This is a genomic window from Sphingomonas sp. Tas61C01 (genome assembly GCF_052567495.1).
Genome location: NZ_CP199583.1, coordinates 348,530 through 404,864, shown reverse-complemented (window position 1 = coordinate 404,864; position 56,335 = coordinate 348,530). Strand labels below are relative to the sequence as shown.

At 69.0% G+C, this 56,335-nt stretch carries 57 protein-coding genes and 1 tRNA gene (2 of these 58 cut by a window edge); 34 read left to right on the top strand and 24 right to left on the bottom strand.

All coding sequences use genetic code 11. The annotated features are described in order from the left end of the window. The 3 genes in view from ACT009_RS01870 to ACT009_RS01860 are tightly spaced (each overlapping or abutting the next) and all read left to right on the top strand, a layout consistent with a single transcriptional unit that may run on beyond the window. Positions 1-597 carry the 3' portion of a tryptophan halogenase family protein gene (locus ACT009_RS01870; RefSeq protein WP_445192708.1) on the top strand. The gene continues 1,026 nt to the left of window position 1, outside the view, so the window shows 597 of its 1,623 coding nt (coding positions 1,027-1,623); the start codon falls outside the window, past its left edge; its stop codon occupies positions 595-597. Beyond that, positions 594-2,126 carry a tryptophan halogenase family protein gene (locus ACT009_RS01865; RefSeq protein ID WP_445192707.1) on the top strand — a complete coding sequence of 511 codons (1,533 nt, stop codon included), beginning with the start codon at positions 594-596 and terminating at the stop codon, positions 2,124-2,126. Before ACT009_RS01870 ends, ACT009_RS01865 begins: the two co-directional genes overlap by 4 nt. Continuing rightward, complete coding sequence (locus ACT009_RS01860) at positions 2,123-3,145, top strand: cupin-like domain-containing protein (protein WP_445192706.1); 1,023 nt, start codon at positions 2,123-2,125, stop codon at positions 3,143-3,145. The genes ACT009_RS01865 and ACT009_RS01860 overlap by 4 nt, the downstream gene beginning before the upstream one ends. Positions 3,146-3,392: 247 nt before the next feature. Here the strand turns inward: ACT009_RS01860 and ACT009_RS01855 are convergent, their stop codons facing one another. Further along, positions 3,393-5,048, bottom strand: coding sequence for a ShlB/FhaC/HecB family hemolysin secretion/activation protein (locus tag ACT009_RS01855; protein WP_445192705.1), 1,656 nt, complete (start codon positions 5,046-5,048; stop codon positions 3,393-3,395). Positions 5,049-5,190: 142 nt separating this feature from the next. Here ACT009_RS01855 and ACT009_RS01850 point away from each other — a divergent pair, with 142 nt between their 5' ends. After that, the gene (locus ACT009_RS01850) at positions 5,191-5,493 is read left to right on the top strand and encodes a PilZ domain-containing protein (RefSeq protein ID WP_445192704.1); all 303 of its coding nucleotides are present in this window, start codon (positions 5,191-5,193) and stop codon (positions 5,491-5,493) included. Positions 5,494-5,512: 19 nt separating this feature from the next. On the opposite strand, the gene glf is transcribed toward ACT009_RS01850, so the two are convergent. After that, positions 5,513-7,918 (bottom strand): UDP-galactopyranose mutase, encoded by a 2,406-nt coding sequence (gene glf / locus ACT009_RS01845; protein WP_445192703.1) that lies wholly within the window; start codon positions 7,916-7,918, stop codon positions 5,513-5,515. A gap of 322 nt (positions 7,919-8,240) precedes the next feature. On the opposite strand from glf, the gene ACT009_RS01840 reads away from it, so the two are divergent. The 5 genes from ACT009_RS01840 to ACT009_RS01820 all read left to right on the top strand — a co-directional run bounded on the left by ACT009_RS01840 (position 8,241) and on the right by ACT009_RS01820 (position 12,703). Beyond that, entirely contained in the window at positions 8,241-8,792 is a 552-nt protein-coding gene (locus tag ACT009_RS01840) for a DUF4142 domain-containing protein (protein WP_445192702.1), read from the top strand. A gap of 146 nt (positions 8,793-8,938) precedes the next feature. Further along, entirely contained in the window at positions 8,939-9,730 is a 792-nt protein-coding gene (locus tag ACT009_RS01835) for a ThuA domain-containing protein (protein ID WP_445192701.1), read from the top strand. Positions 9,731-9,811: 81 nt separating this feature from the next. After that, on the top strand, positions 9,812-10,972 hold the full coding sequence (locus tag ACT009_RS01830) for a type 1 glutamine amidotransferase (RefSeq protein ID WP_445192700.1): 1,161 nt from the start codon (positions 9,812-9,814) through the stop codon (positions 10,970-10,972). 60 nt (positions 10,973-11,032) lie between these two features. Next, entirely contained in the window at positions 11,033-11,956 is a 924-nt protein-coding gene (locus ACT009_RS01825; RefSeq protein ID WP_445192699.1) for a phosphatase PAP2 family protein, read from the top strand. 9 nt (positions 11,957-11,965) lie between these two features. Beyond that, positions 11,966-12,703, top strand: a complete 738-nt coding sequence (locus ACT009_RS01820) for a fatty acid desaturase (protein WP_445192698.1) — start codon at positions 11,966-11,968, stop codon at positions 12,701-12,703. Here ACT009_RS01820 and ACT009_RS01815 read toward each other — a convergent pair. Both ACT009_RS01815 and ACT009_RS01810 read right to left on the bottom strand, forming a co-directional pair. Further along, positions 12,594-13,931 carry a glycosyltransferase gene (locus ACT009_RS01815; protein WP_445192697.1) on the bottom strand — a complete coding sequence of 446 codons (1,338 nt, stop codon included), beginning with the start codon at positions 13,929-13,931 and terminating at the stop codon, positions 12,594-12,596. The two genes, ACT009_RS01820 and ACT009_RS01815, sit on opposite strands and share 110 nt — an antisense overlap. Before the next feature lie 30 nt (positions 13,932-13,961). After that, positions 13,962-14,582, bottom strand: a complete 621-nt coding sequence (locus ACT009_RS01810; RefSeq protein WP_445193974.1) for an arylesterase — start codon at positions 14,580-14,582, stop codon at positions 13,962-13,964. A gap of 35 nt (positions 14,583-14,617) precedes the next feature. On the opposite strand from ACT009_RS01810, the gene ACT009_RS01805 reads away from it, so the two are divergent. Genes ACT009_RS01805 through mazG form a run of 3 tightly spaced genes read left to right on the top strand, consistent with a single transcriptional unit; the run spans position 14,618 to position 18,601 of the window. Beyond that, positions 14,618-15,334, top strand: a complete 717-nt coding sequence (locus ACT009_RS01805; protein WP_445192696.1) for an ABC transporter ATP-binding protein — start codon at positions 14,618-14,620, stop codon at positions 15,332-15,334. Continuing rightward, complete coding sequence (locus ACT009_RS01800; protein ID WP_445192695.1) at positions 15,331-17,820, top strand: ABC transporter permease; 2,490 nt, start codon at positions 15,331-15,333, stop codon at positions 17,818-17,820. Before ACT009_RS01805 ends, ACT009_RS01800 begins: the two co-directional genes overlap by 4 nt. Positions 17,821-17,836: 16 nt before the next feature. Continuing rightward, positions 17,837-18,601 carry a nucleoside triphosphate pyrophosphohydrolase gene (gene mazG / locus ACT009_RS01795; RefSeq protein ID WP_445192694.1) on the top strand — a complete coding sequence of 255 codons (765 nt, stop codon included), beginning with the start codon at positions 17,837-17,839 and terminating at the stop codon, positions 18,599-18,601. On the opposite strand, the gene hflX is transcribed toward mazG, so the two are convergent. The 7 genes from hflX to dusB form a co-directional block, all read right to left on the bottom strand. Next, positions 18,598-19,884, bottom strand: coding sequence for a GTPase HflX (gene hflX / locus ACT009_RS01790; RefSeq protein ID WP_445192693.1), 1,287 nt, complete (start codon positions 19,882-19,884; stop codon positions 18,598-18,600). The genes mazG and hflX overlap by 4 nt on opposite strands. Then, the gene (gene hfq, locus ACT009_RS01785; protein WP_445192692.1) at positions 19,881-20,378 is read right to left on the bottom strand and encodes an RNA chaperone Hfq; all 498 of its coding nucleotides are present in this window, start codon (positions 20,376-20,378) and stop codon (positions 19,881-19,883) included. Before hfq ends, hflX begins: the two co-directional genes overlap by 4 nt. A 134-nt stretch (positions 20,379-20,512) precedes the next feature. Beyond that, positions 20,513-21,889, bottom strand: a complete 1,377-nt coding sequence (ntrX, locus tag ACT009_RS01780; protein WP_445192691.1) for a nitrogen assimilation response regulator NtrX — start codon at positions 21,887-21,889, stop codon at positions 20,513-20,515. Further along, positions 21,889-24,129 carry a sensor histidine kinase gene (locus tag ACT009_RS01775; protein ID WP_445192690.1) on the bottom strand — a complete coding sequence of 747 codons (2,241 nt, stop codon included), beginning with the start codon at positions 24,127-24,129 and terminating at the stop codon, positions 21,889-21,891. The genes ntrX and ACT009_RS01775 overlap by 1 nt, the downstream gene beginning before the upstream one ends. Positions 24,130-24,184: 55 nt before the next feature. Beyond that, positions 24,185-25,615 carry a nitrogen regulation protein NR(I) gene (gene ntrC / locus ACT009_RS01770; protein ID WP_445192689.1) on the bottom strand — a complete coding sequence of 477 codons (1,431 nt, stop codon included), beginning with the start codon at positions 25,613-25,615 and terminating at the stop codon, positions 24,185-24,187. Further along, complete coding sequence (locus tag ACT009_RS01765; protein ID WP_445193973.1) at positions 25,612-26,655, bottom strand: two-component system sensor histidine kinase NtrB; 1,044 nt, start codon at positions 26,653-26,655, stop codon at positions 25,612-25,614. Before ACT009_RS01765 ends, ntrC begins: the two co-directional genes overlap by 4 nt. Before the next feature lie 5 nt (positions 26,656-26,660). Next, a complete protein-coding gene (dusB, locus tag ACT009_RS01760) occupies positions 26,661-27,659 on the bottom strand; it encodes a tRNA dihydrouridine synthase DusB (protein ID WP_445192688.1) in 999 nt (332 codons plus the stop codon). 83 nt (positions 27,660-27,742) lie between these two features. On the opposite strand from dusB, the gene ACT009_RS01755 reads away from it, so the two are divergent. Genes ACT009_RS01755 through ACT009_RS01745 form a run of 3 tightly spaced genes read left to right on the top strand, consistent with a single transcriptional unit; the run spans position 27,743 to position 29,939 of the window. Continuing rightward, positions 27,743-28,903 carry a bifunctional 2-C-methyl-D-erythritol 4-phosphate cytidylyltransferase/2-C-methyl-D-erythritol 2,4-cyclodiphosphate synthase gene (locus tag ACT009_RS01755; protein ID WP_445192687.1) on the top strand — a complete coding sequence of 387 codons (1,161 nt, stop codon included), beginning with the start codon at positions 27,743-27,745 and terminating at the stop codon, positions 28,901-28,903. Then, positions 28,900-29,427, top strand: a complete 528-nt coding sequence (locus ACT009_RS01750; RefSeq protein ID WP_445192686.1) for a hypothetical protein — start codon at positions 28,900-28,902, stop codon at positions 29,425-29,427. The genes ACT009_RS01755 and ACT009_RS01750 overlap by 4 nt, the downstream gene beginning before the upstream one ends. A gap of 2 nt (positions 29,428-29,429) precedes the next feature. Continuing rightward, entirely contained in the window at positions 29,430-29,939 is a 510-nt protein-coding gene (locus tag ACT009_RS01745; RefSeq protein WP_445193972.1) for a CinA family protein, read from the top strand. Here the strand turns inward: ACT009_RS01745 and ACT009_RS01740 are convergent. Genes ACT009_RS01740 through ACT009_RS01730 form a run of 3 tightly spaced genes read right to left on the bottom strand, consistent with a single transcriptional unit; the run spans position 29,891 to position 31,774 of the window. After that, a complete protein-coding gene (locus ACT009_RS01740; protein WP_445192685.1) occupies positions 29,891-30,358 on the bottom strand; it encodes a type II toxin-antitoxin system RatA family toxin in 468 nt (155 codons plus the stop codon). The genes ACT009_RS01745 and ACT009_RS01740 overlap by 49 nt on opposite strands. Further along, complete coding sequence (gene lipA / locus ACT009_RS01735) at positions 30,358-31,278, bottom strand: lipoyl synthase (protein ID WP_445192684.1); 921 nt, start codon at positions 31,276-31,278, stop codon at positions 30,358-30,360. Before lipA ends, ACT009_RS01740 begins: the two co-directional genes overlap by 1 nt. Positions 31,279-31,324: 46 nt before the next feature. Next, a complete protein-coding gene (locus ACT009_RS01730; protein WP_445192683.1) occupies positions 31,325-31,774 on the bottom strand; it encodes a (deoxy)nucleoside triphosphate pyrophosphohydrolase in 450 nt (149 codons plus the stop codon). A gap of 31 nt (positions 31,775-31,805) precedes the next feature. On the opposite strand from ACT009_RS01730, the gene ACT009_RS01725 reads away from it, so the two are divergent. Beyond that, positions 31,806-32,009, top strand: a complete 204-nt coding sequence (locus ACT009_RS01725; RefSeq protein WP_445192682.1) for a Flp family type IVb pilin — start codon at positions 31,806-31,808, stop codon at positions 32,007-32,009. Between the two features lie 124 nt (positions 32,010-32,133). Then, entirely contained in the window at positions 32,134-32,301 is a 168-nt protein-coding gene (locus ACT009_RS01720; protein WP_445192681.1) for a Flp family type IVb pilin, read from the top strand. A 102-nt stretch (positions 32,302-32,403) separates the two neighbouring features. Here the strand turns inward: ACT009_RS01720 and ACT009_RS01715 are convergent, their stop codons facing one another. The 4 genes from ACT009_RS01715 to ACT009_RS01700 are packed head-to-tail and all read right to left on the bottom strand — an operon-like array spanning position 32,404 to position 36,183. Further along, complete coding sequence (locus tag ACT009_RS01715) at positions 32,404-33,351, bottom strand: acetyl-CoA carboxylase carboxyltransferase subunit alpha (RefSeq protein WP_445192680.1); 948 nt, start codon at positions 33,349-33,351, stop codon at positions 32,404-32,406. 9 nt (positions 33,352-33,360) lie between these two features. Beyond that, a complete protein-coding gene (locus ACT009_RS01710; RefSeq protein ID WP_445193971.1) occupies positions 33,361-34,221 on the bottom strand; it encodes a tyrosine-type recombinase/integrase in 861 nt (286 codons plus the stop codon). 41 nt (positions 34,222-34,262) lie between these two features. Further along, on the bottom strand, positions 34,263-36,065 hold the full coding sequence (locus ACT009_RS01705; RefSeq protein ID WP_445192679.1) for a hypothetical protein: 1,803 nt from the start codon (positions 36,063-36,065) through the stop codon (positions 34,263-34,265). Next, a complete protein-coding gene (locus ACT009_RS01700; protein WP_445192678.1) occupies positions 36,049-36,183 on the bottom strand; it encodes a hypothetical protein in 135 nt (44 codons plus the stop codon). Before ACT009_RS01700 ends, ACT009_RS01705 begins: the two co-directional genes overlap by 17 nt. A gap of 72 nt (positions 36,184-36,255) precedes the next feature. Between ACT009_RS01700 and ACT009_RS01695 the strand changes: the two genes are divergently transcribed. The 3 genes from ACT009_RS01695 to ACT009_RS01685 are packed head-to-tail and all read left to right on the top strand — an operon-like array spanning position 36,256 to position 38,032. Beyond that, the gene (locus ACT009_RS01695; RefSeq protein WP_445192677.1) at positions 36,256-36,795 is read left to right on the top strand and encodes a shikimate kinase; all 540 of its coding nucleotides are present in this window, start codon (positions 36,256-36,258) and stop codon (positions 36,793-36,795) included. Beyond that, positions 36,792-37,892: a 3-dehydroquinate synthase gene (gene aroB, locus ACT009_RS01690; RefSeq protein ID WP_445192676.1), complete on the top strand. Its 1,101-nt coding sequence runs from the start codon at positions 36,792-36,794 to the stop codon at positions 37,890-37,892. Before ACT009_RS01695 ends, aroB begins: the two co-directional genes overlap by 4 nt. Next, positions 37,892-38,032 (top strand): DUF2256 domain-containing protein, encoded by a 141-nt coding sequence (locus ACT009_RS01685; RefSeq protein ID WP_445192675.1) that lies wholly within the window; start codon positions 37,892-37,894, stop codon positions 38,030-38,032. Before aroB ends, ACT009_RS01685 begins: the two co-directional genes overlap by 1 nt. A 239-nt stretch (positions 38,033-38,271) precedes the next feature. On the opposite strand, the gene ACT009_RS01680 is transcribed toward ACT009_RS01685, so the two are convergent. The 5 genes from ACT009_RS01680 to radA all read right to left on the bottom strand — a co-directional run bounded on the left by ACT009_RS01680 (position 38,272) and on the right by radA (position 43,566). Beyond that, complete coding sequence (locus ACT009_RS01680) at positions 38,272-38,592, bottom strand: DUF423 domain-containing protein (protein ID WP_445193970.1); 321 nt, start codon at positions 38,590-38,592, stop codon at positions 38,272-38,274. 8 nt (positions 38,593-38,600) lie between these two features. Continuing rightward, a complete protein-coding gene (locus ACT009_RS01675) occupies positions 38,601-40,361 on the bottom strand; it encodes a cation:proton antiporter domain-containing protein (RefSeq protein ID WP_445192674.1) in 1,761 nt (586 codons plus the stop codon). Continuing rightward, positions 40,354-40,791 carry an iron-sulfur cluster assembly scaffold protein gene (locus ACT009_RS01670; RefSeq protein WP_445192673.1) on the bottom strand — a complete coding sequence of 146 codons (438 nt, stop codon included), beginning with the start codon at positions 40,789-40,791 and terminating at the stop codon, positions 40,354-40,356. Before ACT009_RS01670 ends, ACT009_RS01675 begins: the two co-directional genes overlap by 8 nt. Continuing rightward, a complete protein-coding gene (locus ACT009_RS01665; protein ID WP_445192672.1) occupies positions 40,788-41,345 on the bottom strand; it encodes a CvpA family protein in 558 nt (185 codons plus the stop codon). Before ACT009_RS01665 ends, ACT009_RS01670 begins: the two co-directional genes overlap by 4 nt. A gap of 847 nt (positions 41,346-42,192) precedes the next feature. After that, positions 42,193-43,566 (bottom strand): DNA repair protein RadA, encoded by a 1,374-nt coding sequence (radA, locus tag ACT009_RS01660; RefSeq protein ID WP_445192671.1) that lies wholly within the window; start codon positions 43,564-43,566, stop codon positions 42,193-42,195. 124 nt (positions 43,567-43,690) lie between these two features. Here radA and ACT009_RS01655 point away from each other — a divergent pair, with 124 nt between their 5' ends. Next, positions 43,691-44,833: a glycosyltransferase family 4 protein gene (locus ACT009_RS01655; RefSeq protein WP_445192670.1), complete on the top strand. Its 1,143-nt coding sequence runs from the start codon at positions 43,691-43,693 to the stop codon at positions 44,831-44,833. 67 nt (positions 44,834-44,900) lie between these two features. Here the strand turns inward: ACT009_RS01655 and ACT009_RS01650 are convergent, their stop codons facing one another. Continuing rightward, positions 44,901-45,482 (bottom strand): PadR family transcriptional regulator, encoded by a 582-nt coding sequence (locus ACT009_RS01650; RefSeq protein WP_445192669.1) that lies wholly within the window; start codon positions 45,480-45,482, stop codon positions 44,901-44,903. 141 nt (positions 45,483-45,623) lie between these two features. On the opposite strand from ACT009_RS01650, the gene ACT009_RS01645 reads away from it, so the two are divergent. The 13 genes from ACT009_RS01645 to trpA all read left to right on the top strand — a co-directional run. Then, on the top strand, positions 45,624-46,955 hold the full coding sequence (locus ACT009_RS01645) for a replication-associated recombination protein A (RefSeq protein WP_445192668.1): 1,332 nt from the start codon (positions 45,624-45,626) through the stop codon (positions 46,953-46,955). Continuing rightward, positions 46,924-47,787: a hypothetical protein gene (locus ACT009_RS01640; protein ID WP_445192667.1), complete on the top strand. Its 864-nt coding sequence runs from the start codon at positions 46,924-46,926 to the stop codon at positions 47,785-47,787. Before ACT009_RS01645 ends, ACT009_RS01640 begins: the two co-directional genes overlap by 32 nt. A 17-nt stretch (positions 47,788-47,804) precedes the next feature. Further along, positions 47,805-47,880 (top strand) — tRNA-Thr (locus ACT009_RS01635). 166 nt (positions 47,881-48,046) lie between these two features. Beyond that, on the top strand, positions 48,047-48,241 hold the full coding sequence (locus ACT009_RS01630; RefSeq protein ID WP_445192666.1) for a hypothetical protein: 195 nt from the start codon (positions 48,047-48,049) through the stop codon (positions 48,239-48,241). Positions 48,242-48,296: 55 nt separating this feature from the next. Next, a complete protein-coding gene (locus tag ACT009_RS01625; RefSeq protein ID WP_445192665.1) occupies positions 48,297-48,518 on the top strand; it encodes a hypothetical protein in 222 nt (73 codons plus the stop codon). A 97-nt stretch (positions 48,519-48,615) separates the two neighbouring features. Continuing rightward, positions 48,616-49,671: an acyltransferase family protein gene (locus tag ACT009_RS01620; protein WP_445192664.1), complete on the top strand. Its 1,056-nt coding sequence runs from the start codon at positions 48,616-48,618 to the stop codon at positions 49,669-49,671. Then, complete coding sequence (locus ACT009_RS01615; RefSeq protein ID WP_445192663.1) at positions 49,665-50,360, top strand: endonuclease/exonuclease/phosphatase family protein; 696 nt, start codon at positions 49,665-49,667, stop codon at positions 50,358-50,360. The genes ACT009_RS01620 and ACT009_RS01615 overlap by 7 nt, the downstream gene beginning before the upstream one ends. After that, entirely contained in the window at positions 50,360-52,654 is a 2,295-nt protein-coding gene (locus ACT009_RS01610; RefSeq protein WP_445192662.1) for a patatin-like protein, read from the top strand. The genes ACT009_RS01615 and ACT009_RS01610 overlap by 1 nt, the downstream gene beginning before the upstream one ends. 57 nt (positions 52,655-52,711) lie before the next feature. Then, complete coding sequence (locus tag ACT009_RS01605) at positions 52,712-53,062, top strand: hypothetical protein (RefSeq protein ID WP_445192661.1); 351 nt, start codon at positions 52,712-52,714, stop codon at positions 53,060-53,062. Continuing rightward, positions 53,059-53,733, top strand: coding sequence for an orotidine-5'-phosphate decarboxylase (gene pyrF, locus ACT009_RS01600; protein ID WP_445192660.1), 675 nt, complete (start codon positions 53,059-53,061; stop codon positions 53,731-53,733). The genes ACT009_RS01605 and pyrF overlap by 4 nt, the downstream gene beginning before the upstream one ends. A 148-nt stretch (positions 53,734-53,881) precedes the next feature. Next, the gene (locus ACT009_RS01595) at positions 53,882-54,517 is read left to right on the top strand and encodes a phosphoribosylanthranilate isomerase (RefSeq protein ID WP_445192659.1); all 636 of its coding nucleotides are present in this window, start codon (positions 53,882-53,884) and stop codon (positions 54,515-54,517) included. 52 nt (positions 54,518-54,569) lie between these two features. Further along, the gene (gene trpB / locus ACT009_RS01590; RefSeq protein WP_445192658.1) at positions 54,570-55,811 is read left to right on the top strand and encodes a tryptophan synthase subunit beta; all 1,242 of its coding nucleotides are present in this window, start codon (positions 54,570-54,572) and stop codon (positions 55,809-55,811) included. 100 nt (positions 55,812-55,911) lie between these two features. Then, positions 55,912-56,335, top strand: partial view of a tryptophan synthase subunit alpha gene (gene trpA, locus ACT009_RS01585; RefSeq protein ID WP_445192657.1) — the 5' portion only. 377 nt of this gene lie beyond the right edge of the window; 424 of the gene's 801 nt are visible here — the first part of the coding sequence; its start codon is at positions 55,912-55,914; its stop codon lies beyond the right edge, outside the window.

The window sequence follows — 56,335 nt, the reverse complement described above, 5'->3', positions numbered from 1 at the left end:
GAATCGACCAGCATCCACTTCATCCAGTCGGGCATCGCGCGACTGATCGCGCTGTTCCCCGACAAGCGGTTCGATCCGGTCGAACGCGACGAATACAACCGCCAGATGCGCGACCTGTACGAGGACGTGCGGGACTTCGTGGTCCTCCACTACAAGGCGACGACGCGGAACGACACGCCGTTCTGGGATCATTGCCGGACGATGGCGGTGCCCCCCACCCTCCAGCGCAAGATCGACCTGTTCCGGGCCAAGGGCCGGCTGTTCCGCGATGCCGCCGAACTGTTCGCGACGACCAGCTGGGTCGCGGTGTGCCTCGGCCAGCATATCGTACCGGCGGAGCACGAGCCTGCGGTCGATGCGCTCGACGAGGACAAGGTGGCGCACGCGCTCGAGCAGATGCGGTTGAGCTATCTCGACGTCGCCGATCGGCTGCCGACCCATGGCGACTTCATCCGCGCCTGCGGCCCCGCGCCCTTCGCCAAACCCGGCTTTGCGCCGCCCCCGCCCCCATCCCCGCCCCCGGCCGAAGACGAGGTGCCGACCTTCTCGTTCACCGCGGAATCGCCGTTCGCCGCCACCACCGGATCGCCGGTATGAGGGCGAATGCGATCCGCCGGGTGGTGATCGTCGGCGGCGGCACCGCGGGCTGGATGGCCGCTGCGGGCATCGCACGGGTGATGGGCGAGATGCCGCATCTGTCAATCGAGCTGGTCGAATCCGACGAGATCGGCACCGTCGGCGTCGGCGAGGCGACGATCCCGCAGATCGGGCTGTTCAACGCGATGCTCGGGATCGACGAGGCGGATTTCGTCCGCGAGACCCGCGCGACCTACAAGCTCGGGATCGAATTCGTCGATTGGACGCGGCTCGGCGACCGCTACGTCCACCCGTTCGGCTTCTACGGCATCGACATGAAGGGGATCCAGTTCCACCATCATTGGCTGAAGGCACGCGCGCTCGGCGACCGGACCCCGCTCGACGCCTATTCGCTGGCGGTGGTCGCGGGGCTGCGCAGCAAGTTCGCCCACCCCCGCCCCGATCAGCCCAACTCCCCCCTGTCGAAGCTCGGCTATGCCTTCCAGTTCGATGCCGGGCTCTACGCACGCTACCTGCGGCGGCTGGCGGAAGGCTGGGGCGTGACCCGTACCGAAGGCCGCATCGTCGATGTCGAACGTGGTGGCGAGAATGGTCATGTCACCGCGCTCGTCCTGCAATCGGGCTCACGGATCGAAGGCGACCTGTTCGTCGACTGTTCGGGCTTCCGCGGCATACTGATCGAGGAGGTGATGGGCGCGGGGTTCGAGGACTGGACCGCCTGGCTGCCTTGTGACCGAGCCTATGCGGTGCCGTGCGAACTCGGCGGCGACGATCACCCGCTCACCCGCTCCACCGCACGCGGCGCCGGCTGGCAATGGCGCATCCCGCTCCAGCACCGCATCGGCAATGGCTACGTCTATTCCAGTGCGCACATCTCCGATGACGAGGCCGCGGCCACCCTCCTCGCCAACCTCGACGGCGCGCCGCTCGCCGAGCCCAGGCAGCTCCGCTTCCGTGCCGGGCACCGCCGCCGCGCCTGGGTCGGCAACGTCGTCGCCCTGGGATTGGCCGGCGGATTCCTCGAGCCGCTCGAATCCACCAGCATCCACCTCGTGCAATCGGGCATTGCGCGGCTGATGACGCTTTTCCCGACCAAGGACTTCGATCAGGTCGAGATCGATCGGTTCAACGAGGAATCGGTGCAGGATTACATCGACATCCGCGACTTTCTTGTGCTTCACTATAAAGCGACGGAGCGCAACGACACGCCGTTCTGGGACTATTGCCGCACGCTCGAACCCCCGGCCGGCCTCGCGCAGAAGCTCGCGATGTTCGAACGCAACGGCCGTGTGTTCCGCGAAGGCAACGAGCTGTTCACCGAGACGAGCTGGCTCTCGGTGATGGTCGGCCAGGGCCTGGAGCCGCGCGGCTATCACCCCGCCGCCGATCTCCTGCCCGAGGAGGAAACGCTGACCCGCCTGCGCCACATCCGCGAGGTGGTCGCCGGCACCGCCGACGCGATGCCGCTCCAGCAGGATCATCTGCGCCGCATCGGCTGCGCGGCGACGCCGTTGCGCCGCGCCTCGTGACGCTCTCCGCCCCCACCCCGATCCGCGAGTACAGCGGGGTGACGCGCGAGCAATTCGATCGCGAGATCCGCCCCGCGCGCCAGCCGGCGATCCTGCGCGGGCTCGGGCGCGACTGGCCCGCGGTGCAGGCCGCCCGGGAAAGCGGAGAGGCTGCAGTCGCGTATCTCAAGGGCTTCAGCCATGCCGATCCGGTCAACGCGATCGTCGGCGAACCCGAGATCGAAGGCCGCTTCTTCTACACCGCCGACCTGACCGGGCTGAACTTCGCCCGCGGCAAATCGCCGCTCGATCCCTTTCTCGACCGGCTGCTCCGCGATCGAGATGCGCTGCGCCCCTACGCGATGGCGGTGCAGTCGATCCCCACCCCCGATCTGCTGCCCGGGTTCGCCGAGCGGAACCACACCGACCTGGTCGATGCATCCGTGGTGCCGCGGCTGTGGCTCGGCAACGCGATCCGGGTCGCGACGCATTACGATCTGCAGGAGAATATCGGCATCGTCGTCATCGGCCGGCGGCGCTTCACGCTGTTCCCGCCCGATCAGATCGCCAACCTCTATATGGGGCCGCTGGAACTCACCCCCGCGGGCACCCCGATCAGCCTGGTCGATCCCGTGGACCCCGATCTCGATCGGTATCCCCGCTTCGCCGAGGCGATGAAGGTAGCGCAGGCGGCGACGCTGGAGCCCGGCGACGCGATCTACATCCCGTTCCACTGGTGGCACGCGGTCGACTCGCTCGCGCCCGTCAATGCCTTCATGAACTATTGGTGGAACCCGGCCGCGACCCTCGGCGGCAATCCCTATGACGCGTTGCTGCTCGCGCTCTACTCGCTGCGCAACCTGCCCGAGGACCAGCGCGAGGTATGGCGGACGATGTTCGACCATCTCGTCTTCCAGCGCAACGGCGACCCGGTGGCGCATCTGCCCCCGACAGTTCAGGGCGTACTCGGTCCGCCGACCCCCGAGCTTGCCGGCCGGATGCGCGCGACGCTGCTCAAGAGCCTGTCGGAGAAGCCATAGTTCCGGTTTTGTTCTGTCCTACACGATATGCAAGCGGTACATCCGAGTCGTGAAGGAGAAGAGCCATGGCGATACCCGACGCCCCCGTCCTGCTCGCCGTCGCGGCAGTGATCAGCAGCCTATCCACCCTGGTCTGGTCATTCCGTAGACGGGATTGATCGTCGTTACTTGATCCGGTTTCCTGATCCTACCTTTTCACCCCTCCCCTTAGGGGAGGGGCTTGATGTCGGCATGATCACGAATTGCTCTAGAAGCGGTTGGTTATGCGGAAACTCACCAGGGGGGAGCGGTCGCCGCTGTCGTAGCGTATGCTTGACAGCGGCACCGCCAGCGCGACGTCGGCAGTCGCGGTGCGGGTTATCCCGGTGCGGACACCCACCCCGGTCGAGAACAGCGAACCGCCGCCCGTGCCACGACGTAGGTTCCGCGCGACGCCGCCATCGGCGAACGCATAGAGCTGCGGCCGCACCAATGGACCCACCGCTTTCGCCACATCGTAGCGCAACTCGACCGACGCCATCGCCGCATCGTCGCCGATCCGCTCGCTATAGTCATAGGCGCGCAGGAAGCTCCCGCCACCGAGCCCGGTTTCCTCCGACACCAGCAGCGGTTGTGCCGCCACCTGCGTGGCGACGTCGACCTGGGCGCCGAACCCGCCAACCGGGGTCATCGTCCAGCTCGCGGACATCGCAACGCTGCTGAAGCGCCCGCTCGCATCGTCGCGCGACGCCAGCGGATCCCCGCGCCTGGTCGCGTCGAACAGGTCGAGCCCTTGGCTGAAGGTAACGCTGGTCCGCAGCCTTCCCCCCGGCGTCGCGGTGAAGCCATAGGCGCCGACCCGCGCGACGGTCAGCCGATCGCGGCGAACCCGACGGTCGGCGCGGGACTGTTCGACGGTGCGGAGGCCGATCGATCCTTCCACCCACAGGCTGGTCTGGCGGCGGCGCAGCAACGGATGGAGCGCGTTGAGCCCGGCGGTCCAGCTCCGTCCCTCGATCTCGCGGGATCGCAGATACGACCCCGGCAGCGCGCGCGAATAGCTCACCGACATCGCGACCTCGGTGCCGTCGGTCGCGACGCGCTTGCCATAGCGCAGCCGCGCGTAGCCGAACTCGCGCGGCTCGGCCGGTGTCGTCAGGGCGGTGAAGGTGACGAGATCGTCGTCGGCGAACAGCTGGCTGTAGCGGACGGTGACATCGCCCTGGATCGGCCCGATCGCCCGCGATCCTGAATTGTCGATGCCGATGCTCGCGCCGACGCGGTTGCGGATCGCCTCGACCACCAGCACCCCGCGCGTGCCTTCGCGCACGAACTGCGACCGGCGCAGCCACATGCCGTCGACGTCGCCCGCGATCAGCAGGCGGCGTTCCAGCGCGCCGATCGTCACCGGCCCGCTGCCGATCAACGGCGCCAGCGCCGCGCGCACCGCGCGATTGTCCGCACCGCGGATCCGCAGTTCGTCGATCCGGCCTTCGTCGATCGACACCCGCAGCACGCCCGCGGTCACCGCCTGTGGCGGGATCGTCGCCTGCGCGAACACATAGCCCCGTGCCCGCGCCCGCTCGGCGACCAGATCGGCGAGGCGGGCGAGGTCGGCGGGCGTCAGGGTGCGACCGACATGCGCGATGATCAGGTCGGCGAAGTGGGACGCGTGCAGCCGCTCCAGCCCGACGATCGTGACCGCCCCGACCATCACCGCACGATCGAGCGTCACCGCCCGCGCCGCCCCGGCAACGGTAAGATCGACCCGCGGGCCATCTCCGGGCGGTGCCGGCGCAGGCGCGCTGGGTTCGACCTTGGATGGATCGACCCGGTCGAGGATCGTCTGCGCCGCGGCGCCCTGCCCCGCGAAGAGACAGGCCAGCCCGGCCGCTGTTAGGATAGAACGCGTAAGGAAAGCCACCGCACCGCCTCTGAACTCGTCGGCACGGCCTAGGCGCAACCCGTTAAAAAAGCGGAAGTCTGCACGGCGTTAACGACGGTCGGTGACAGGTTGGTCGCCTGCGCACGGTAGCGCATTGATCGTATCTACCCGAAGGCGACCGATGGACGACGCGACCGACAGGGCTCCGATTCGAGCCCAGGCCAGATTGAAGGTATTCCAGCCCGCCGAGCTTCAGGTCGGCGACACGGCGACCCGCGTCCATGTCCTCGACCTGTCCGCGCTCGGCGCGCTGATGCACGGCCGCGTCGATCTCGATCCCGGCAAGCAGGTGACGCTCCGCTGCTGCGGCTGGTCGCGCTCGGCCAGCATCGCCTGGGCGGCGAGCGGGCGGTTCGGCCTGCGCTTCAAGCAGGCGCTGACCGCGGCGCAGATCGCCTCGGCGACATTCCGATCGGAAAGCTGAGGATCGAGCCTACGCTGCCTTAGCCCCGCGTGCCTGTCGCCAACGCCGGCGCCGTCTTGGGTGCCAGCGCCACATCGTTGTCGGCGAGACTTGCAGCCACCGGCATCCGCACGACGTCACTCTTGCCCGCCAGCTTCGTCGCCAGCTTGCGGAACGCGGAGAACGCCTGACCCACGACCTGGTCCATGTTGTAGTAACGGTACGTCGCCAGTCGCCCGACGAAGGTCACGTCCGACTGCGCGATCGCCAGCGCCTCGTATCGCTTGAACAACGCCTGGTTCTCGGGCCGCGGGATCGGGTAATACGGATCGCCGGTCGCACTCGGGATCTCGTAGGTGATACTGGTCTTGGCCGCTTCCTGTCCGGTCAGGTACTTATACTCGGTGATCCGCGTGAACGGGATCGCTTCCGACGGATAATTGACCACCGCGGCGGGCTGGAACTGCACGCGATCGTGGGTCTCGTGCTTGAACTCCAGCGAGCGATAGGGAAGCCGGCCGTAGCGATGCCCGAAATACTCGTCGATCGGCCCGGTGAAGACCAGATGATCGTGCGGATACGCCGCCCGTGCATCGAGATAGTCGACCCCTAGCAGCAGATCGATGTTGGGATGATCGAGCATCCGTTCGAACATCTTGGTGTAGCCGTCGAGCGGCATCGCCTGAAAGGTGTCGGTGAAATAACGATCGTCGGTGTTGGTGCGGGTCGGCACGCGCGACGTCACCGATTTGTCGAGCTCGGACGGGTCCATGCCCCATTGCTTGCGGGTATAGCCCTGGAAGAAGGTCTCGTAGAGCTCGCGCCCGACCTTCGCCACCACCACGTCGGCGGAGGTGCGGATCGTTTCGACCGGCTCGGCGCGGCTCGCCAGGAATGCGTCGACCGCCTCGTCGCTGTCGAGTTCGAGATCATAGAGCTGGTTGAGCGTGGTGCGGTTGATCGGCATCGGCACCAGCTTGCCGTCGACGTCGGCGAGCACGCGGTGCTCGTAGGGGCGCCATTCGGTGAAGCGCGACAGATAGTCGAACACTTCGGCCGAATTGGTGTGGAAGATGTGCGGACCGTATTGATGCATAAGGATGCCCGCGTCGTCGTAGCGATCGAAGGCGTTTCCCGCGACGTGCGGACGGCGATCGACCACCAGCACCTTCTTGCCGAGTTCGGACGCGAGCCGCTCCGCCATCACTGCACCCGCGAACCCGGCACCGACGATCATGACGTCATAGCGCGTCGGCGCGGCGGGCCAGGTGGTCGGAGAGACAATCGGCTGGTGGATCCGCTGCCCGGCGGCGACGCCTTCGATCAGGCCGGACATCTGCGCGAAGGTCGCATCCCACGACAGCGTCGACAGCAGCTTGTCGCTCTGCCCGCGCCAGTCATCGTTACCCTGCGCCAGTGTCAGCGCCGCATCGCAGGCGGCGACGAACGCGTCGACTCCGTCGGTGATCGCGACCGCGTCGATCTCGCCATAATGGCGGATCACGTCGACGATCGGAGTCGACACCACCGGCTTGCCCGCCGCGAGATATTCGGGGGTCTTGGTCGGACTGATGAAGCGCGTCGCGGCGTTGATCGCGAACGGCATCAGCGCGACGTCCCAACCGCGCAGATAGTCGGGCAGCTCAGCGTAGTCCTTGCCGCCGAGATAATGGAGGTTGGCGCGGCGCGGCAATTCGTCCTCACTCACCTTCACCACCGGGCCGACCAGCACGATCGACCATTCGCGGCGTGCATCGGCGAGTCCAGCGACCAGATCCAGGTCCATCCGCTCGTCGATTACCCCATAGAAGCCGAGCCGTGGATGCGGCAGCGCCGCCTGATCGGCAGGATCGACGCCGGCCTTTCGCGCGGTGGCGAAATGCGCGACGTCGACGCTCGATGGGAACGGATGGATGTTGGCGTGGCGCGATCGCTTGGCCTCGTACAGGCTGTAGCCGCCGGTGAAGACCAGATCGGCCTCGTCGAACAACCGCCCTTCGGCGTCGATCAGGCTCGGCGGCGCGCCCTTGAAGCCGGCCAGTTCGTCCATGCAGTCATAGACGACGCACTCGGCGGGGACGTGCGCGGAGAAGTCGAGCATCATCGGTGTGTAGTACCAGCGCACGAAAGGACCGGGTTCACGCGCGACCAGATCGTCGAGCAACGCCGCCAGCATTGGATCGAGTTTCGCCGCGTCGGTGCCGTGCGGCACCACCGGCGTCAGCACGACGACGCCGGTCTGCTCGCACACCGACGTTCGCAGCGTGGCCGCGGAGACGTCGCCATAGTCGGGCTCCTCCCAGAACAGCACCCGGTTGCCGCGCGCGAACCGCGTCATCAGGTGCTGCGGTCGTTGGAAGACGAAGGCCCACCGCAAATGGCTGAAACACAGCACCGTCGAGCCCTTCAGCATCTCGTGGGTAACTGTGTCTGCGGGGATGGGCATGTGAATGGCACCTTGCTGGTCGATGACGTTGTTCAACCACAGCATTGCGCCTCGGTTCCGGGTGTCGGGCCGCAAACGCGCCGGCGTAAATCCACATCAACACGATTGCGGCCCATCGAGCAGCAACCAAGCCGGCGATGGCTAGTTTCGCACGTCGTCACCCATGCGATCGCGATCGCTCCACTCGCAATCTTTCGATCTGGCAAAGACACTCGTAGAGGATGTGAGGCCTGGTGTATCTTCATCCATTTAGTTGATTGAGATCAAACGGAACTTACTGCAAAGACGACATGTTCAACCTCCCGTACCCCGTGGGAGAAACATGATGAAACTCGTCAACACGATTGCGGCAGCGACGCTGATGTTCGGTACTGCGGCCAGCCTCGCACAGACCCCGCCGCCACCACCGCCGATGGAGGCGAAGAGCAGCGCCGTCGCCTATGTCGCGGCTGCCGGTGCCGGCGACCTGTTCGAGATCAACTCCAGCCAGATCGCCTTGCAGAAGTCGCAGAATGCGGGGGTGCGATCGTTCGCGTCGATGCTGATCAAGCACCACACCAAGACCACCGCCGCGACGATGAAGGCAGCAAAGAAGGCCGGGATGAGTCCGCCGCCGCCGGCGCTCGACCCCGGCGCTACGGCATCGATCAACGAGCTGCAGAGCGCCAGTGCGACCGACTTCGATCGCATCTATCTCGCGCAGCAGATCCCCGCGCACCAGGCCGCGCTCGACCTGCACCAGAGCTATGCGACCGGCGGCGACCAGGCGGCACTGCGCACCAGCGCGAAGGCCGCGGTGCCGATCGTAAAGCAGCACATCGCCGCCGCGACGAAGCTTCAGGGCGGCAAGATGGGCGCGATGTCGGGCATGTAACCGAGCGCGCCGGTCTACCGACGAGGACGAGCCGTGCGCCCCTGGCGTGCGGCTCGTTCGCGTTCTGCACGATCGCGACGCTTTGCACTTGCGCTCGGCGTCGCGGGCTGGCTGATGATCCGCAACGATATCGAGAGGATGAGCCGATGAAGAGGCTTCTGGTAATTGCCGCGCTGCTGACCTGTGCCCAGGCGAGCCCCGATCCGCATCGTCCCGCCCCCACCTACGACACCACTGCCCCCGCCCTGCCCGACGGGCTGAAGGGCGCGGTGCTGATCGTGTCGAAGACCAATGGCTGGCGTCACCTCGAACATCTGCCGCATTCCAACGCGGTGCTCGCCGATATCGCCAAGGCGCTCGGCAAGCGTAGCTTCGCGACCGAGAACGCCGCGGTCTTCAACGACGCGCAGCTGCGACACTTTTCGGTCGTCGTGCTCAACAGCGCGAGCGGCGACTTCCTGACTTCCGACCAGCGCGAGGCGTTCGCGCGCTACGTCGCAGCGGGCGGCGGTGTCGTCGCGCTGCATGCCGCGGGCGACAACAGCCATGTCGCGCCGTGGTACGTGAAGACGATCATCGGCACGACGTTCATCGGCCACCCCGGCGGCGAGGATCAGTTCCAGAAGGCCAGCATCCTGGTCGCGGAGCCGAAGCACCCGGTGATGGCGGGCGTGAAGCTGCCCTGGGCGCCCCGCGACGAATGGTACAGCTTTTCGGGCAGCCCGGCGAAGCAGGGCATGCGCGTGCTCGCCCGCCTCGACGAGACCAGCTACCGGCCCGGTGCCAAGCTGACGATGGGGGATCATCCCGTGATCTGGTACAATCCCAACGCCCGCGGCCGGGTGGTGTATTCGGCGCTGGGACACGATCCCGAAGCCTATGACGACCCCAATTACCGCCGCATCCTCACCAACGCCGTCCGCTGGGCGGCGCGCTAAGGTAACTCTCGCCCGTACAGGCGGATCGTTTTCGCCACCGCGCGTTATGCGGTGGAGCTAAGCACCCGCCGGAGAAGTACCTTGCAATTCCTTGTCGCCGAAAGTGAAACCCCCGACGAGCGCGAGGCGCGGCGGGAGAGTGCGGGGAAGAGTTCGGGCGAAACCTATGCAGCGACGCTTGCGCAGATGCGACCCGATGCCACGATCACGATCGTCGCGCCCGCCGACGCTGATCCGCTGCCGCTGACCGCCGACGAGATCGCCGCCTATAATGCGGTCTTCATCACCGGATCGCCGCTCCACGTCTATGACGACACGCCGGAGGTACGACGTCAGATCGCCTTCATGCGCGCGGTGTTCGATTCGGGCGTACCCTCGTTCGGGTCGTGCGCCGGGCTGCAACTCGCGGTCGTTGCCGCGGGCGGGAGGGTCCGCAAGATGGCGGACCGGCTGGAGGCGGGGATCGCGCGCCGCATCGTCGCGACCGAGACTGGACGGACGCACCCGCTGCTCGCCGGTCGCCCGACGGTATGGGACGCGCCCGGCATCCATGGCGACGAGGTCGAGGCGCTGCCCGCGGACGCCGATCTGCTCGCCTCGAACGCAGTCACCCGGGTGCAGGCCGCCGAAATCCGGCACCACGGCAGCGTGTTCTGGGGCGTCCAATATCATCCCGAACTCGCGATCGGCGAAATCGCCGCCGCGCTCCGCCGCCAGGCGCCATCGCTGGTTGATTCCGGCCTGGCCAATGACATTGACGAGGTCGAAACGCTTGCGGAGCGCCTCGATCGCCTGCACCGCGCGCCCGACGACCGGGCCGCGCGCTGGCTGCTAGGGGTCGACGACCAATTCGCCCGCGAGGATCGCCGCCGAACGGAAATCGGGAACTTCCTCGCGAACCTGGCGCTTCTCAGAAGGAACGAGGAAAACGACATGGCCAAGACCCTTACCGCCAGCTTCGACACGCGGCGCGAAGCGGAGATGACGATCGAACGGCTGGTCCAGGACCATGGCTTCGACCGCAACGACATCTTCGTCGTCGCCGAGGGCGACGAGAACAGCGCCGGGCTGGAAGTCGCGGGCTCCGACAATGAATCAGCGCAGCCGAGCCCGGAGACGCGCGACGACGCGGCGCTCGAAGGCCGGATCAAGGTGTCGGTCGACATCGAAGACGACGACCGCGCGGAAACCGTCCGCGCCGCCTTCGCCGAGTTCGACGCGGAGCAAGTCGCCGCCAACTGATTGCGCGTAATTTCCGCGCAAGTCACGGCACGTAAGTACGCGTGCGACGTTTCATCATGGATGAACGACGCGCAGCAAGCCATTGATCGTGTTCGCACCTTTGCCTGGTGGTTGATCGTCGCGATGCTGGTCGCGTTCGTCTCGATCTCGCAACGCGACCCCTTTACGCTCGACGCTCGCGGTGCCGTATTCCCGCTCGCCGGGCTTGCCACCCTCGCCGCGGCGCTGTGGCTCGGCAAGCGGCTGCGGCGTCCACGGTTGTCGCTGGCGAGCGAGACCTTCCTCCAAATGACGCTGTTCACGATGCTCGGCGTCGTGCTCGCCTATGCGATCGCCGCACGCGGTGGCGTGCTCTGGGACGACCGCCTCGCCGCTGCGGACCGCGCTTTGGGTGTCGACTGGCCCGCGATCCGCGCGCTGCTCGATCACCTTCCGCCGCTGATCTGGCTGCTCGGGCTCGCCTATCACAGCCTCGTCGTGCAGATGATCGTCGCGATCGTCGCGCTGAGCCATGCCGGACGGACGTCGGTTCTGCGCATCACCGTGGGAGCCGCGATCCTGTCGGGCTTTGCGACGATCCTGGTGTCGGGGCTGTTTCCCGCGATGGGCAATGTCTTCGATCCGGCGGCGTACCGGCATCTGTGGCCATCGATCGCGTGGCTCGAGACCGGCCTGATCGGCGGGCTGCGCGACGGGTCGATCCGCGTCGTCGATCTCGCTGCGATGATGGGGATCGTCACCTTCCCCAGCTTCCACGCGACCCTCGCCCTGATCTTCATCTGGGCGTTCGGGCATCTCCCCCGCTTGGCGTTTCCCGCGCAATGCTGGGCCGGGCTGACGATCGTGGCGACGCCGGTGTTCGGCGGCCATTACGCGGTCGACGTCCTCGCCGGCCTCGCGCTCGCTCCGCCCGCGATCATCCTGATGCGCCGCCTCGCCCGCCCGATCACGGTAGCGAGTGCACTTGTCCGCGTGCCCGTGTAGGGCGGTGCGGTGACCAGTCTTCCCGCCTCCCGTGCGCCGATCGGCCTCCTGCTCGCCGCCGCGATCGGCGTCGCGTGGCTGGCGATCCACATCGGCGGCATCTTCTTCTGGACGTGGAGCACGGCGCTCGTCCCGGTCGCGATTGTGCTGGTGCTGATCCAGACCTGGCTCAGCACCGGGCTGTTCATCGTTGCGCATGATTGCATGCACGGATCGTTGGTGCCGGGAAGCCCGCGCGCCAATCGCGCGATCGGCACGCTGTGCCTCGCAGCCTATGCCGGGCTGTCCTTCGGGGCGCTGCTGCCCAAGCACCACGCGCACCACGCCGCACCGGGCAGCGCCGACGATCCCGATTTCCACCCCGGCGATCCGCGCCGCGCACTGCCGTGGTTCGTGCGGTTCTTTGCCGGCTATTACACCCACAGCCAGATCCTGCGGATCACGCTGGTCGCGAGCATCTACCTGCTGCTCGGCGCGTCGCTGATCGACATCGTGATCTTCTGGGCGATCCCGGCGCTACTCGCGCTTGTCCAGCTCTTCGTGTTCGGCACCTACCTGCCGCACCGGCATGCAGACGACCCGTTTGCGGATCATCATCGCGCCCGCAGCAACGGCCTGGGGATCGTAGGATCGCTGATCACCTGCTTCCATTTCGGCGGCTATCACCACGAACATCATCTGAGCCCCGGTACGCCGTGGTGGCGCCTGCCGGCGCTGCGCGAGGCGAAGGCGCCAGCGCCGCGCTGACCAGCCCCGCGGCGGTCCCGGCCCCGCCTTCGCCCGCCATCTCGTCGCCCAGCCGCGATGCCGCCTGTGCAAAGGCTGGCTCGTCGATCACTCGCCGCAGCGCGGTCGTCAGCCGAGCGACGCTCAGCCCGCCCGGCGACACCCGCAGCCCCGCGCCGACATAGGCCAGCCGGGCCGCGGTCGCAGGCTGCTCGAACGCGATCGGCACCGCGACGATCGGGATCCGTGCCGCCAGGGCGTCGAGCACGCTGTTGAAGCCGCCATGGAGCACCGCCGCGGTGCAGTGCCGCAGCAGCGCGGTCTGCGGCCAATAGTCGCGGACCAGCGGATCGCCCGGCAGGCTCCGCGCCTCGGCGTCGTTCAGCCCGCCGCCATGTGCCACCACCGCGCGCGCGCCGACTGCGGCACACGCCGCGGTCATCGTCGCGAACAGCGCCTTGCGCCCCCCCTGCAGGCTGCCGAGCGAGCAGAATACCAGCGGCCGATCGTCGGACGAGGGCCGATCGATCGCCGGCTCGGGCAAGCGCCACGCCGCGCCGTAGCGGAACGCGCGCGGCACATCCTGCCGCGGGAAATCGAGCCCGCGTGGGCATTGCGCGATCTGCATCAGATCGGAGAACTCGGCGCGCTCGGTGATCCCCCAGGCTCGGCGCCGCTCCTCGACGACGCGGGTTATCGGCGCCAGCAGCAGGTCGGTCACCGCATAGCCGCCCGCGTTGCGGAACCGCCCGAGCGGTCCGGCAAGATAGGGCCAGTCGACGAATGGCGGCGGCACCTGCGGCTCGCGGATCAACGGCAGCCCGGTAACGCTGGTGACCACCGGCAGCCCGAGCAATCGCGCCACCAGCACGCCCGCGGGTTCGGCGGAGTCGGCGATCACCGCGTCCGCGCCGATCCGCTCGAGCGCCGCGGGCAGTTGATCGAGCAGTGTCGCGGTCATGGCCGCGGTCGCGGCAATCATGCGGTTCAGTCCGATCGGCCCCGTCGCCGCGGCGAGCTGCGCGACATAGCCTTGCAGCACGTCCGGCCCGATGTTCCCGCATTCCAGCGGCTCGAACCCGATCGGCGCCTCCGCCAATAGCTCGCGCGCCTCCGCCACATGGACCAGCGTTACCCGGTGGCCGAGGTCCTGCAACGCGGCGCCGAGCGCCACCAGCGGGTTGATGTGCCCCGGCAGTGGCGGCGCGACGATCGCGAGGTGCAGCGGGCGGAAGGCGATCGAGGTCACCCCTGGCGAACGACCATGGCGGGCTTCGGTTCAGCGCAGTCGCGCGGTCGCCGGCAGCGCGCCCCGGATCGCACCGATCGAGCGGCGCACGATCACCTGAACTCCCGCCGCGTTCGGATGCAGTCCGTCGGGCTGGATGAGCCGGCGCTGCCCCGCCACCCCTTCGAGGTAGAAGGGATAGAGCGGCACGCGGTATTTGGCGGCGAGCGCGGGATACATCGCCTCGAACCGCCCTGCATAGTCGGCGCCCAGGTTCGGCGCCGCGCGCATCCCCATCAACAGCACCGCAATGCGTCGGCGCCGCAAGTCTGCCAGCACCGCGTCGAGGTTCGCCTGCGCCTGCGCGACCGGCAACCCGCGCAGCATGTCGTTCGCACCCAGCTCGACGATCACCAGATCGGGCGTCGCCTTCAACCCCCGCAAGCCCCAGGCGAGCCTCGCCCTCGCCTGCGCCGCGGTATCGCCCGCCACCCCGCCGTTGCGTACCGTGGCGGCGACCCCCGACCGCCGCAGCGCCACCTGCAGCTGCGCGGTGAAGCCTTGCGCGGGCGGCAGGCCGTACCCGGCGACCAGGCTGTCGCCGAACGCCCAGATCAGCGGCGCGCGCGGTGCCGCCTTGACGCCAGTCGCGGCGAAGGCCGCGCAGAACATCGCAAGATGGACAACCACCCGGCGCAGTCCGTACCATGCAGACAGTGACGATCGCTCCATCCCTGCCCGATAGCGCGTTGATAGACGTGCGCAACCTGTCCCTCTCGCTCGGAAGCCCGCCGACCCGGATCGACATCCTCCGCGACATCGACCTGCAGGTCGCCGCCGGCGAGACGGTGGCGCTGCTCGGGCCGTCGGGCTCGGGCAAGTCGTCGCTGATGGCGATCCTTGCCGGCCTCGAACGGCCGAGCGGCGGCGAGGTGCGGGTGGCCGGGCTCGACGTCGGACGACTCGACGAGGATGCGCTGGCGGTCGCCCGGCGGGGGCGGATCGGCATCGTGCTCCAGGCCTTCCACCTGCTGCCGACGATGACCGCGCTCGAAAACGTCGCGGTGCCGCTGGAGCTGGCGGGCGAGCGCGATGCGTTCGACGCCGCTCGTGCCGAACTGGAGGCGGTCGGGCTCGGCGCGCGGACCACCCACTTTCCGGCGCAGCTCTCGGGCGGCGAGCAGCAGCGCGTCGCGATCGCGCGGGCGCTGGTCGGCCGCCCGGCGTTGCTGTTCGCCGACGAACCGACCGGAAATCTCGACGCCGCTACCGGCCGATCGATCATGGACCTGTTGTTCGCGCGTCAGGCGGACCGCGGTGCGACGCTGTTCGTGATCACCCACGATGCCTCGCTCGCGGCGCGGTGCGCGCGGGTGATCGAGCTCTCCGATGGGCGGATCGTCGCCGACCGGCGCACCGCGTGACCATCGCCTGGCGACTCGCGCTGCGCGACCTGCGGCGCGGCGGGGGTGGGCTGATCCTGCTGGCGCTATGCCTGTTCCTCGGCACCGCGGCGCTGGCCGGGATAGGCAGCCTGTCCGCCAGCCTCATCGCGGCACTCGATGCGCAGGGGCGAACGATCCTCGGGGGTGATGTCGAGCTGCGGGTATCGCAGCGGCGCGCCACCGTCGATGAACTCGCCGCCTTCGCGGGCGCGGGCACGCTGTCCGAGAGCCTGTCGATGCGGGGCATGGCGCACAGCGACACCGGCGACGCGTTGGTCGACGTGCGCGCGGTCGACCAGCGGTGGCCGCTGCTGGGGAAGCTGAAGCTGGCACCGGGCGCCACTGCCGCCATGCCCGCCGGCCGGCAGGTGGCGATCGCACCGGCGCTCGCCGATCGGCTGCGGCTGCGGGTCGGCGACACGATGCGGCTCGGCGCGGCGGACCTGCGCGTGATCGGCCTGATCGCGGACGAGCCCGACCGGCTGGGCGCGGGCTTCGCGCTCGGCCCGCCGGTGATCGTCGATCTCGCCGGGCTCGACGCGACAAGGCTGGTCCAGCCCGGCAGCCTCTACGAGAGCCGCTATCGCCTGCTGCTCGCCTGGCCCGATCGCGCCGAGGCGGTCGGCAAGCGGCTGGTGGCGCGCTTCCCCGGCCAGGGCTGGTCGAGCCGCACCAGCGACCGCGCCGCGACCGGCTTGCGCCGCGCGATCACGCAATTGGGCCAGTTCCTGCTGCTGGTCGGGCTCGCCGCGCTGGCGATCGCGGGGGTCGGCGTCGGCAGCGGCGTCGCCGCCTATCTCGGCGCCAAGACCCGGATCATCGCGACGCTGAAGGTGCTCGGCGCGCAGTCGCGCACGATCGCGACGATCTTCCTGCTGCAACTCGGCATCGTCGCCGCGGTCGGGATCACCGCGGGGTTGCTGCTCGGGGCGGGGGTGCCTTGGATCGTCGCCACGGTGGCGGGCGACGCGCTGCCGGTGCCGCCAGCGCTGGCGGTCTACCCCGCCCCGCTCGCGACGGCGGCGGTGCTCGCCATCCTCGCCGCACTGCTGTTCGCCCTGCCCGCCTTGGCGCGAGCCCGCCGGGTTCCCGCGGCCACCCTGCTCCGCGACGTCGTCGGCAGCGCGGCCCGGCCCTCCCGCCGGGTGGTCGGCACGATGCTGCTGCTGGTCGGCGCGATCATGGCGCTCGCAGTGCTGACCGCGGCGGACCGGATGCTGGCGCTCGGCTTCGTGGCGGCGGTCACCGCGCTGATCGTGCTGCTCTGGGGCATCGGCGTCCTGATCCGCCTCGCGCTGAAACGCCTGCCCCGCCCGCGTCATCCGCTCGTCCGGCTCGCCGTCACCAATCTCTACCGCCCGGGATCGCAGATCGACCGGCTCGTCGTCGCACTCGGCCTCGGCTTCTCGCTATTCGTCGCGCTCGCAGTGATCGACACCAGCCTCGCCGCCGAATTGAGCGACGCCGCTCCCGCCAAGGCGCCGCGCTTCTTTGCGATCGACCTGCAACCCGCCGACGCCGCGCGCTTCCGGTCGATCATCGCGGGCGTCGCTCCCGGCACCCGGATCGAGGCGGTGCCGTCACTCCGCGGCTCGATCAGCGCGGTGAAGGACGTCCCCGTCGCCTCGATGAAGGCGGTTCCCGAAGCCGCATGGGTCCTCCGCGGCGACCGGACGCTCACCTGGTCCGCCACACTGCCGCCGCGTAACGTGGTGACCGCGGGCAAATGGTGGCCGGCGGACTATCAGGGGCCGCCGCTGGTATCGATCGAGGACCGCGCCGCCGCCGCGCTGGACCTGAAGGTCGGCGATCGGATCACCGTGTCGGTGCTCGGCGTCGACATCCCGGCGCGGATCGCGGCGCTGCGCACGATCGATTGGGGCGGGCTCGGGCTCAACTTCGCGATCGTCTTCTCGCCCGGCTATATCGAGGAAGCGCCCTATGCGCTGCTCGCCTCGGTCTACTCGCCCGCATCGCGCGACGGTCTGGTCACGCGCCGGATCGCGAGCGCGCTGCCGTCGGTGACGATGATCCGCGTCGGCGACGTCATCGCGCAGATCGGCGACGTGCTGCGCCAGGTCGCACTGGCGATCCGCGTCGCCGGGGCGGTGACCGTCGCGGCGGGGATCGCGGTGCTGGTCGGCGCGGTCGCGGCCTCGGGCCGCGCACGACGCTATGACGCCATCATCCTCAAGCTGCTGGGCGGGACCTCGCGCCAGGTGCTGGCGGTGCAGGCCGCCGAATACGCGCTCCTCGCAATGGTGCTCGGGTCGGTGGCCGTCGCGGTCGGCAGCGCCGCGGGGTGGTACGTCGTGGTGCAGGTGTTCGATCTCGGCTTCGCGCCCGATTGGGCGACGGTGGCGCTGACTCTCGGCGCCGCGATGGCGATCACGCTTGCGATCGGCCTGCTCGGCAGCCTACCCGCGCTGCGATCTCGCCCCGCCGCGATGCTCCGCGACCTGTGAAGGACCAGCCTCGACGATGACCACCGCACCCGCCCCCGTCTCGATCGACCGGCTCGTCCGGATCATGGCGCAGTTGCGCGATCCGGCGACGGGATGCGCGTGGGACCGCGCCCAGACCTGGGCGACGATCGCGCCCTACACGATCGAGGAGGCGTACGAAGTCGCAGACGCGATCGAGCGGAACGACGCCGACGATCTGGTCGACGAACTCGGCGACCTCCTGCTCCAGGTCGTCTTCCACGCCCGCATCGCCGAAGAAGCCGGCGCCTTTGCGTTCGGCGACGTCGTCACCGCGATCTGCGACAAGATGGAGCGCCGCCACCCCCACATCTTCGGCGATGCGGCGGCGAGCCCCGGCTGGGAAGCGATCAAGGCGGCCGAACGCGCGCAGCGGGCCGACGACGGCACATTGGCCGGGGTCGCGACCGGCCTCCCCGCGCTGCTCCGCGCCGTGAAGCTGCAAGATCGCGCGGCGCGGGTCGGCTTCGACTGGCCCGACACCACCGGCCCCCGCGCCAAGATCGACGAAGAACTCGCCGAGATCGACGACGCACCGCCCGAGCACGTCGAGGAGGAGGTCGGCGACCTGCTGTTCGCGGTGGTCAATTGGTCGCGCCATCTCGGCATCGACCCCGAGGCCGCACTACGCCGGGGAAACGTCAAGTTCGAGCGCCGCTTCCGCGGGATGGAGGCGATCGCGGGCAACACCTTCGCAGGGCTGACGCTCGAACAGAAGGAGAAATTATGGGCCGAGGTCAAGCGGGCAGCGATTAAACCCTAGCGCTGCAGAAACCGCTCGTAATCGCGTTCTGCCAGCCGAACCTCATACTGGGTCTGAACACCCTCCGGCGTTTGCGCCAGCACCTCGCCATGCGCATGCAACCACGCCGCCCCCGCCCCGTCCCCGGCATCGAGCGTGATCCAGTAGCGGCGATGCGCCTCGGTCAACTTGCCGGCGACCTCCGTCATCAGCCGATCGATTCCCTCGCCGGTCAAGGCCGAGATCGCCACCACATCGTCACGGCGCTCGGCCTCGGTGACCATCGCGTCGTGACGGTCGCCGTCGAGCAGGTCGAGCTTGTTCCACACTTCGAAGCGCGGCGTCGCGTCGGCGACCCCGATCTCGTTCAGCACCGCCTCGACATCGGCTCGCTGCGCCTCGGTATCGGGGTGCGCGATGTCGCGGACATGGACGAGCAGGTCGGCGGACACCACCTCCTCCAGCGTCGCCTTGAACGCCGCCACCAGCTGAGTCGGCAGGTCCGAGACGAAACCGACCGTGTCCGACAGGATCGCCTTGTCGATCCCCGGCAGCGCGATCTGGCGCAGCGTCGGGTCGAGCGTCGCGAACAGCAGGTCCTCCGCCATCACGTCGGCGCCGGTCAGCCGATTGAACAGCGTCGACTTGCCCGCATTGGTATAGCCGACCAGCGCGATCACCGGCCATGGCGCGCGTTGGCGCCGCTCGCGGTGGAGCCCGCGGGTGCGACTGACCGAATCCAGCTCACGCCGCAACCGCGCCATCCGGTCGCGGATCAGCCGTCGATCCGCCTCGATCTGGGTCTCGCCCGGACCGCCGAGGAAGCCGAAGCCGCCGCGCTGCCGCTCGAGATGGGTCCAGCTGCGCACCAGCCGCCCCGCCTGGTAATCGAGATGCGCGAGTTCGACCTGCAACCGGCCCTCGGCGGTCGCCGCGCGCTCGCCGAAGATCTCGAGGATCAGCCCGGTCCGATCGATCACCTTGGTGCCGAGCCCGGTTTCCAGGTTACGCTGCTGGACCGGAGTCAGGCTGGCGTCGAACACCACCAATGACGCCTCCGCCATCCGTGCGGTCGCGGCGAGCTGCTCGACCTGACCGCTGCCGATCAGCGTCGCAGGCTTCGCCGCCCGGACGCGGAACACGACACGATCGGTGACGACCAGCCCGATCGCCGCGGCGAGCCCGGCGGTCTCGGCGAGCCTGGCCTCGGCATCGCGGGTGGCGTCGCCCTGGTCTGGCAGCACCACGATCGCCCGGGCACCGCGGGCGACATCGTCACGGTCGCGCTCGAACCCTGCGCTCAAGACTCCTCGACCTCTTCCTCCTCGCCCGTGTCGGACAGGTTGAGCGGCCGCGCAGGCTGGATCGTCGACACCGCGTGCTTGTAGACGAGCTGCGCCATGCCCTCGCGCTGCAACAGCATGCAGAACAGGTCGAAGCCCGCAATCTGGCCCTGGAGCATCACGCCGTTAATCAGGAACATCGTCACCGAATCTTCGGATTTGCAAACCGCGTTGAGGAAGATTTCCTGCAACAACGGCTGCTTGCGCGATCCTTCTCCGACGCCGTCGACGATCGCGGCGATGTCCATCGGACCCGACGGCATGATCGTCGAGATCGCGTGCTTGTAGATCAGCTGGCTCTGCCCGTCCCGGCGCAGCAGCACCGAGAAATTATCGAACCAGGTGACGATCCCCTGGAGCTTGACGCCCTTCACGAGGAACATCGTCACCGGAATTTTACCGCGCCGCAGCGCGTTGAGGAAGAGATCCTGGAGTGATCCCTGCTTGTCGGCCATGTCGGTGGGCCTTTCGGTTCTTGGCAGGCCGTTCGCCCGCATTGCGCCGGTTCCCGGCGTCGGATGGCGGCGCGAAACTCGCCGCCGTTGCGTAATCTATGGTGCCCGACCCGCTACGTCCAGATGCGCGGGCATCAATCGTCGCGCATGTCGGTGATGCCGAGCAGCTTGAGCTTCCGGTGCAGCGCCGATCGCTCCATGCCGATGAAGCTCGCGGTGCGGCTGATGTTGCCCGAAAAGCGCCGGATCTGGACGCGAAGATATTCGCGCTCGAACGTCTCCCGCGCCTCCCGCAGCGGTGCACCCATGATCGTGCCCCCGGTGCCGCCGCCGATATCGCCCTGCTCGCCCAGCACCTCGGCGGGCAACAGGTCGAGATCGATCCGCCCGATGCGGTCGCCCGGCGCCAGGATGATCGTCCGCTCGACGACGTTGCGAAGCTGGCGGACATTTCCGGGCCAGTCGTAGGATTGCAGCGCAACCATCGCATCCGCCGCGATTTCCGGCGTAGGCACCCGGCGTTCGGAGGCGTAGTGCGCGATGAAATGCTCGACCAGCGCCGGGATGTCCTCGCGACGATCGGCGAGCGACGGGATCATCACCGGCACCACGTTGAGCCGGTAATAGAGGTCCTCGCGGAACCGCCCCGCCGCGATCTCGTCGGTCAGGTCGCGCGCGGTCGCGGAGACGACGCGGACGTCGACCTTCACGACGCGGGTGCCGCCGACACGGGTGAAGCTCTGGTCGGTCAGCACGCGCAGGATCCGCGCCTGGGTCGCGATCGGCATGTCCGCAATCTCGTCGAGGAACAGCGTGCCACCATGCGCCTGTTCGAGCATGCCGGGGCGGACGAGATCGCCGCCCTCCTCCACCCCGAACAATTCCTCCTCGACGCGTTCCGGGGTCATCCGCGCGGCGCTGACGATGATGAACGGGGCCTGCGCACGGTTGCTCCAACCGTGCAACAGCCGCGCCGCGACTTCCTTGCCGACGCCGGCGCCGCCCATCACGAGCACCCGGCTGCCGGTCGCCGCGACCCGCTTCAACGTCGCGCGGACGCCGTTGATCGCGCCCGAGCTGCCCGTCAGGTCGCTCTCGCGCCCCGCATAGGCGCGCAACGACGCGACCTCGCGCCGCAGACGCTCGGTCTCGGTCGCACGCGCGACCATCAGCAACAGGCGTTCGGCCTCGAACGGCTTCTCGATGAAATCGGCGGCACCGCGCCGGATCGCGGCGACCGCCGTATCAAGGTTGCCGTGCCCGGAAATCACCAGCACCGGGATCGACGGGTCGCGACGCTTGATCTCGTCGAGCAGTTCGAGCCCGTCGAGGCGCGAGCCCTGCAGCCACACGTCGAGCAGCACCAGTGACGGTCGCCGCGTCGCGATCGCCTCTAGCGTCGCGTCGCTGTCCGCCGCGGACCGCGTCTCGTAGCCTTCGTCCTCGAGGACGCCGGTCACCAGTTCGCGAATGTCGTGTTCGTCGTCGACGACGAGGATATCGAGCGCCATCAGGTCAATGTCCGATTTCGAGTAAGTGCCGCGAGTTGGCCGTCGCCGGCCGGCTCGCGATCGGTATCCCCCGTGTCGAACGTCGCAAGCGTCCCCGCATCGAAGCACATCCGCACGACTGCGCCTCCCCCCTCCCGGTCGAAGAAACTGATCGTACCGAGATGTTCTTCCACGATTTTCTTGACGATCGCCAGCCCCAGCCCGGTGCCGCGTGCGCGCGTCGTCATATAGGGTTCGACGATCCGGTCGCGCTCCGCGGGCAGGCCGATGCCGGTGTCGGCGACGTCGACCAGCACCTGGTGCCCGTCCTGGCTCAGCGTCATCACGATCCTGCCCGCGACATCGCCCTTGCTCTCGATCGCTTCCACCGCATTCTTGACGATGTTGGTGAACGCCTGACCGAGCTGGCGACGATCGCACACCAGAACCGGGCCGGGATCGTCGTGGACGAGATCGAAGACGATCCCCGAATGCGCGACTTCGTGGAGGAACATCGCCTGCCGCGCGATGTCGACGATCGATTCCTCGCGGAACACCGGCTTGGGCATTCGCGCGAAGGAGGAGAATTCGTCGACCATCCGCCTGAGATCGCCGACTTGGCGCACGATCGTGTCGGTCAGCCGAGCGAACGTCGTGTCCTCGGGATCGATTTTGCTGCCGTAGCGGCGCTGGAGCCGTTCGGCCGCCAGCTGGATCGGGGTGAGCGGATTCTTGATCTCGTGCGCGATCCGCCGCGCGACGTCGGACCAGGCGGCGCGACGCTGGTCGAGCACCTGCTGGGTGATGTCGTCGAAGGTCAGGATCGGACCCGCATCGGTCCGCGCGATCCGCACCGCCAACGTCCGCGTGTCCGACGATCGCGAGACCTGGACGATCGCCTCGCGGTCCCGCCCGGCGACGAGATCCGCCAGCTCGGGCGCGACCGCGGCGAGCCGGTGCCCGACGAGCCCGTCGACTTCGGTGCCGATCAGGGATGTCGCCGACTGGTTCGCGAGCCGGATCGTGCCGTCGCCCGCGGTGGCGATCACCCCGGCCGATACCCCCGCCATCACCGCCTCGATCAGCGCACGGCGGTTCTCGAGCTGGTCGTTCGCGGTGACGAGCTCGGTATTCTGCTCCTCCAGCCGCACCGTCATCTGGTTGAACGCCTTCGCCAGCGTCCCGACCTCGTCGCGACTCCGCGGATCGGGCACCCGCGCGCGCAAATCGCCGCCCGCGACGCGCCGCGCCGCCGCGACCAGTTCCTCGACCGGCCTTACCAGCCGATCGGCGACCGCGAGCGCGATCCATACCGAGATCCCGACGATGAACAGCGACACGAACAGCAACGCTGCGTTGAATTGCAGTTGCAGGCTCCGCGCTCGCGCCAGAAGCGCCCGATAGTCGGTGACGATCGCTTCTGCGCGCGCGGTCTGCGTCGTCATCCGCTTGGTGTCCTCGACGCGCGCCGCGTAGAGGAACAGCTGATCGGACCCAGGCAACGCGGTCAGCGTCTGGATGCGGTCCCCGGTTACGGTGACTATGCTGCGACGTCCCGATTTTAGCCGCGCGATCGCGGTGGGCGTGACCTGTTTCGACAGATCGATCGCATATGGGTTCACGATCGCCATCGTCTGAATGCCGCTCTTCGGCGACACCGCGAACAGCGCACCCTCGGACAGGCTGCGATAATAGACCTGCTGGAAGAAGAACGACGCGAACCGCGGGTCGATCGAATTGTCGCGCAGATACACCGACATGTCGTCGGCCATCGTCACTGTCGCTTCTTCCCACCGCCGCAGCTGCTGATCGTAGGAGGTGCGCGCCAGCACCGTCGCATTCTCGAGCATTCCGCGCGCACGATCCGAATACCAGAATTGGACGCCATATTGGAACAGCAGCGAGGCGAAGATCGCGACCAGCAGCATCGGCACCGCGGCGACGATCGAGAACAGCCCGACCAGTCGAACGTGCAGCCGCCCACCCCCGCCGATCGCCGAGCGCGCCGCCCGTCGCATCGCGACCCGGCGACCGAGCAACATCATCAGCGCAACGCCCGACACTAGGTTCGCGACAAGGATCAGCGCGACGACGGGCGGTGGGATCAGCCGCTGCGGCGAGCTTTGGTTGGTGATGACGAGGTAGCTGGTGATTGCGACCACGATCGCGATCGCGACAACCAGCGCTTCGACGGCGGGGGTAATCGCGAACCTGCGGCTTTGCTCTTCAGCGCCTAAATCTGGCGTCGGCGACGCAATCATCGCTGCCTCCGTACAACGTCGATTGTTGCACGGAAACCACATAATTGCGCAAAGCTCAGCTTCGCTCCCCCGCCTCGTCGCCGCTCACCGCAATGCCGAGCGTATCGAGCCGCTTGCGCAGCGTGTTTCGGTTGATGCCGAGGGCCCGCGCGGCGCGAAGCTGGTTCTGGCCGTGGCGCGCCAGCATCATCTCGATCAGCGGGCGCTCGACCTCGCCGATCACGCGTTCGTAAAGCGTGCCGTCCTCTAGCGCGCCGGACCGCTCGCTGCCGATCCGATCGACGAGGTGGCGGACCGCCGCCGCGATGCCGGGGTCCGGCACCTCGCTGGAGACCGGCCGATCGCCGAGCAGCGCGTTGATCGTGGGCGCGTCGATCACCTCGTCGCGGGCGAGCACCGCCAGGCGGCGCATCAGGTTCTCGAGCTCGCGGACATTGCCCGGCCAGTCGTGCGCGGCGAGCGCCGCCATGGCGTCATCGGCCAGCTCGCGACGCGGCAACCCCTGCGCCGCGGCATGCTCCAGGAAATGGGGTGCCAGCAATGCCACGTCCTGGCGCCGGTCGCGCAACGAAGGCAGGGCGATCGGGACGACATTCAAGCGGTAGAACAGATCCTCTCGAAACAGGCCCGCCGCCACCTGCACCGCCAGGTCGCGGTTGGTCGCGGCGACGATGCGCACGTCGCTGCGGATCGTCCGCGCGCCGCCGACGCTGGTGAACTCGCCCGATTGCAGCACCCGCAACAGCCGGGTCTGCGCCTCCATCGGCATGTCGCCGATCTCGTCGAGGAACAGGGTGCCCCCCGCCGCCTGCTCGAATCGCCCGGCGTTGCGCTGCGCCGCGCCGGTGAAGGCGCCGCGTTCGTGCCCGAACAGTTCCGCCTCGATCAGCTCGCGTGGGATCGCCGCCATGTTGATCGCGACGAACGGCGCCGACGCGCGGTGGCCGAGATCGTGGATCGCGCGCGCCACCAATTCCTTGCCGGTGCCCGATTCGCCCGAGATCAGCACGGTCAGGTCGTTCGACACCACCCGCGCGATCACCCGGTAGACGTTCTGCATCGCCGGCGATCGCCCGATCAGCGGCAGCGCGTGATCCTCGCTGACCGGCAGCGACGCCGATACCGATCCGCGCGCCAATGCCCCCGACACCGCACGGGTGAGATCGTCGAGGTCGAACGGCTTGGGAAGATATTCGTACGCGCCGACCTCCGCCGCGCGCACCGCGGTGGTCAACGTGTTCTGTGCCGACAGGATGATGATCGGCAGCGCGGGCATCCGCGCGGTGATCTCCGCCATTCGCGCGATGCCGTCGCCATCGGGAAGCACCACGTCGCTGACGAGCACGTCGGGCATGCTGGTCGCCAGCGCGCGATCGAGCTGCGCCAGCGTCTCCGCGGTGATCACCTCGTGCCCGGCCCGGCGCAGTGCCTGCGCGACCACGGTACGGATCGCGGCGTCGTCGTCGACGACCAGCACGCGGCTCACGACGCGGCTCTCGGCAGAAGCAGGCGGAGGACGGTCATCTCGGGCGATCCTTCACGGGAATATTGGACGATGCCGCCCATGTCGCGGGTCAGCTTGTCGACGAGCGCGAGGCCCAGGCCCTGCCCCTCGCGCCGGCCGGAAACGAACGGGTCGAACAGGTGGTCGACGATCTCGGCGGGGGCGCCCGGCCCGGTGTCGATCACGCAGATCTCGATCGGCAGCGGCACGCGCGGACGCCCCGGACCGGCGCTGACCGACATGCCGTGGCGATAGGCGGTGGCGATGATGATGCGCGGTTTCGCCGTCGATCGAACGGCTTCGCGGGCGTTCTTCAGCAGGTTGATGACGATCTGCAGCAGCGCGTCGCGATTGACCGTCGCGGGCGGCAGCGAGGGATCGAAGCGCTCCTCGATGACGATGCCGCGCGCGAACCCCGCCAGCGCGACGCTGCGCGCATGATCGAGCAGCGGATAGATGTTCTCGGGCGTGAGCGGCAGCGGGCGGGTGTCGCTGAAATCCTGCATCCGGTCGATCAGCGCGGCGATCCGATCGACCTCGGTGACGATCAGCTTGGTCAGCTCGCCCGCGCCGATCAATTGCGCGGCGCCGCGGATTCCCGACAGCGGGTTCTTGATCTCGTGCGCCAGCATCGCCGCGGCACCCACCGCCGCACGCGCGCCGCCAGCCCGGTCCGCCGCATGACCCAGCCCGCGCGAACCCGCCGCGGAGTGGAGCGAGATCGTCCGCCAGCCCGGATGATCCGCGATCAGCGCCTCGACGAAATCGACGCGAATCTTGCCGCGTGAGGTCGCGATCTCGGTATCGTAGACCGCCACCCCCTGCCCGTCGCGGCGGTCGTCAGCGGTCGGCGGCGGCAGGATCGCGCGGAGCGGCTGCCCGGTCATCACCCGCTCGGAGAGGTTCAGCAATTCCTCGGCATGGCTGTTCGCGTGCGCGATCCGGTCGTCGGGATCGACCACCAGGACCGCGACCGGCAAGGCGGCGAACAGCTCCGCGAACCCCGGGCGCCCCGCCACCATCCGGATCAAGCGGCTTCGCGCTGACGCCAGGGCCGGTAGAAGTCGGCAAGCATCGCCTTCACCCGATCAGGGTCGGGCACCTGGTTCACCGTATTGCGGAACTCGGCCGACCCGGTCAGCCCCCGGGTGTACCAGCCGATATGCTTACGCGCCATGTTGACGCCGATGACGTTGCCGTAATGCTCCAGCATCGCCTCGTAATGCGCTGCGATCGCGTCATATTGATCGGAGACGCTCGGGTCGGGCCGGCGATGCCCGGTGGCGAGCCACTCCATCACCTGGCCGAGGAACCAGGGCCGACCATAGGCGCCGCGCCCGATCATCACGCCGTCCGCGCCCGACTGGTCGAGCGCGGCGTCGGCGTCTTCGATGGTATTGATGTCGCCATTGGCGATCACCGGCACCGTCACCGCTTCCTTCACCCGACGGATGAACCGCCAGTCCGCCTCGCCCTTGTACATCTGGTTGCGGGTACGACCGTGGACGGTGATCATCCGCACGCCGAGATCCTCCGCGATCCGCGCCAGTTCGGGTGCGTTGAGGCTGTCGTGGCACCACCCCATCCGCATCTTCAGCGTCACCGGCGCGGACACCGCCTTCACCACGCCGGCGATGATCGCCCCGGCGAGCGCGGTGTCGCGCATCAGCGCCGATCCCGCATCGCCATTGGTGACCTTGCGCACCGGGCAGCCCATGTTGATGTCGATGATCGCGGCGCCGCGATCCTCCGCCAGCCGCGCCGCCTCGCCCATTTCATAGGGGGTGCAGCCGACCAGCTGCATCGACACCGGCTCCTCCGACAGATCCCACGCCGCCTTCTGGATTGACTGCCGGGTCTCGCGGATCGCGGCCTGGCTTGCGATCATCTCGGTGACGTTGAGACCCGAGCCATAGCGGCGCACCAGCGTCCGGAACGGCATGTCGGTCACGCCGGTCATCGGCGCGAGCACCACGGGGTGGTCGATCCGGACGGGTCCGATCTGGATGGGGGCTAGGTTGCGCATGTGCCTGAAAAATGGGCACCTACGGGAAAGCTGCCGTGGAGGCAAGGCTGGCGGCGGGGCCGACGCGGCGCTAGGGCGACGCCATGACCGCCCCGCCCCGCGTAGCCGCACCGCCCCGCGTAGCCGCATTGATCGTCGCCGCCGGATCCGGCGTCCGCGCCGGCGGCGACCTTCCCAAGCAGTACCGCGAGCTCGCCGGACGCGCGCTGGTCGCCCATGCCCATGACGCATTCGCGAACCATCCCGCGATCGACGAGGTAATCGTCGTCGTCGCACCCGATGCCCAAACCCGCGCCCGGTCGCTGCTCGCCACGGCGCGGATCGTCGCGGGCGGGGAGACCCGGCGCGAGTCGGTGCGCGACGGGCTCGACCATGTCACCGCGCCCCTGGTGCTGATCCACGATGCCGCCCGCCCGCTGGTGCCCGCCGCGGTGATCGACCGCCTCATCGCCGCGCTCGTCGAGGCGGACGGCGCGACGCCGATATTGCCGGTCGCGGATACCCTCGCCCGCGACGAGGGCGACCGGCTGGGCGAGGTGATCCCGCGCGCGGGGCTGATCCGCATCCAGACCCCGCAGGGCTTCCGCACCGCCGTGATCCGCGAGGCGCACGCCCGCTGGCCCGAGGGCGAGGAAGCCACCGACGACGCGCAGATGGTGCGGCGGCTTGGCGGCGACGTCCGCTTGGTGCAGGGCGACGCGATGCTCGAAAAGGTCACCCACCCGCAGGACTTCGCGACCGCCGAGGCGCGCCTCGCCTATGAGAGCCGCAGCGCGAGCGGTTTCGATGTCCACCGGCTCGAAGCGGGCGAGGAACTGTGGCTCGGCGGCGTGCTCGTGCCCCACGACAAGGGGCTGTCGGGGCATAGCGACGCCGACGTCGCGCTCCACGCGCTGACGGATGCGCTGCTCGGCACGATCGCGGCGGGCGATATCGGCACGCATTTCCCGCCGAGCGATCCGCAGTGGAAGGGTGCCGACTCGGCGCAGTTCCTCCAGCACGCCGCGTCGCTGATCACCGATCGCGGCGGTCGCATCGACTTCGTCGACCTGACGATCATCTGCGAGGCGCCCAAGATCGGCCCGCATCGTGAGGCGATGCGTGCCCGGATCGCGGCGCTGCTCGATCTCGTGACCGATCGGGTCAGCATCAAGGCCACCACCACCGAACGGCTCGGATTCACGGGCCGCGGCGAAGGCATCGCGGCGCAGGCGGTCGCGACCGTCAGCGTGCCCCGCACATGAAGCGGCTCGCCCTCGCCCTGGCGCTGACCTCGCTGGTCGCCTCGCCCGCCGCCGCGCAGCAGCGCTGCATCACCACCCCCGAGGCGGAGGCGATGGCGCTGGTCGCACTGCCCGATCTGCTCCGCCAGACCGGTACCGTCTGCACCGGGCGGCTGCCGGCCGCGAGCTTGCTGCGCAATCCGCAGAGCCGGTTGATCGCGCGCTACGAGGTGGAAGCGACGCGCGCCTGGCCGGTCGCGCGCAACGCGATCGTCAAGCTGAGCGACCCTGCGGTCGACGCGATGCTCGATTCCGATTTCGCGCGGCCGCTGCTCACCTCGCTGCTGGTGCCGATGCTGGTCGGCCGGATCGCGCCCGCGGACTGCGGCACGATCGACCGGCTGGTCGCGCTGCTCGAACCGCTGCCGCCGCGCAACACCGCGGGCATCGTCGTCGCGACGCTGCACTATTTGAAGGCCAAGAAGGCGAAGGGCGAGCGCGTGTCGGTCCCCGACCTGCCGCTCTGCGAGGCGGAGGCGCGATGACGATGGACACGATCCTGCCCGATCAGCTGGTCGAGGCCGCACGCAAGGTGATCGAGGCGAACCGCGCCGCGGGCCGCACCGTGACGCTGGCGGAAAGCTGCACCGGCGGGCTGGTCGCCGCGGCGCTGACCGAAATTCCGGGATCGTCCGAGGTGCTCGAGGCCGGCTTCGTGACCTATTCGAACGACGCCAAGCAGGCGCTGCTGAAGGTCAGCTCCGACGTGCTCGACACCTTCGGCGCGGTGTCGATCGCCGTCGCGTGGAGCATGGCGCAAGCGGCGCTGGAGCGGTCCGGCGCCGACGTCGCGGTCGCGATCACCGGGGTTGCGGGACCGGGCGGCGGCACCGCCAAGAAACCGGTCGGAACGGTGGTGTTCGCCCGCGCGGTGAAGGGCGGCGACCCGTCCGACGTGCATGCCGATCGCAAGGAGTTCGGCGATCTCGGCCGCGGCGGCGTCCGGCTTCAGGCCGCGCTGTGCGCGCTCGAATTGTTGCTGCCGGTCGATCCGTAGAGGTCGGCCGCGCGGGTCTCGAAGGCGCCGATCATCTTGCGCAGCGCCTGGCCGAACACCTGCCCCGCCAGCATTTCGAACACCCGGTTCTTGAACGCGAAGTCCACCGAGAAATCGACTGCGCAACCACCGTCCTCGCGGCGGAACCGCCACTCGTTGCGGAGGTATTTGAGAGGGCCGTCGATATAGTCGACCGTGATCGTGTCCGGGTACGACTTCTTCACGCGCGAGGTGAAGGTCTCGCGCAGGCCCTTGAACCCGACGATCATGTCCGCGAGCGTCTCGGTCGCGGTGTCGGACCGCACCCGCATCGCGCTGACCCACGGGAGGAACTGCGGGTAGCTCTTCACGTCGGCGACCATCTCGTACATCTGCTCGGGCGTGTACGGCAGGTGCCGGGTCTCGCTGTGCTTGGGCACTAGGCGCGCGCCAGCTGCGCCTCGCGCGCGGAACGGAGCTTCGCAAAATCGTCGCCGGCGTGGTAGCTCGACCGCGTCAGCGGGGACGAGGCGACCAGCAGGAACCCCTTGGCGCGCGCGATCCCGGCATAGGCGTCGAACGCCTTGGGCGTGACGAATTCTGCGACCTTCGCATGCCGCGGCGTCGGCTGCAGATACTGGCCCATCGTCAGGAAATCGATGTCGGCCGACCGCATGTCGTCCATCACCTGGTGGATCTCCAGCCGCTCCTCGCCCAGCCCGAGCATCACGCCCGATTTGGTGAAGATCGACGGATCGTGGCGCTTGACGCTCTCCAGCAGCCGCAACGACGCATAGTAGCGCGCGCCGGGGCGGATCGTGGGGTAGAGCCGCGGCACCGTCTCCAGATTGTGGTTGTAGACATCGGGACCTGCCTCGACGATCGATTCGACCGCGGCCTGCGCCTTGTTGCGGAAATCGGGCGTCAGGATCTCGATCGTGGTCGACGGCGTCGTCCGGCGCAGCGCCTGGATGACCTTCACGAACTGCGACGCGCCGCCATCGGGCAGGTCGTCGCGATCGACCGAGGTGATCACGATGTGCTGCAGCCCGAGCTCCGCCGCCGCATCCGCAGTGTGCTGCGGCTCCAGCGGGTCGACCGCACGCGGCATGCCGGTCTTGACGTTGCAGAACGCGCAGGCGCGGGTGCAGGTGTCGCCCAGGATCATCACCGTCGCGTGCTTCTTGGTCCAGCACTCGCCGATATTCGGGCACGCCGCCTCTTCGCACACGGTCGCGAGGTTGAGCCGACGCATCAGCGCCTTCGTCTCGCCGAAGCCGATGCTGGTCGGCGCCTTCACGCGGATCCAGTCGGGCTTGCGCTCTCTGGCGGGCCGGGCGAGCGGGGTCATCTCGTTCATGCCGCGCAGATAGCGACGCGCGCCGGAGGAGACAACCGCAACGCGGCTATGGGCGAGCCAAGTCCGCGTGCGTTCCCTGCAACGACGCGCTCAACGTCGCCACCAGCGGAACGTCCGCCGGCGGCATCGGCAACGCCGCCATCTCGGCCGGCGTCACCCAGGCCAGCGCCTCGGCCTCCAATGCCCGCGGCTCGCCCTGCCAGTCGCGCACGGCGTAGAGCATCAGCACGAGGTGCCGGCCGGCCAGCGCCTCGCTCGCGAACGTCACCGGCGACAGCGCCTCGGCGTTCACCTCGATGCCCAGCTCCTCGCGCAGTTCGCGCACCAGCGCCGCCTCCGGGCTCTCGCCCGGCTCGATCTTGCCGCCGGGGAATTCCCACAGCCCCGCCAACTGCTTACCCGCGGGGCGCTGCTGGAGCAGCACCGTACCGTCGACCCTTACCAGCGCCGCTGCGACGACCAGCAGCAGGGCCGTCGCGGAACCAAAATTGGTCATTCGTTAAGTCCTAAAAGCCTATCCGGAGCGCATGAGGATTCTTGCGCCCCTGGCAAAAGCCGCCGTGCGACACGCTTTGCGCCTCGGCCGCGCCAATCGGGGCGCGACCGCAGTCGAATATGGACTGATCATGGCGCTCATCGTTCTGACCCTGATGGTCAGCCTGCGCGAGACCGCAAAGGTCACGATCAGCATGTGGAACGACATCAGCAACAAGGTTCAGGCCGCACGGTGATCGTTCACGATCTACTTACCAACCGGCTTAAATGTTTCTCAACCTCCCCCCCTTAGATCGATCCTTGCTGCTCCGGAAAGCCGGTTCAGCCGGGTGACTGAAGCGTTAGAACATGGAGACCGGAATGCAGAAGATTCGCAACTTCATCAAGAACAGCAAGGGCGCGACCGCCATCGAGTACGGCCTGATCGCCGCGCTGATCGCCGTTGCCGCCATCGCCGCGATGCAGGGCCTGGGCAACCAGCTCAAGACCACGTTCCAGAACGTGTCGTCGAACATGAAGGCCACCTAAGGCCGGCGATCGGACATCGTCCGATTGCAAAGGGCGGCGCGACTTCGGTCACGCCGCCCTTTTCTTGTTGCTTTTCCCTCGCTTCAGCGGGGGACACTGGTGTTACAGCCGTCCCATCGCGAGGAACTTGTCCCGCCGTTCTTGTCGCAGCACCGCCGGCGATAGCGGCGTCAGCGTGTTCAGCGCCGCGTCGATCGCATCGCCCAGCGCGGCGATGGCCGCAGCGGCGTCGCGGTGTGCGCCGCCGACGGGCTCGGGGACGATGGTGTCGATGATCCCGAACGATTTAAGGTCCTGCGCGGTGATCCGCATCGCCTCCGCCGCATCGGCGGCGCGGTCGGAGGTCCGCCACAGGATCGACGCACAGCCTTCCGGGCTGATCACCGAATAGACCGCGTGTTCGAACATCAGCACGCGGTTGCCCGCCGCCAGCGCCACCGCGCCGCCCGACCCGCCTTCGCCGACGATCGCGGCGATCACGGGCACCCCGGCGGCGAGGCACGCCTCGGTGGACCGCGCGATCGCTTCGGCCTGGCCACGCTCCTCCGCCTGGATGCCGGGAAACGCACCCGAGGTGTCCACCAGCGTCACGATCGGCAGCCCGAACCGGTCGGCGAGCCCGACCAGGCGGATCGCCTTGCGATAGCCTTCGGGCTTGCCCATCCCGAAATTGTGGCGGAGCCGGCTCGCGGTGTCCTCGCCCTTCTCGTGACCGAGCACCATTACCCGGCGCCCGCGAAACGTCGCGAAGCCGCCGAGGATCGCCTGATCGTCGCCGAACGCGCGATCGCCGGCCAACGGCATGAACTCGTCGAACAGCCCCGCCGCGTAATCCTTGAAATGCGGGCGCTCGGCATGGCGCGCGACTTGGGTCTTCTGCCACGGGGTCAGCCGCGCGAAGGTGTCCTTCAGCAGCTTGTCGGACTTGGCCTGCAGGCGGCGGACATCGGCGTCGATGTCGACATTGCCGTCGGCCGCGGTCTCGCGGAGTTCGTCGATCCGCCCCTGGAGTTCGGCGATCGGCTTCTCGAAGTCGAGGAAACTTGGCATCGGCGGCGGTTAGGACCGCGTGCGCCCCGCGTCAACGAGCGGGTGGCGGGTGTTGACCAGCTCGACCAGCCGGCTGGCGTCGACATGCGTGTAGATCTCGGTCGTCGCGATGTCGGCATGGCCGAGCATCGCCTGCAACGCGCGCAGGTCCGCGCCGCCTTCGAGCAGGTGGGTCGCGAAGGCGTGGCGCAGCACATGCGGGCTGACACGATCGGGCGGAATCCCCGCCTCCGCCGCGAGCGCCTTCACCAGCTGGTAGAGCCGGATTCGCGACAAATGCGTCCGCCCGGACGGGAACAGCCACAGGCGATCGGTCGCGACATGCGTGCGCCACGCCGCCACCGCCGCCCGGGCGCGATCGGAGATCGGCACCAGCCGCTCGCGTCCGCCCTTGCCGCGCAGGATCAGGAACGGACGATCGGGCGCGACCGCGTTGCGCGGCAGGCTGACCAGCTCGGTCGCGCGCAGCCCCGATCCGTAGAGCAGCTCGATCAGCGCGGCGAGGCGGAGGTCTCCCGGCAGCGGATGCGGCCCCGCGACCCGATCGGCGATCGCCGCGAACAGCCGATCGACATCGCCGTGGCTCAGCACCTTGGGCAGGCGCCGCGCGGCACCCGGCCGCGGCAGCGCCTTGCCCGGATCGTCGCCCCGCAGCCCCTCGTCGGCGAGGAACCCGTAGAACCGCCGCAGCGCTGCGGCTTTGCGCGCCACGGTGCTCCGCGCCAGTCCCGCCCACTGCCCGGCAAGTGCGGTCAAGGCGTCGGCATCCGCCTCGCCCAGCGGACCGTCGAGCGCCGCGGCGGCAAGCATCAGGTCACTGCGATAGGCGGCCACCGTGTTCGCCGCGGCACCCGCCTCGGCCGTCAGCATCTCCAGGAACCGGTCGATCAGCGCGGCGTCGCTGGCGCGCGTCACGCCCGTGCGATCGCCTCGGCCGCGATCATCCGCGCTTCGCCGTCGAGCCCGACGCTGCGCAGCGCCGCGACGATCCGGTAAAGCATCGCCGGAGGCACCCCGCGCCACGACGCGGTCTGCATCCCGATCGCGGCGAGCAGCACCACCGATCCCGGCTCACGCGCCGCGACTGCGTTGTCGAGCGCGCGGGTCCAGCTGTTCTGCGCGCCGATCGGCACCTCCAGGCTCGTCGCCGAGCGTTCGACGTCCTCCGCCGACATCCGTCCCAGCCCCGCCAGCCCAGCAAACAACAGTCGCTGCTTCAGCGCGGTGTCGCCCTTTCCGGCGTAGGAGGACAGGCTGGCATAGCTCACCGCCGCCTGCGCATCGGGATCGGACAGCGCGATCATCGCCCAGCCGTCGCTCCCCGCCTCGACCGCGCCCATCCAGCGCGCGGCGCTGCGATCCAGCCCGGCGGTCAGCATCGACGCGATCAGCAGCGGCGCTTCGTCGGTATCGGCCGCGACCGGCAGCCGCGCCGCCGCACGCGAGGTCAGCACCAGCCGCGAATAGTTCGTCGTCGCCGATCCGCCCCACACCGATTTCAACGCGTTCAGGCGCGCGACCCGGTCCGGGCCGACATAAGCGGTGCGGAGATCGGTCGCGACCGCACCCGCCGCCCCCGCGTCGTCGGAAGCGAGGAGCGCGCCGTAGACGTCGATCAGCGCAGCGGCGGAGATCACCCCCTGCGCCGCAGCCGCTTCCGCCGCCGGCAGCCGGTCGACCAGCGAGATGCCGGGCGAAATACCGTACCAATACAGCGCCTGCCGCCCCGCGGTATCGAACAGCGCCGGCGGGATCGCGACGTTGGTCGCGGTCGCCAGCCCCAGCCGCCACGCCGACAGCCGATCGACCCCATCCCATTCGATCGTCACCGCCTGGCCGCCATCGGGTCCGGCGCCGACCACTTTCTGCGCGAGTTGCAGGTCGATCCCGGTTGCCAGCCCACGCCGGCGAACCGCCGCGATCTGCGACTTGGCCGCGGCCGGGTTGCCCGACAGCCCCGCACACATCGCCTGCGCGACCGTCCAGCCCCGCTCGCGCGTCGCCGCCAGCGCGGCGTCGGCGATCGGGCACAGTCCGCCCGGATCGCCGTTCGCCAGCGCGGTGTTCATCGCGACCTGGTAGAGCTTGGGCGTGTAGGCGCCGTTGTCGATCGCCTGCACCACCGCTCGCGCCGCCGCCGCCTCGCCCATCCGCAGCAACAGCCAGCCGCGCTCGGCCGCGAAATCGGCACCGCCGACGCCGCGCGGCGTGGTCACCCGCGACACCAGCGTCCGGCGCAGCAGGATCGAGAGCCAGCGCGATGGCAGCGGCGCCGCCACCCGGCGCATCAGTGCCTCCAGATACGGCCCGTCCGCCGCACCGAACGCGTCGGGCGCCAGGCCCCCCTCGCTGGTGCCGGTCGGGCCGACCTCGCTCAGCGAACGTCGCGCGAAGCTCGGCATTTCGTACTGCGCCAGCGTCGCCGGATCGATCGTCGCGCTGGCGGTCGGTGTCGGCGACGCGCTGTCGGTTGCGTCGGGGGTCGACGACGGCAGCGGCTGGACCGTCGCGATCGGCGACGCGCCCGGCACCGGCGGCGTCGTTCGCACCGGTCCGGTCGGCGCCGGGGTCGGCGCCGGTGCGAGCGCGGTGGTGCCGAAGCCCGGCGGCAGAATCGATTCGGGCTTGTCCTGGCCGATCGCGATCGCCGGCAATGCCGCGATCGCTATCGCCAGCCCGGCGACGCCGAGCCGGGTGCTAGCTGAGATTCGCAAGCGTCACGGCCTTTTCGACGCGGGTCTGCGGCTGTTCGGTGGCGCGACCGGCCAGCAGGAACAGCCCCCCGATCAGCACCACGACGACGAGGACGACCGAGATGGCGAAGCGAGTCATTGGGATACCCTGGTACTTAATGGACGCGAGCTTTTGCCCGTTGCGTGGTCGCGCTGTATAGCGCCGACCGCCATGTTGCAAAGCGCCAACCCCATGCCCCGCTGGACCGGACGGCCGATCGTGCTCGTCGGACTGATGGGCGTGGGCAAGTCGACCGTGGGCCGGCGCCTCGCCGGGCGGCTGGCGCTGCCCTTCGTCGATGCCGACAACGAGATCGAGGAAGCCGCGGGCATGACCGTCAGCGAGATCTTCGATCGCTTCGGCGAGCCCTATTTCCGCGACGGCGAGCGCCGGGTGATCGCCCGGCTGATGGACGGCAAGCCCAAGGTGATCGCCACCGGCGGCGGCGCCTTCATCAACGACGATACCCGCGCGATGATCCTCGACGAGGCGACCGCGATCTGGCTCAACGCGCATCCCGACGTGCTCGCCGAGCGGGTCCGCCGCCGCGACACCCGCCCGCTGCTGCGCGGCCGCGATCCGCGCGAGGTACTCGAGGAACTGGCGCGGGTGCGCGATCCGATCTACGCGCTGGCCCCGATCCATGTCGCGAGCCACAAGGCGCCGCACGAGAACACCGTAGAGGCAATCATGCGAGCGATCGGCCGTTGAAGACCGTCACCGTCGAACTCGGCGACCGCCGTTACCCGATCCTCATCGACGCCGGCATCCTTGGGCGGGCGGGGGAGCACATCGCGCCGCTCGCGCGCGGGCGCCGGGTGACGATCGTCACCGACGAAAACGTCCGGGTGCATCTGCCGACCCTCCAGGCGTCGCTCGCGTCGGCCGGCGTCGACAGCGAGGCGATCGTGCTCGCGCCGGGTGAGAAGACCAAGAGCTGGGCGGTGCTCGAGGGGTTGTGCGATCGGCTGCTCGATCTCGGCGTCGAACGCGGCGATCATGTGGTGGCGCTCGGCGGCGGGGTGATCGGCGACCTCGTCGGGTTCGCCTGCGCGATCCTGAAACGCGGCTGCGGCTTCGTCCAGATCCCGACCAGCCTGCTCGCCCAGGTCGACAGCTCGGTCGGCGGCAAGACCGCGATCAACACCGCGGCGGGCAAGAACCTGATCGGCGCCTTCTACCAGCCGTCCTTGGTGCTGATCGATCCCGACCTGCTCGACACCCTCCCGCCACGCGAACTGCGCGCGGGCTATGCCGAAGTCGTCAAATACGGGCTGATCGACGATGCCGGCTTCTTCGCCTGGTGCGAGGCGCACGGTGCCGATCTGCTCGCCGGGGACCCGGCCGCGCGCGTCCATGCGATCGCGCATGCGGTGTCGGCCAAGGCGCGGATCGTCGCCGCCGACGAACACGAGACCAGCGGCGTCCGCGCGCTGCTCAACCTCGGCCACACCTTCGGCCACGCGCTGGAGGCCGAGGCGGGCTTTTCGAGCCGCCTGCTGCACGGCGAGGCGGTCGCCGCGGGCTGCGCACTGGCGTTCCGCTACTCGGCGGCAAACGGCCTCTGCCCCGCCGCCGACGCCGATCGCGTCGCCGCCCACTGGCGGGCGGCGGGCCTCCCCGACGGCCTCGCCGCCGCGAGCATCGACGCGCCCTCGCCGCGGCTTATCGATCACATGCGCCATGACAAGAAGATGGCCGCCGGCACCCTGCCCTTCCTCCTCGCCCGCGGCATCGGCGAGACCTTCCTCGACAAGACCGTCGCGCTCGCCGACGTCGAAGCCTTTCTCGACGCCGAGCCGCGCTGATGCCCAACGGCGTCCGCAAGCAGGACCTCACGACCAAGACCTGTCCCGCCTGCGACCGGCCGTTCGCCTGGCGCAAGAAATGGGCCCGCGACTGGGATAGCGTGGTCTATTGCTCGGACGCGTGCCGCAAGAAGCGGTAGGCACGGCGCCAACCTGCCTCGTTCCGTCATCTCCGCCGAGGCGAGATCTCTGCGGAAGTTCTGATATCCGCCAAATAGCTCCGTCACCCCGGACTCGTTCCGGGGTCCACCGTGCCGCAAATTCAACGACTATGCTCTTGCGGAACAATGGATCCCGGAACGAGTCCGGGATGACGAAGGAGTTTTGCAGAGGTCACGCCCGCGCGAGGATGACGTAAAACCTGGGTGAGCCGAACCCGCTATTTGCCCATCGCCACCCAGGCCAACCACAACCACCCGGCAATCAACAACGCCCCACCGATTGGCGTGATCGCCCCGAACCACCGCGGCGCGCCCAGCGCCATCAGGTACAGCGTCCCCGCGAACACCGCGCCGCCGACCACGAACAGCCATGCCGGCCCCCGCGCATCGAGCCGCAGCACGACCAGCGCCGCGACCGCGTGAACCAGCTGGTAATGCGCACCCGTCTTCAGCCATTCCACCGCCGCGCCGCTCGCGCCATGCGCGCCGAACGCGCCCGCGGCCACCGCCAGCGCGCCGGAGAGTGCCGCGAGCATCATCAGCACATTCACGTATCGGTCCCCCAAGGCACCTGCGCCGCGGTCTGTGCGCGCGCGGCCTGGATGTCGCCCGCCTCGATCTGGATGCGCAGCCGCTCGCGGTCCTTCGATCGGTACATGTCCTCGGCGCGGTCGATGTCGGCGCGCTCGATGCCGAGCTCCTCCATCGCCAGCCGCGCCATCTTGACCGCTGATTCGAGCACCTCGCGGACCACGAACTTGACCGGCCCCTGCTTGAGCTTGACCAAAGATCGACGATCGAACGCGCGCACATAGATCGCCGCCTTCGGAAACGCCTCGTGCACCGCTTCGAGGATGTCGCGGCTTATCTGATCGCCGTCGATGCAGAACAGGATCAGCTCGGCCTCCGCCGCCCCCGCCTGACGAAGCAGGTCGAGCCGCGTACCGTCGCCATAATAGACCTTCGCGCCGAACTCGCCGGCGATGTCGATCATCTCGATATCGGTATCGATCAGCGTCACCGGGATGTCCTGCGCGAGCAGCATCTGCCCGACGGTCTGCCCGAATCGACCATAGCCGACGATCAGCGCGTTGGCGCCGTCCGCGGTCGGGCCGTCGCGCTCCTGGTGCTTGGCGAGCGGTTCTTCGCGGAACCGCCGCGTCGCCGACATCAGGAACGGCGTGGTCGCCATCGACAGGGTGATGATCGCGCCGAACAGGCTGGTCGCCTCCGCCGATACCAGCAGCCCGTTCTGCGCCTGCGCCAGCAGCACGAAGCCGAACTCGCCACCCTGGCTCAGCAGCAGCCCGAGCGCGAGCGCGCCGCGCCACCGCATCTTGAACACCAGCCCGATCGCGAAGATCACCGCGGTCTTGGTCGCGACCAACGCCAGCGCCATCAGCACGACGAAGAACGGTCGCTCGGCGATCGCCGACAGATCGAGCATCATCCCGACCGCCAGGAAGAACAAGCCGAGCAGGATCGACCGGAACGGCTCGACATCGGCCTCGATCTCGTGCCGATACGGGCTGTCCGCGAGCATCACGCCCGCGATGAAGGCGCCGAGCGCGGGCGACAGCCCGAGCCATTCCATCAATGCCGCCGCCGCGATCACCGTGAACAGCCCCGCGAACACGAACATCTCGCGCTCGCCCAGCGCGCCGATCAGCCGGAAGAACGGTCGCAGCAGGAAACGCCCGGCGATGATCAGCCCGACCACCGCGAGCACGGTATTGATGCCGAGCAGCCATCCCGGTGGCGCGCTGGCATCGGCGGGATTGCGCGACATCGCCGCGACGATCGTGATCAACGGCACGATCGACAGGTCCTGGAACAGCAGGATCGAAAAGGCGCGCTCGCCGAATGGGGTCCGCAGCCGCCCCGACGACTGGAGCATCGGCAGAACCTGCGCGGTCGACGACAGCGCCAGCGGCAGCCCGAGCGCGAAGGCGGCGGGGATCGAGAAGGCGGTGGTCGCGAAGATCACGCCGCTGATCGCCAGGCCGCAGGCGACGACCTGCATCAGCCCGAGCCCGAAGATCTCCTGCTTCATCCGCCACAACCGGCTGGGATTGAGCTCCAGCCCGACGATGAACAGCAGCAGCGTGATGCCGAGCTCGGCGATCCCGATCTTCGACTCGGCGTCGCCGACCAGCCCCAGTACCTGCGGCCCGACCACCGCGCCGGCGACCAGATAACCCAGCGTCGCGCCAAGCCCGAGCCGCCGGAACAGCAGCACGAATACCAGCCCGAACCCGAACAGGATCACGCCGTCGCGCAGCAGCGACACCGAATGCACGTCATCCATCGGCGCGCACCAGCCGGGCGGCGGCGGCGGCTTCGGCGGCGGCCTCGAACGCCAGACGGATCGAGGCATGGCGCGCGGGATAATCGAGCGCGGGGCCGAAGATATCGATCCCCGGCCAATCGGGCGCCTCGCCGGTCCGCGCCAACCACGCGGTCAGCGCATCGCGCGAGGCCGCGATCTCCTCCGCGGTCCGCCCGATCACGCTCGCGCCGAGCAGCGCCGACGACGCCTGGCCGAGCGCGCAGGCACGGACCAGCAGGCCGACCGCGCTGACCCGCCCCGCCGCGTCGACATCGACATCGACCGTCACTCGGCTGCCGCAGATCGGCGAGCGCTTCTCGACCGTCGCCATCGGCGCGGGCAGCCGCTCCTGATAGGGGATCGAGGTCGCGAGCCGCAGGATCTCGGCATTGTACAGCGGCGGGCTCATGCGCCCTTCTCCGTCGCGGCGGGCGCCGGCGAGCGTGGCCCGAACACCGGCAGCCCGCGACGGCGCCGATCGACGAAGTCGGCAATGCTGGCCGAGGTCGCGTTGAGCAGCGGATAGGTGCGCGACTTGATCATCCAGTCGGGCCGCTGCGCCCGCCCGCCGCGCGTGGTATCGATCACCAGCGTGGTCAGCAGGAAGGCGAGACTGGCGAGGATCAACCCCTTCACCGCCCCGAACCCGAACCCGAGCGCACGATCGACCGGCCCGAGGATCGAGGTCCGCGTCCGCTTGCCGATCGCGTTCGCGACCAGCCGTCCGACCAGATAGGTGATCCCCGCGATCAGCGCGAACGCCGCCACCGCCGCGCCCGACACCGTACCGATGACGCCGCTGAGCGCCGCCGTGACCGGCACGTGGAGCAGCTTCAGCGCCGCGACGATCGCGACCCACGCGAACAGCGACAGCACTTCGGTCACGAACCCCCGCCACAACCCCATCGCCGCAGCGCCGAGGACGAGAAGAAGGACGATCATGTCGAGCGCGGTAAGATCCATGCAGCGTCGCTTACAATCGTTCCGCCCGCGTTGCCACCGAGCTTCGCCGGGGGTGGTGCGAAGCTATTCTAGCGCGGGGGTTGGTGACTGGGGGGATGCGGTCAGGTCCGCGTTTGGCCAATGCTCAAAAAAATCGCGCTCCGGATAATCCGCAGCAGCCTCGTCCCGTCCCGCCTTTTCCCGTTCGTATCGAGTAGCCGTCGAGTAGCGGCGCAGCCGCGTATCGAGAGACAGGTTGGCGCGCGCAACCCATGCCTCGACACGAGCTCTCGACACGCCTTTGCGGGCTACTCGATCTCTACTCGGCACAAACGGGATGAGGGGGACAAGATCGACATGGAAGGACGCGCACGGGCAACGTCGCCAACAACATCGGCATCGCCAGGCCGCGCCTACTGACCCCGTCCCGCCCCTCCCGTTCGTCTCGAGTAGCCGTCGAGTAGCGGCGCAGCCGCGTATCGAGACGGCGTATCGAGAGACAGGTTGGCGCGCGAAACCCATGCCTCGATACGAGCTCTCGACACGCCCTTGTGGGCTACTCGAGCTCTACTCGGCACAAACGGGATGAGGAAGACAAGATCGACATGGAAGAACGCGCACGGGCAACGTCGCCAACAACATCGGCATCGCCAGGCCGCCCCTACTGACCCCGTCCCGCCCCTTCCCGTTCGTCTCGAGTAGCCGTCGAGTAGCGGCGCAGCCGCGTATCGAGACGGCGTGTCGAGAGACAGGTTGGCGCGCGCCACCCGTACCTCGATACGAGCTCTCGATACGCCCTGCGGGCTACTCGATCTCTACTCGGCACTAACGGGACAGGGTCGACAAAGCCTGCCGACACCCTCCCCACTCACCCCCGCCCGAGCATATGATCCACGAACGCCCCCAGCGTCCGGAACCCGGCCAGCGCCATCGGCCCCTCGTCCTTCGCCATCGCGGTCGGCACCAGCGCGCGTTCGAACCCCAGCTTGCCCGACTCCTTCAGCCGCAGCGCGCCGTGCGCCACCGGGCGGATCTCCCCCGACAGCGCGACTTCGCCGAACACCACCGCATCCACCGGCACCGGCCGCTCGGACAGCGCCGAGATCAGCGCCGCCGCGACCGCCAGATCGGCGGCGGGATCCTGCACCCGGTATCCGCCCGCGATGTTGAGATAGACCTCGCACGCCGAGAAGCTCAGTCCGCAGCGGGCCTCCAGCACCGCCAGGATCATCGCCAGTCGCCCCGCATCCCAGCCGACCACGGCCCGGCGCGGGGTGGCGCCCGAGGCGAGCCGGACCGTCAGCGCCTGGATCTCGACCAGCACCGGCCGGGTGCCCTCCAGCGCGGGGAACACCGTCGTCCCGGTCACGCCCTCGTCGCGATGGGTGAGGAACAGCGCCGACGGGTTGGCGACCTCCGCCAGTCCCTCGGTCTGCATCGAGAAGACGCCGATCTCGTCGGTGCCGCCGAAGCGGTTCTTCACCGCGCGCAGGATCCGGTACTGGTGGCTGCGCTCGCCTTCGAAACTCAGCACCGTGTCGACCATGTGCTCCAGCACCCGCGGCCCCGCGATCGCGCCGTCCTTGGTGACGTGCCCGACCAGCACCACCGCGGTGCCGCGCTCCTTGGCGAAGCGGATCAGCTCCTGCGCCGAGGCCCGCACCTGGCTGACCGTGCCGGGCGCGCCCTCGATCAGGTCCGAATGCATCGTCTGGATCGAATCGATCACCAGCAGCGCGGGCGCCCGCCCCTGGCCCAAGGTCGTCAGGATATCGCGGGTCGAACTCGCCGCCGCCAGCTGCACCGGCGCATTGCCGAGCCCGAGCCGCCGCGCGCGCAGCCGCACCTGGTCCGCCGCCTCCTCGCCCGAGACATAGGCAACCGGCAACCCCGCCAGCGCCATCTTCGCCGCCGCCTGCAACAACAGCGTCGACTTGCCGATCCCGGGATCGCCGCCGATCAGCGTCGCGCTGCCCTCGACGAAGCCGCCGCCGAGCGCCCGGTCGAACTCGGCGATGCCGGTCGGCATCCGGTCCGGCAGCGCGATCTCGGTGTCCAGCCCGACCAGCTGCAACGCCCGGCCGCCGGTCTGCAGGTTATGCTTGGCCTGGAACGGCGTCACCGTCGCACCGGCCTCCTCGACCAGCGTGTTCCATTCCGCGCAATCCGCACACTGCCCCGCCCAGCGCGACGCGACCGAGCCGCAAGCCTGGCACACGTACCGTTTCTGTGGTTTCGCCATGCTACCGGCTCTAGCCGAAACGGAACGAGAGGGGAACACCCGTCTCGCCGCCCGGCCCGCTGGCCCCACCCCCGACGGCGCGCAGTGGTCACCGCCGCCCCCGCTCGCTATGCCCCCGCGCACCATGAAGCCAACCGAGCTCCGCGTCGCCCTGTTCAGCGGCAACTATAATTACGTCCGCGACGGTGCGAATCAGGCGCTGAACCTGTTGGTCGGCCATCTGCTCGCGCGGGGCGCAACCGTGCGCGTCTATTCGCCGACCACTGCCACCCCCGCCTTCGCGCCCACCGGCGATCTCGTCAGCGTGCCTGCCTTCGCGCTGCCCGGCGAGCGCGGCGAATACAAGATCGGCCGCGGGCTGCCCGCGCGCACCCGCCGCGATCTCGACGCCTTCGCGCCCAACCTCGTCCACGTCTCGGCGCCCGATCTGCTCGGCCATGCCGCGCTGACCTATGCGCGGCGGCGCCGCATCGCCTCGGTCGCCTCGCTCCACACCCGGTTCGAAACCTATCTCCGCTACTATGGCGTCGGCTTCATCGAGCCGCTGATCGAACGCCTGCTGAAGCGCTTCTACAACCGCGCCGACCGCGTCGTCGTGCCCAGCCCGAGCATCCGCACGCTGTTGCATCGCTGGGGCGTAACGACGCCGATCTCGATCTGGTCGCGCGGGATCGACCACGATCGCTTCCACCCCTCCCGCCGCAGCCTCGACTGGCGCCGCTCGCTCGGCATCGCCGACGACGCGGTTGCGATCGGGTTTCTCGGCCGGCTGGTCAAGGAAAAGGGCCTCGGCATCTTCGCCAAGGTTACGGCGGAGCTCCGCCGCCGCGGGGTGGCGCACAAGGTGCTGGTGGTCGGCAAGGGCCCCGCCGACCAGTGGTTCGCCGAAAAGGCCCCCGGTGCAGTGTTCGCAGGGTTCCAGTCGGGCGACGAACTCGGCCGCGCGGTCGCGTCGATGGACGTGTTCTTCAACCCTTCCGTCACCGAGACCTTCGGCAACGTCACCACCGAGGCGATGGCGGCGGGCGTGCCGGTGGTCGCGGCCCGCGCAACCGGCGCGGTCGACCTGATCGACGAGGGCGTCAACGGCTACCTCGTCGATCCCACCGACGTCGCCGGCTATGCCGACGCGATCCAGCGCATCGTCGCCGACCCCGCGCTCCGCCGCCGCCTGGGCGAAGCCGGCCACGCCAAGGCCGCGAGCTACCGCTGGGATACCGCCAACCAGGCGGCGCTCGATACCTATGTGGAGTTGCTCGACGGCTGACGGCCTGCCGCCCTCCTCCATGCCGCCGGAATTACGACAGGGAGGAGGCTACCGCCAGTCGAGCGTCTCACCGCAGCCGCTCGATCTTCTGCGCCAGCTCGTCGATCATCGCGACGACCTCGTGCAGCTTCTCGTCGTCGAGATCGCCGCGGCCGAGCCGACCCTGGACGGCCATGCGCAGGTTGCCCATCGCGCGGCGGATCGGGGCGCCGTCGGTGCGTTCGCGGTGGGCGCCGAGTTCCGTCAACCGCGCGATCAGCGCCGCCACCTGCGCCTGGTTCTCGGCGAGATGCGCCTGCCCGGCCTCGGTGATCGCGAACCGCTTCTTGGCGTCGTCGGACTGTTGTTCGGCGACCAGCCCCATCTCGTCGAGCAGGCTGAGCGTCGGGTAGACGATGCCCGGGCTCGGCGCATAGGCGCCGCCGGTCAGTTCCTCGATCGCGCGGATCAGCTCGTAGCCGTGACGCGTCTCGTCCGCGATCAGCTTGAGCACGACCAGCCTGAGTTCGCCGCCGTCGAACATCCGCCGGCCGCGCCCGCGGCCGCGATCGTGGTCGCCGCCGACTTCCCAGCTGACGGTGAACGGGCCGCGGCGCCACTCGCCGCCGCCGCGGGGGCCACAATGATGACGATGCATATGCTTGAACATGGTGTTTTCCTATTTCAGATAGCGCTAAGATATATCTTGCAGCAGCAACGTCAAGATAGCGGAAGATATATCTTAAACCGAGGCCGATGGCCGCACGAGATCGGCAGTGCATCGCTTCCCCCGCCCCCCTATATCCCCGGCATGGCCGATCTGTTCGCGGGGTTCGAACCCGCCGCCCCGCCCGAAACGATCGCGGAGAACGCGCCGCTCGCGGACCGCCTGCGGCCGCGCCAGCTCGGCGACGTCGTCGGGCAGGATCATATAACCGGCCCCGAAGGCGCAATCGGGCGGATGGTCGCGGCAGGGCGCCTCTCGTCGATGATCCTGTGGGGGCCACCCGGCACCGGCAAGACCACGATCGCGCGTCTGCTCGCCGACGCGGTCGATCTGCGCTTCGTCGCGATCTCGGCGGTGTTCTCGGGCGTGGCCGACCTGAAGAAGGCGTTCGCCGAAGCGCGCGAGCATGCCCGGATCGGCAAGCGAACCCTGTTGTTCGTCGACGAGATCCACCGCTTCAATCGCGCGCAGCAGGACGGCTTCCTGCCCTATGTCGAGGACGGCACCGTCACGCTGGTCGGCGCCACCACCGAGAACCCGTCCTTCGAACTCAATGCCGCACTGCTCAGCCGCGCGCAGGTGCTGATCCTCGAACGGTTAGGCCGCGCGGCGCTGGAACAGCTGCTCGAACGCGCCGACGCGGTGATGGACCGCCCGCTGCCGCTGACCCCGCCCGCCCGCGACGCGCTGATCGCAAGCGCGGACGGCGACGGCCGTTTCCTCCTCAACCAGGCGGAGACATTGTTTTCGGTCGATCTCGCCGAGCCGCTCGACCCTGCCGGGCTCTCCGCCTTCCTCCAGCGCCGGGTGGCGGTGTACGACAAGGACCGCGAAGGGCATTACAACCTCATCTCCGCGCTCCACAAATCGATCCGCGGCAGCGATCCGCAGGCCGCGCTCTACTATCTCGCGCGGATGCTGACCGCGGGCGAGGAACCGCTGTACCTGCTCCGCCGGCTGACCCGCGCCGCGGTCGAGGACATCGGGCTCGCCGACCCCCAGGCGCTCGTCCAGTGCATCGCCGCCAAGGACACCTACGACTTTCTGGGCAGCCCGGAGGGCGAGCTCGCGATCGCGCAGGCCTGCGTCTATCTCGCCACCGCCCCCAAATCGAACGCGGTCTATGCGGCGCAGAATGCGGCGTGGCGCAGCGCCAAGGAGACCGGCTCGTTGATGCCACCCGCCAACATCCGCAACGCGCCGACCAAGCTGATGCGCGATATCGGCTACGGCAAGGGCTATGAATACGACCACGACCAGGCGGACGGCTTCTCCGGCGCGAACTACTGGCCCGACGAGCTGCCGCCGCAACGCTTCTACGAACCCACCGATCGCGGCTACGAAAAGCGGGTGAGCGAGCGGCTGGCGTGGTGGGACGCACGGCGTGGGGGTGGGGAACCGGACGATAGCGCCTGATCGCTTCACCCAGTTCGCGGCGATCGACTGGTCGGGTGCCAAGGGCGTCCGTCACCGCGGTATCGCGGTCGCGATCTGCGCCGCCGGCGTCGCCGCGCCGGTGCTGGTCGATCCGCCCGCCGGTGCGTGGTCGCGCCGGGATGTCCTCGACTGGCTGGTCGCGCGGCGTGGCGCGGCGCTGCTGGTCGGCTTCGACTTCAGCTTTTCCGCGCCCTTCGTGCAGCGCGGCGCGCATCTGCCGGGCGAGCCGGCGACGGCCGATGCCCGCGCCTTGTGGGCGTTCGTCGATGCCGACGGCGACGATACCGATCTGGGCGCGGCGTCGTTCATCGAGCGGCGGCGCGGCAGCCACTTCTATCTCGGCAAGGCGGATGGCGAAAAGGCCAGCTTCCTCCACTACCGTGCCTGCGAGCAGGCGGGAAAACCCTCCACCGTCTACGACGCCATCGGCGCCGCGCAGGTCGCCAAGGCGTCGCTCGCAGGCATGCGCCTGCTCCACCATCTGGACGGGCGCATCCCGATCTGGCCGTTCGACCCGCTCCCCGCCAGCGGCGCCGCGATCGTCGAGATCTACACCGCGATCGCCGCGCGCGCGGCGGGGATGCGCAAGGGCATCAGCAAGATCCGCGACGGCGCGTCGCTCGACATCGCGCTCGCCGCGATCGGCAGCGGACCGCACGCTGCCCTCGACCGCTACGACGATCACGCCACCGACGCGATCCTCACCGCCGCCTGGTTGCGCGCCAATGTCGGGCGCGCCGACCTCTGGCACCCCGCGGCGCTCACGCCGGAGATCGCCGCGACCGAGGGCTGGACCTTCGGCGTCGCCTGACGCATGGAACGCGCGAAGCCGGTTTAGCTCAGTTGGTAGAGCGCCAGTTTTGTAAACTGGATGTCGCGGGTTCGATTCCTGCAACCGGCACCACCTCACCCCCTAGCCCCGCCTAACGCGGCGATCGCGCGCGTTTACTCCCCCGCGCTCGAGCGTTACGATGCGCGTGCGAATTATGAGGATCGGACCTCCCGGTCGGATCGTCGACGTCGCGGAACCCGGATCGACACACCGGGACAATCGGGCTGGAGGACTTCAAATGCGCAAGCTTCTATTCGCCGTCGTCAGCATGGGTTTGCTGGCAACCGCCTCGCCGACGATCGCCGCCCCCTGCAAGGATGCGAAGGGCAAGTTCACCAAATGCCCGCCGGCCCCCGCCGCCAAGGCGACCCGCTGCAAGACCGCCAATGGCAAGTTCGCCAAATGCGGCACCGCAGGCGCCAAGCCGATCTGATCTATCGGAGGCGATGCTCGAACGGGCATCGCCCCTCGATCCTCACGGAGCTCGAATGATTATCATCGCATTGGCCCTGATCGCGGCCCAGACCCCCGCCGCTGCCGACCCGACCAAGACCCCGCCCGCCCCCGCCGACAAGCCGATCTGCCGTCGCGAGAGCACAACCGGATCGAACATGCAGGTGAAGACCTGCCATACCAAGGCGGAATGGCAGGCGATCGACGCAGCCACCCAGGCCGGCACCGATCAGGCACTGCGCAACCGACCCAGATAATCGCGCGTCGGCTCCGCATCACCACCATCGCACCCGCTCTCCGCCCGCCACCGCGGCAGCCCGCCTATAATCCCCAAGGGATCATGGGAGCCGGGCATTGCGGATCGACCGAGGTGCGCGGATCGACGAGGCACGCGGCATCGCCACGCTGCTTGTGGTGACGTTTCACGCGACCAGGGCCGAACCGAACCTCGCCGCGAGCCTGTTCTACCAGGCCAACGATGCGCTCACCCTCGTGCGTATGCCGCTGTTCATGATCATCACCGGCTACCTGCTGGGGACGCGCGCCACCACGGTGAGCGTCGGCGCGGCGCTGCGTTCGTTGCGGCCTTGGATCGTGCGGGTCGTCTGGCCGCTCGTCACCGTCACGATCGTCTGCGTCGCCATCCTGCATGGCCGCGGGGAGCCGTGGCCGATCGCCCGGGCCTTGTTGTTCGGCGTGTGGCATCTTTGGTATCTGCAGGTGCTTATCCTGCTGAAGATCGCCTTCGTCACGCTCGATGCACGATGGCGGCCGGGTGCCGCGCCGATGATTGGGCTGGCGATCGCGGCGGCGTTGCTCGCCTGGTCGGGCGTTGCCGGGCGGCCGACCTTGTTCTCGCTGAATCGCGCGGTCGACCTGCTGCCGTTCCTGCTGTTCGGCGCGTGGATCGGACGTGGGTCGACCGCGCTCGGCCCGGCCCTGCTCCCCTATTCGCTGTACGCCATGGCCGCGGTGCTGGTCGTGCAGCATCTGATCGCCGGGGCGGACAGCGATGGCTGGGCGCCGACATCGATCCCGGCGATGCTGGTTGGAGCAGCGGCGGGGTTGTTCGTGCTCGATCATGCGCCGCAGTCGGCGATGCTGTCCCTGATCGGCCGCTATGGCTTCCCGGTCTTCCTATGGCACCTGCCCTGGTTCGTCGCGGTCGAGCAGGTCGTGATCGTACCCGCAGGGCTGTCGGGAATGCCCGGCGTCGGCTGCCGGTTGGTCGTCGGGATCGTCATGCCGGCGGTCGTCGCGCGCTGGGCACGCGAGTGGCGGGTGGTCTCCGCCATCCCCATCGGACTGCCCGCGCCCCGCCGCCGTCTCCCCCCGCGCCTCGATCCGACGATGTCGGGATACCGGAGCCCGCTCCGACGTTTCGCATCGGGAATGAACCATCCATGCTGAAGGTCGCGAGCTACAACATGCGCAAGGGGATCGGCACCGACCGCCGACGCAACCCCGACCGCATCCTCGAGGTGCTGCGCGAGATCGACGCCGATGTCGTCGCGCTCCAGGAGGCCGACCGCCGCTTCGGCGAGCGGGCGAGCGTGCTGACGCCGCACCTGCTCGACGAGCATAGCGACTGGCAGGCGGTCGCGGTCGGCCTGCGCGCCGCCAGCATGGGATGGCACGGCAACGCGCTGCTGGTCCGCAAATCGGCGCAGGTCGTCGATTGCGAGGCGATCCACCTCCCCGCACTCGAACCACGTGGCGCGGTGATGGCCGATATCCGCACCGCGCACGGCGTGATCCGCGTCGTCGGCATGCACCTCGATCTGTCGGGGTTGTGGCGGCGGCGCCAGGCTGCGGCGATCATGGCGCATGTCGAAAGCTGCACGCACCGCTACCCGACGGTGCTGATGGGCGATCTCAACGAATGGACTCGCGGGTCCGGATGCCTGCGCGATTTCGCGCGCGACTATGCCTTCGCCGCGACCGGCCCGAGCTTCCATGCGCGGCGCCCGGTCGGCCGGCTCGATCGCATCATGGTCTCGCATGACTGGCGCGTCGAGGAATGCGGCGTCCATGCCAGCGCCACCGCGCGCAAGGCATCGGACCATCTGCCGATCTGGGCGACCCTGGTCCCCGCCTGATGCGCGAGAAGGAGCTTCGCCTCGCGCTCGTCTGCTATGGCGGCATCAGCCTCGCGGTCTACATGCACGGCATCACCAAGGAGATCTGGCGGCTGGTCCGCGCCAGCCGCGCATTCCACGATGGCGATGACGGGGGCGACGCATCGTCGGACGGCATCATGGCGGTGTACCGCGCGCTGCTCGCGGAGATCGAGGCGCATGCCGGCGTCCGCGTCCGGGTGATCGCGGACATCGTCGCGGGCGCGAGCGCGGGCGGGATCAACGGCATCTTCCTGGGTCAGGCGATCGCCACCGGCCAGTCGCTCGATCCGCTCACCGCGCTGTGGCTCGATTCCGCCGACGTCGAGGCGCTGATCGCCCCCGATGCCGCGCCGACCTCGCGCTTTTCCAAGGTCTGGGCGCTGCCGATCGCGTGGATGGCCGCGGGCCGCAGCGCCGCCAAGGTCGAGGCGCTCGACGAGGCCACCCGTGACGAGGTGCGCGCCAAGCTGTCGCACTTCGTCCGCTCGCGCTGGTTCGAGCCTCCGTTCGGCGGCGCCACCTTCACCAACCTGCTGATGGACGCGTTCGACGCCATGGCGGCGAGCGAGCGCGGCCCGCGACTGCTGCCCCCCGATCAGCCGCTCGACCTGTTCGTCACCGTCACCGATTTCACCGGCCACCCCGAACGGCTGACGCTCAATTCCCCGCCCGAGGTGCTGGAGACCGAACACCGGCTGATCATCGACTTCAGCGATCACGGCCAGCCCTGCGACACGCTGGCGGCGATCCCGGAACTGGTGTTCAGCGCGCGCGCGACGTCGAGCTTTCCGGGCGCCTTCCCGCCGTTCCAGGTCGGCGAACTCGACAAGGTACTCGCCGACCGTACCGTCGACTGGCCCGAGCGTGCCGAGTTCCTGAAACGTGTCCTGCCGCGCCAGTTCGCGGTCAGGCAGGCCGAACAGGCGGTGCTGATCGACGGATCGGTGCTCGCCAACGCGCCGTTCCGCCCCGCGATCGACGCGCTGAAGGAACGCCCCGCGCGCCGCGAGATCGACCGCCGCTTCGTCTATATCGATCCCTCACCCGGCACCAAGCTGCACGTCGCCAGCAAGGACGCGTCGCCCGGCTTCTTCCAGACGATCCTGGGCGCGCTTTCCGATCTGCCCCGGCAACAGCCGATCCGCGACAATCTGGAGGCGATCGCGACCCGGTCCGCGCGGATCGACCGGATGCGCGGCATCGTCACCGCGCTGCGGCCGGAGGTGGAGAGCGAGATCGAACGGCTGTTCGGCCACACCCTGTTCCTCGACCGCCCGACCGCGACGCGGCTGATCGGGTGGCGCCGCCGCGCGCAGTCCGCCGCCGCCGACAAGGCCGGCTACGCCTATGCCGCCTATGGCCATCTCAAGCTGACCGGCGTCGTCGAGACGATCACCGCGCTCCTCTACCAGGCCGGCGGCGAGCCCGGGCAGACCCGGTGGCGGCGCATCCGCGCGGCGATCGACGCCGCGATCGCGACCCGCGGCTTCGGCGATCTCGGCCCCTCCTTCACCGGCAAGGAAAGCGCCGCCTCGATCGATTTCCTGCGCACCTTCGACATCGGCTTCCGGATCAGGCGGCTGCGGCTGATGGCGCGGCGGCTGACCCAGCTGGAGACCGACGGCGCCGATCTCGCGCCGATGCGCGATGCGGTGTACGAATCGCTCTCGACCTATCTCCAGCGCCAGCGCGCCGACGATCACCGCCACCTGCGGACCCAGGTGCGCTCGCTTCGGGGCGACGCGGCGCCGCTGCTCGACGCACTGGCCGCGGCGCTCGACCTGCCCGCGCTCGACGCCGCGACCGACGTGCGGCTGGCGGGGGCGTTCGCCGCGCTCGATCGCGAGCCGCGCCGCGCGATGCTGCTCACCTATCTCGGCTTTCCGTTCTTCGACACCGCGACGCTGCCGCTGCTCCAGGGCGAGGGGCTCGACGAATTCGACCCGATCAAGGTCGATCGCGTCGCTCCCGACGACGCCACCGCGATCCGGCCGGGCGGCGCGGAGGCCACGCTGAAGGGCATCCAGTTCAGCAAGTTCGGCGCCTTCTTCAGCCGCGCCTACCGCGAGAACGACTATCTATGGGGTCGCCTCCACGGCGCCGAACGCATGATCGACATCGTCGTCTCGACCCTGCCCAGCGCCACCCGGATGCGCGCCGGCCGCGTCGCCGCCATCAAGCGCGACGCGTTCCGCGCGATCATCGCCGAGGAGGAGCCCCGCCTGACCGCGATCGCGCCGCTGTTCGCCACCCTGCGCGCGGAGATCGGCTGAAGGCTGGCCTTCCCCCTTCCCCTTGTATAGCCTTGCCGCCGTTCAGGGAGATCCGCCATGCAGTTCCTCAAGATCCTCTTCTGGTGCCTGCTGGCGTTCGTCGCCGCGCTGTTCACCTATGGCAACTGGACGTCGGTGCCGCTGCAGCTGTGGAGCGGGATGGAGGCGCTGGTAAAGCTGCCCTTCCTGCTGCTGATCGCGTTCCTGCTCGGGTTCCTGCCGACCTATGTCTACAACCGGGCGGTGCGCTGGCGGCTGCGCCAGCGGCTGAACGCGACCGAGCGCTCACTCGCCGAGGCGCGCGCGGTGGTCGCACCGACGCCCCCTGCCTACATCCCGGCGCCGGTCGTCGAACCGGCCCCGCCGGTCGATCCGCTGACCCCGCTCGCCGAGGGCCGGCTGGTATGACCAACCGCATCTACGTCGCGATCGACACGCCCGATCTCGCCCGCGCGAAGAGGATCGTCGAGCGCGTCCGCCATCATGTCGGCGGGATCAAGCTCGGGCTCGAATTCTTCGCTGCGCACGGCCAGCCGGGGGTGCGCGAGATGGCGGAGCTGGGCCTGCCGGTGTTCCTGGACCTCAAGCTCCACGACATTCCCAACACCGTCGCCAAGGCGGTGATGGCCCTCGCCCCGCTCGAACCCGCGATCCTGACGGTGCACGCCAGCGGCGGCCGCGCGATGCTCGAGGATGCGAAGGCCGCCGCCCCCGCGCATACCAAGGTCGTCGCGGTGACGATGCTGACGAGCCTCGACGCGGAAGACCTCGCCGCGACCGGCGTGACCGGCTCGGCGCACGATCAGGTCGCGCGACTGAGCGATCTCGCGCGCGTCGCCGGACTCGACGGCATCGTCTGCTCCGGTGCCGAAGTCGCCGCCGCCAAGGCCGCATGGCCGAACGGCTTCTTCGTAGTCCCCGGCGTCCGCCCCGACGACGGCCCGATCGGCGACCAGAAGCGCGTCGTCACGCCTCGGGCTGCGATCGACGCCGGCGCTTCGATCCTGGTGATCGGTCGCCCGATCACCCAGGCCGACGACCCGGATGCGGCGGCCCGTGCGATCGGGGCGACCTTGTAGAGGGGTCGGCACCCGCGGAGAGGCCCCCTCCACCACTCGCTAGCGCGAGCGGTACCCCTCCCCCTGGCTGGCGGGGGAGGTAGCAGTGCGAAGCACTGACGGAGAGGGAGGTAACTCCGGAAGCCCAGCGACAACGAAAGCCCACCCGATGACCACCGCCAAGATCTGCGGCCTATCCACCCCCGACACCCTCGACGCGGCGCTTCGCCACGGCGCTACGCATGTCGGCTTCGTCTTCTACCCTCCCTCTCCTCGCCACCTGGACGCCGATCGCGCCGCGCGGCTCGCCGCCCGCGTTCCTGCCCAGGTCGCCAGGGTCGGCGTCTTCGTCGATCCCACCGACGACCTGCTCGATCGCGCAATCGAGGCCGGGCAGCTCGACGCGCTGCAACTCCACAAGACTGCCCCCGCGCGCGCCGCCGCGATCCGCGCGCGGACCGCCCGCCCGATCTGGGCGGCGGTCGCGGTCAAGACCCGTGCCGATCTCGACGCCGCGCGCGGCTTCGCCGGGGCGGCGGATCGCATCCTTTACGACGCCAAGACGCCCGACGGCGCGGCGCTGCCCGGCGGCGTGGGCCAGCGCTTCGACTGGGCGCTGCTCGACGGGTTTCGCCATCCCTTGCCCTGGGCGCTGTCGGGCGGGCTCGATTCCGCGAACGTTGCCGAGGCGATCGCGCGCACCCGCGCCGAGCTGGTCGACGTCTCGTCGGGCGTGGAGACCGCACCGGGCGTGAAGGACGAAGCGCGAATCGCTGCCTTCCTCGCCGCGGTGGCGGGTGCCTGAGGGCAGCGCGACGAGGGGTGACAGGCTATCACGAGATGCTAAACGCGCGGTCATGAACGCGCCCATTCCCACCCCAAACTCCTTCCGCGCACAGCCCGACGAACGCGGCCATTTCGGACAGTTCGGGGGCCGCTACGTCGCCGAGACGCTGATGCCGCTGGTGCTCGAACTCGACGCCGCCTATCGCGCCGCCAAGCAGGATCCCGCGTTCCAGGCGCAGTTCGACGATCTGCTCGAACATTATGTCGGCCGCCCGAGCCCGCTTTATTTCGCCGAACGCCTGACCGAGACGCTGCGCGCGTCCGCGCCGGAGGGGATGGGCGCACAAATCTGGTTCAAGCGCGACGAGCTCAACCATACCGGCGCGCACAAGATCAACAATTGCATCGGCCAGATCCTGCTGGCGATGCGGATGGGCAAGACCCGGATCATCGCCGAGACCGGTGCGGGCCAGCACGGCGTCGCCACCGCGACGGTCTGCGCGCGCTTCGGCCTTCCCTGTGTGATCTACATGGGCGCGCGCGACATCGAGCGGCAGCAGCCCAACGTCTTTCGCATGAAGCTGCTCGGCGCCGAGGTCCGCCCGGTGACCAGCGGCGCACACACGCTGAAGGACGCGATGAACGAGGGGATGCGCGATTGGGTCGCGAACGTCCACGACACCTTTTACATCATCGGCACCGCCGCCGGCCCGCACCCCTATCCCGAGCTGGTCCGTGACTTCCAGTCGGTGATCGGCCGCGAGGCCCGCGAACAGATGCTGGCGCGCGTTGGCCGCCTGCCCGATCTGCTGGTCGCCGCGATCGGCGGCGGATCCAACGCGATCGGCCTGTTCCACCCGTTCCTCGACGATGCCGACGTCGCGATGCTCGGGGTCGAGGCGGCGGGCCACGGGCTCGACAAGCAGCATGCCGCGAGCCTCGCGGGCGGCTTTCCGGGAGTGCTCCACGGCAACAAGACCTATCTGCTGCAGGACGAGGACGGCCAGATCACCGAGGCGCATTCGATCTCGGCCGGGCTCGACTATCCCGGCATTGGGCCCGAGCATGCCTGGCTCCGCGACATCGGCCGCGTCCAGTACGACAGCGCCACCGACACCGAAGCGCTCGACGCCTTCCAGCTGCTGTGCCGCACCGAAGGCATCATCCCCGCACTCGAACCCTCCCACGCGATTGCAACGGTCGCGCGCAAGGCACGTGAGATGCGCCAGGATCAGATCATCCTCGCCAATCTGTGCGGCCGCGGCGACAAGGACATCTTCACCGTCGCCGAAGCCCTAGGCGTAGCGATATGAGAAACCGAAGCCGCCCTCCCGCTTGCGGGAGGCGCTGTGGGTCTCCTCGCCCGTTCGACAAGCCCTCCCCAGACCTGTCCCGCAAGCGGGAGGGAAAGCTTTGACCCGTCTCTCCGCCGCCTTCGCCGCAGAGCGCCCGGCGCTGATCTGCTTCGTCACCGCGGGCGATCCCACTCCCGCGGCGACTCCCGCGATCCTCGACGCGCTCGTCGCGGGCGGTGCCGACGTGATCGAGCTCGGCATGCCGTTCACCGATCCGATGGCCGACGGCCCCGCGATCCAGGCCGCCAACCTGCGCAGCCTCGCCGCCGGCACCACCACCGCCGACATTCTCGCGATCGCGACCGCATTCCGCGCGCGACACCCGCAGGTGCCGCTGGTGCTGATGGGCTATGCCAACCCGATGCTCCGCCGCGGTGCGGACTGGTTCGCCACTGCCGCCCGTGATGCCGGGGTCGACGGCGTGATCTGCGTCGACGTTCCGCCCGAGGAGGACGACGCGCTCGGTCCCGCACTCCGCGGGC

Coding starts and splice junctions, on each gene's coding strand:
- ACT009_RS01865 (WP_445192707.1), top strand. CDS start 594: ATGAGGGCGAATGCGATCCGCCGGGTGGTGATCGTCGGCGGCGGCACC.
- ACT009_RS01850 (WP_445192704.1), top strand. CDS start 5,191: ATGGACGACGCGACCGACAGGGCTCCGATTCGAGCCCAGGCCAGATTG.
- glf (WP_445192703.1), bottom strand. CDS start 7,918: ATGCCCATCCCCGCAGACACAGTTACCCACGAGATGCTGAAGGGCTCG.
- ACT009_RS01840 (WP_445192702.1), top strand. CDS start 8,241: ATGATGAAACTCGTCAACACGATTGCGGCAGCGACGCTGATGTTCGGT.
- ACT009_RS01835 (WP_445192701.1), top strand. CDS start 8,939: ATGAAGAGGCTTCTGGTAATTGCCGCGCTGCTGACCTGTGCCCAGGCG.
- ACT009_RS01825 (WP_445192699.1), top strand. CDS start 11,033: ATGAACGACGCGCAGCAAGCCATTGATCGTGTTCGCACCTTTGCCTGG.
- ACT009_RS01810 (WP_445193974.1), bottom strand. CDS start 14,582: ATGTTCTGCGCGGCCTTCGCCGCGACTGGCGTCAAGGCGGCACCGCGC.
- ACT009_RS01805 (WP_445192696.1), top strand. CDS start 14,618: ATGCAGACAGTGACGATCGCTCCATCCCTGCCCGATAGCGCGTTGATA.
- mazG (WP_445192694.1), top strand. CDS start 17,837: ATGACCACCGCACCCGCCCCCGTCTCGATCGACCGGCTCGTCCGGATC.
- hfq (WP_445192692.1), bottom strand. CDS start 20,378: ATGGCCGACAAGCAGGGATCACTCCAGGATCTCTTCCTCAACGCGCTG.
- ntrX (WP_445192691.1), bottom strand. CDS start 21,889: ATGGCGCTCGATATCCTCGTCGTCGACGACGAACACGACATTCGCGAA.
- ACT009_RS01775 (WP_445192690.1), bottom strand. CDS start 24,129: ATGATTGCGTCGCCGACGCCAGATTTAGGCGCTGAAGAGCAAAGCCGC.
- ACT009_RS01765 (WP_445193973.1), bottom strand. CDS start 26,655: ATGGTGGCGGGGCGCCCGGGGTTCGCGGAGCTGTTCGCCGCCTTGCCG.
- dusB (WP_445192688.1), bottom strand. CDS start 27,659: ATGCGCAACCTAGCCCCCATCCAGATCGGACCCGTCCGGATCGACCAC.
- ACT009_RS01755 (WP_445192687.1), top strand. CDS start 27,743: ATGACCGCCCCGCCCCGCGTAGCCGCACCGCCCCGCGTAGCCGCATTG.
- ACT009_RS01750 (WP_445192686.1), top strand. CDS start 28,900: ATGAAGCGGCTCGCCCTCGCCCTGGCGCTGACCTCGCTGGTCGCCTCG.
- ACT009_RS01745 (WP_445193972.1), top strand. CDS start 29,430: ATGGACACGATCCTGCCCGATCAGCTGGTCGAGGCCGCACGCAAGGTG.
- lipA (WP_445192684.1), bottom strand. CDS start 31,278: ATGAACGAGATGACCCCGCTCGCCCGGCCCGCCAGAGAGCGCAAGCCC.
- ACT009_RS01730 (WP_445192683.1), bottom strand. CDS start 31,774: ATGACCAATTTTGGTTCCGCGACGGCCCTGCTGCTGGTCGTCGCAGCG.
- ACT009_RS01725 (WP_445192682.1), top strand. CDS start 31,806: ATGAGGATTCTTGCGCCCCTGGCAAAAGCCGCCGTGCGACACGCTTTG.
- ACT009_RS01720 (WP_445192681.1), top strand. CDS start 32,134: ATGCAGAAGATTCGCAACTTCATCAAGAACAGCAAGGGCGCGACCGCC.
- ACT009_RS01715 (WP_445192680.1), bottom strand. CDS start 33,351: ATGCCAAGTTTCCTCGACTTCGAGAAGCCGATCGCCGAACTCCAGGGG.
- ACT009_RS01710 (WP_445193971.1), bottom strand. CDS start 34,221: ATGCTGACGGCCGAGGCGGGTGCCGCGGCGAACACGGTGGCCGCCTAT.
- ACT009_RS01700 (WP_445192678.1), bottom strand. CDS start 36,183: ATGACTCGCTTCGCCATCTCGGTCGTCCTCGTCGTCGTGGTGCTGATC.
- ACT009_RS01695 (WP_445192677.1), top strand. CDS start 36,256: ATGTTGCAAAGCGCCAACCCCATGCCCCGCTGGACCGGACGGCCGATC.
- ACT009_RS01685 (WP_445192675.1), top strand. CDS start 37,892: ATGCCCAACGGCGTCCGCAAGCAGGACCTCACGACCAAGACCTGTCCC.
- ACT009_RS01680 (WP_445193970.1), bottom strand. CDS start 38,592: ATGATGCTCGCGGCACTCTCCGGCGCGCTGGCGGTGGCCGCGGGCGCG.
- ACT009_RS01675 (WP_445192674.1), bottom strand. CDS start 40,361: ATGGATGACGTGCATTCGGTGTCGCTGCTGCGCGACGGCGTGATCCTG.
- ACT009_RS01670 (WP_445192673.1), bottom strand. CDS start 40,791: ATGAGCCCGCCGCTGTACAATGCCGAGATCCTGCGGCTCGCGACCTCG.
- ACT009_RS01665 (WP_445192672.1), bottom strand. CDS start 41,345: ATGGATCTTACCGCGCTCGACATGATCGTCCTTCTTCTCGTCCTCGGC.
- radA (WP_445192671.1), bottom strand. CDS start 43,566: ATGGCGAAACCACAGAAACGGTACGTGTGCCAGGCTTGCGGCTCGGTC.
- ACT009_RS01655 (WP_445192670.1), top strand. CDS start 43,691: ATGAAGCCAACCGAGCTCCGCGTCGCCCTGTTCAGCGGCAACTATAAT.
- ACT009_RS01650 (WP_445192669.1), bottom strand. CDS start 45,482: ATGTTCAAGCATATGCATCGTCATCATTGTGGCCCCCGCGGCGGCGGC.
- ACT009_RS01645 (WP_445192668.1), top strand. CDS start 45,624: ATGGCCGATCTGTTCGCGGGGTTCGAACCCGCCGCCCCGCCCGAAACG.
- ACT009_RS01630 (WP_445192666.1), top strand. CDS start 48,047: ATGCGCAAGCTTCTATTCGCCGTCGTCAGCATGGGTTTGCTGGCAACC.
- ACT009_RS01625 (WP_445192665.1), top strand. CDS start 48,297: ATGATTATCATCGCATTGGCCCTGATCGCGGCCCAGACCCCCGCCGCT.
- ACT009_RS01615 (WP_445192663.1), top strand. CDS start 49,665: ATGCTGAAGGTCGCGAGCTACAACATGCGCAAGGGGATCGGCACCGAC.
- ACT009_RS01610 (WP_445192662.1), top strand. CDS start 50,360: ATGCGCGAGAAGGAGCTTCGCCTCGCGCTCGTCTGCTATGGCGGCATC.
- ACT009_RS01605 (WP_445192661.1), top strand. CDS start 52,712: ATGCAGTTCCTCAAGATCCTCTTCTGGTGCCTGCTGGCGTTCGTCGCC.
- pyrF (WP_445192660.1), top strand. CDS start 53,059: ATGACCAACCGCATCTACGTCGCGATCGACACGCCCGATCTCGCCCGC.
- ACT009_RS01595 (WP_445192659.1), top strand. CDS start 53,882: ATGACCACCGCCAAGATCTGCGGCCTATCCACCCCCGACACCCTCGAC.
- trpB (WP_445192658.1), top strand. CDS start 54,570: ATGAACGCGCCCATTCCCACCCCAAACTCCTTCCGCGCACAGCCCGAC.